Source organism: Bacillus sp. AFS098217 (assembly GCF_002551815.1).
GTDB lineage: Bacteria > Bacillota > Bacilli > Bacillales > Bacillaceae_G > Bacillus_A.
On record NZ_NVPR01000021.1, the window covers coordinates 1 to 48,655 of the forward strand.

42 protein-coding genes and 7 pseudogenes are annotated in these 48,655 nt (G+C 32.6%); 19 read left to right on the forward strand and 30 right to left on the reverse strand.

All coding sequences use genetic code 11. The features are described 5' to 3' along the window. The first annotated feature begins 181 nt into the window (after positions 1 to 181). Both COO03_RS05525 and COO03_RS27460 read left to right on the forward strand, forming a co-directional pair. Entirely contained in the window at positions 182 to 625 is a 444-nt protein-coding gene (locus COO03_RS05525) for a hypothetical protein (RefSeq protein WP_097895796.1), read from the forward strand. Positions 626 to 645: 20 nt separating this feature from the next. Then, positions 646 to 780 (forward strand): annotated as a pseudogene (locus COO03_RS27460) (IS6 family transposase); the annotation flags it as partial. A gap of 144 nt (positions 781 to 924) precedes the next feature. On the opposite strand, the gene COO03_RS27465 reads toward COO03_RS27460, so the two are convergent. The 15 genes and pseudogenes from COO03_RS27465 to COO03_RS05605 form a co-directional block, all read right to left on the reverse strand. Next, complete coding sequence (locus tag COO03_RS27465) at positions 925 to 1,101, reverse strand: alpha/beta fold hydrolase (RefSeq protein WP_230322436.1); 177 nt, start codon at positions 1,099 to 1,101, stop codon at positions 925 to 927. A 219-nt stretch (positions 1,102 to 1,320) separates the two neighbouring features. Further along, positions 1,321 to 1,987, reverse strand: a pseudogene (locus tag COO03_RS05540) (IS6 family transposase). A 75-nt stretch (positions 1,988 to 2,062) separates the two neighbouring features. Beyond that, positions 2,063 to 2,296, reverse strand: a pseudogene (locus COO03_RS05545) (topoisomerase C-terminal repeat-containing protein); the annotation flags it as partial. A 187-nt stretch (positions 2,297 to 2,483) separates the two neighbouring features. Continuing rightward, on the reverse strand, positions 2,484 to 3,503 hold the full coding sequence (locus tag COO03_RS05550) for a hypothetical protein (protein WP_141523344.1): 1,020 nt from the start codon (positions 3,501 to 3,503) through the stop codon (positions 2,484 to 2,486). A gap of 148 nt (positions 3,504 to 3,651) precedes the next feature. Further along, entirely contained in the window at positions 3,652 to 4,350 is a 699-nt protein-coding gene (locus COO03_RS05555; protein ID WP_170958209.1) for an ATP-binding cassette domain-containing protein, read from the reverse strand. A 44-nt stretch (positions 4,351 to 4,394) separates the two neighbouring features. Further along, on the reverse strand, positions 4,395 to 5,234 hold the full coding sequence (locus COO03_RS05560) for a hypothetical protein (RefSeq protein WP_097895802.1): 840 nt from the start codon (positions 5,232 to 5,234) through the stop codon (positions 4,395 to 4,397). Beyond that, on the reverse strand, positions 5,221 to 6,510 hold the full coding sequence (locus COO03_RS05565) for a metallopeptidase TldD-related protein (RefSeq protein WP_170958210.1): 1,290 nt from the start codon (positions 6,508 to 6,510) through the stop codon (positions 5,221 to 5,223). Before COO03_RS05565 ends, COO03_RS05560 begins: the two co-directional genes overlap by 14 nt. Then, complete coding sequence (locus tag COO03_RS05570; RefSeq protein ID WP_097895805.1) at positions 6,482 to 7,771, reverse strand: PqqD family peptide modification chaperone; 1,290 nt, start codon at positions 7,769 to 7,771, stop codon at positions 6,482 to 6,484. Before COO03_RS05570 ends, COO03_RS05565 begins: the two co-directional genes overlap by 29 nt. Before the next feature lie 598 nt (positions 7,772 to 8,369). Next, positions 8,370 to 8,717 (reverse strand): ribosomal-processing cysteine protease Prp, encoded by a 348-nt coding sequence (locus COO03_RS05575; protein WP_097895807.1) that lies wholly within the window; start codon positions 8,715 to 8,717, stop codon positions 8,370 to 8,372. 218 nt (positions 8,718 to 8,935) lie between these two features. Next, a complete protein-coding gene (locus COO03_RS05580; RefSeq protein WP_097895809.1) occupies positions 8,936 to 9,412 on the reverse strand; it encodes a stress protein in 477 nt (158 codons plus the stop codon). Positions 9,413 to 9,552: 140 nt separating this feature from the next. Then, a complete protein-coding gene (locus tag COO03_RS05585; protein ID WP_097895811.1) occupies positions 9,553 to 10,287 on the reverse strand; it encodes a hypothetical protein in 735 nt (244 codons plus the stop codon). Between the two features lie 806 nt (positions 10,288 to 11,093). Further along, positions 11,094 to 11,300: pseudogene (locus COO03_RS28010) on the reverse strand (zinc-ribbon domain-containing protein); the annotation flags it as partial. Between the two features lie 133 nt (positions 11,301 to 11,433). Beyond that, positions 11,434 to 11,817, reverse strand: a complete 384-nt coding sequence (locus COO03_RS05595; RefSeq protein ID WP_097895815.1) for a TM2 domain-containing protein — start codon at positions 11,815 to 11,817, stop codon at positions 11,434 to 11,436. 136 nt (positions 11,818 to 11,953) lie between these two features. Continuing rightward, positions 11,954 to 12,352: an excalibur calcium-binding domain-containing protein gene (locus tag COO03_RS05600; RefSeq protein WP_097895817.1), complete on the reverse strand. Its 399-nt coding sequence runs from the start codon at positions 12,350 to 12,352 to the stop codon at positions 11,954 to 11,956. Positions 12,353 to 12,700: 348 nt separating this feature from the next. Continuing rightward, positions 12,701 to 13,003 carry a hypothetical protein gene (locus COO03_RS05605; protein WP_097895818.1) on the reverse strand — a complete coding sequence of 101 codons (303 nt, stop codon included), beginning with the start codon at positions 13,001 to 13,003 and terminating at the stop codon, positions 12,701 to 12,703. A gap of 301 nt (positions 13,004 to 13,304) precedes the next feature. Here COO03_RS05605 and COO03_RS05610 point away from each other — a divergent pair, with 301 nt between their 5' ends. Both COO03_RS05610 and COO03_RS05615 read left to right on the forward strand, forming a co-directional pair. Further along, complete coding sequence (locus tag COO03_RS05610; RefSeq protein ID WP_097895820.1) at positions 13,305 to 14,189, forward strand: alpha/beta fold hydrolase; 885 nt, start codon at positions 13,305 to 13,307, stop codon at positions 14,187 to 14,189. A gap of 93 nt (positions 14,190 to 14,282) precedes the next feature. Further along, positions 14,283 to 15,713 carry an IS4 family transposase gene (locus COO03_RS05615; RefSeq protein WP_097895822.1) on the forward strand — a complete coding sequence of 477 codons (1,431 nt, stop codon included), beginning with the start codon at positions 14,283 to 14,285 and terminating at the stop codon, positions 15,711 to 15,713. A gap of 304 nt (positions 15,714 to 16,017) precedes the next feature. Here COO03_RS05615 and COO03_RS05620 read toward each other — a convergent pair whose 3' ends face one another. Continuing rightward, positions 16,018 to 17,493 (reverse strand): primase C-terminal domain-containing protein, encoded by a 1,476-nt coding sequence (locus COO03_RS05620; protein WP_097895823.1) that lies wholly within the window; start codon positions 17,491 to 17,493, stop codon positions 16,018 to 16,020. A gap of 898 nt (positions 17,494 to 18,391) precedes the next feature. Here COO03_RS05620 and COO03_RS05625 point away from each other — a divergent pair. Continuing rightward, positions 18,392 to 19,213, forward strand: coding sequence for a ParA family protein (locus COO03_RS05625; RefSeq protein ID WP_097895825.1), 822 nt, complete (start codon positions 18,392 to 18,394; stop codon positions 19,211 to 19,213). 1 nt (position 19,214) lies between these two features. Beyond that, positions 19,215 to 19,586 (forward strand): hypothetical protein, encoded by a 372-nt coding sequence (locus tag COO03_RS05630; RefSeq protein ID WP_097895826.1) that lies wholly within the window; start codon positions 19,215 to 19,217, stop codon positions 19,584 to 19,586. Between the two features lie 110 nt (positions 19,587 to 19,696). Here the strand turns inward: COO03_RS05630 and COO03_RS05635 are convergent, their stop codons facing one another. From COO03_RS05635 to COO03_RS05650, 4 genes are all read right to left on the reverse strand, one after another. After that, a complete protein-coding gene (locus COO03_RS05635) occupies positions 19,697 to 20,287 on the reverse strand; it encodes a DUF3967 domain-containing protein (protein WP_097895828.1) in 591 nt (196 codons plus the stop codon). 82 nt (positions 20,288 to 20,369) lie between these two features. Continuing rightward, a complete protein-coding gene (locus tag COO03_RS05640) occupies positions 20,370 to 20,867 on the reverse strand; it encodes a hypothetical protein (RefSeq protein WP_016131624.1) in 498 nt (165 codons plus the stop codon). A gap of 19 nt (positions 20,868 to 20,886) precedes the next feature. Then, complete coding sequence (locus COO03_RS05645; RefSeq protein ID WP_230322435.1) at positions 20,887 to 21,432, reverse strand: replication-relaxation family protein; 546 nt, start codon at positions 21,430 to 21,432, stop codon at positions 20,887 to 20,889. After that, on the reverse strand, positions 21,401 to 22,699 hold the full coding sequence (locus COO03_RS05650; RefSeq protein ID WP_097895832.1) for an FtsK/SpoIIIE domain-containing protein: 1,299 nt from the start codon (positions 22,697 to 22,699) through the stop codon (positions 21,401 to 21,403). The genes COO03_RS05645 and COO03_RS05650 overlap by 32 nt, the downstream gene beginning before the upstream one ends. Positions 22,700 to 23,000: 301 nt before the next feature. On the opposite strand from COO03_RS05650, the gene COO03_RS05655 reads away from it, so the two are divergent. After that, positions 23,001 to 23,234: a helix-turn-helix domain-containing protein gene (locus tag COO03_RS05655; RefSeq protein WP_097895834.1), complete on the forward strand. Its 234-nt coding sequence runs from the start codon at positions 23,001 to 23,003 to the stop codon at positions 23,232 to 23,234. Between the two features lie 317 nt (positions 23,235 to 23,551). Then, complete coding sequence (locus COO03_RS05660; RefSeq protein WP_257132035.1) at positions 23,552 to 24,127, forward strand: ArsR/SmtB family transcription factor; 576 nt, start codon at positions 23,552 to 23,554, stop codon at positions 24,125 to 24,127. Between the two features lie 484 nt (positions 24,128 to 24,611). On the opposite strand, the gene COO03_RS05665 is transcribed toward COO03_RS05660, so the two are convergent. Together COO03_RS05665 and COO03_RS05670 are read right to left on the reverse strand one after the other, a co-directional pair. Continuing rightward, the gene (locus tag COO03_RS05665; RefSeq protein WP_097895836.1) at positions 24,612 to 25,934 is read right to left on the reverse strand and encodes a relaxase/mobilization nuclease domain-containing protein; all 1,323 of its coding nucleotides are present in this window, start codon (positions 25,932 to 25,934) and stop codon (positions 24,612 to 24,614) included. 16 nt (positions 25,935 to 25,950) lie between these two features. Beyond that, on the reverse strand, positions 25,951 to 26,661 hold the full coding sequence (locus COO03_RS05670) for a hypothetical protein (protein ID WP_097895838.1): 711 nt from the start codon (positions 26,659 to 26,661) through the stop codon (positions 25,951 to 25,953). A 263-nt stretch (positions 26,662 to 26,924) separates the two neighbouring features. Between COO03_RS05670 and COO03_RS05675 the strand changes: the two genes are divergently transcribed. Then, a complete protein-coding gene (locus COO03_RS05675) occupies positions 26,925 to 27,245 on the forward strand; it encodes a DUF3801 domain-containing protein (protein WP_230322434.1) in 321 nt (106 codons plus the stop codon). Positions 27,246 to 27,656: 411 nt separating this feature from the next. Here the strand turns inward: COO03_RS05675 and COO03_RS05680 are convergent. Beyond that, a pseudogene (locus COO03_RS05680) lies at positions 27,657 to 28,798 on the reverse strand (IS3 family transposase). A gap of 72 nt (positions 28,799 to 28,870) precedes the next feature. On the opposite strand from COO03_RS05680, the pseudogene COO03_RS05685 reads away from it, so the two are divergent. The 3 genes and pseudogenes from COO03_RS05685 to COO03_RS05695 form a co-directional block, all read left to right on the forward strand. Beyond that, positions 28,871 to 29,650 (forward strand): annotated as a pseudogene (locus COO03_RS05685) (replication initiation protein); the annotation flags it as partial. A 151-nt stretch (positions 29,651 to 29,801) separates the two neighbouring features. Further along, on the forward strand, positions 29,802 to 30,257 hold the full coding sequence (locus tag COO03_RS05690) for an AraC family transcriptional regulator (protein WP_097895840.1): 456 nt from the start codon (positions 29,802 to 29,804) through the stop codon (positions 30,255 to 30,257). 208 nt (positions 30,258 to 30,465) lie between these two features. Further along, positions 30,466 to 31,888 (forward strand): annotated as a pseudogene (locus COO03_RS05695) (IS4 family transposase). A 732-nt stretch (positions 31,889 to 32,620) separates the two neighbouring features. Here COO03_RS05695 and COO03_RS05705 read toward each other — a convergent pair. Next, a complete protein-coding gene (locus COO03_RS05705) occupies positions 32,621 to 33,568 on the reverse strand; it encodes an ABC transporter permease (RefSeq protein ID WP_097895842.1) in 948 nt (315 codons plus the stop codon). Positions 33,569 to 34,202: 634 nt separating this feature from the next. Beyond that, the gene (locus COO03_RS05710; RefSeq protein WP_097895845.1) at positions 34,203 to 34,844 is read right to left on the reverse strand and encodes a recombinase family protein; all 642 of its coding nucleotides are present in this window, start codon (positions 34,842 to 34,844) and stop codon (positions 34,203 to 34,205) included. A gap of 250 nt (positions 34,845 to 35,094) precedes the next feature. On the opposite strand from COO03_RS05710, the gene COO03_RS05715 reads away from it, so the two are divergent. Then, positions 35,095 to 35,715 (forward strand): recombinase family protein, encoded by a 621-nt coding sequence (locus COO03_RS05715; RefSeq protein WP_097895847.1) that lies wholly within the window; start codon positions 35,095 to 35,097, stop codon positions 35,713 to 35,715. A gap of 430 nt (positions 35,716 to 36,145) precedes the next feature. Here COO03_RS05715 and COO03_RS05720 read toward each other — a convergent pair whose 3' ends face one another. After that, positions 36,146 to 37,333, reverse strand: coding sequence for an IS256 family transposase (locus COO03_RS05720; RefSeq protein WP_097895849.1), 1,188 nt, complete (start codon positions 37,331 to 37,333; stop codon positions 36,146 to 36,148). Between the two features lie 165 nt (positions 37,334 to 37,498). Between COO03_RS05720 and COO03_RS05725 the strand changes: the two genes are divergently transcribed. Together COO03_RS05725 and COO03_RS05730 are read left to right on the forward strand one after the other, a co-directional pair. Beyond that, positions 37,499 to 39,685 (forward strand): peptidase domain-containing ABC transporter, encoded by a 2,187-nt coding sequence (locus COO03_RS05725; RefSeq protein ID WP_097895851.1) that lies wholly within the window; start codon positions 37,499 to 37,501, stop codon positions 39,683 to 39,685. A gap of 16 nt (positions 39,686 to 39,701) precedes the next feature. Then, complete coding sequence (locus COO03_RS05730; protein WP_097895853.1) at positions 39,702 to 40,208, forward strand: winged helix-turn-helix domain-containing protein; 507 nt, start codon at positions 39,702 to 39,704, stop codon at positions 40,206 to 40,208. 41 nt (positions 40,209 to 40,249) lie between these two features. Here the strand turns inward: COO03_RS05730 and COO03_RS05735 are convergent, their stop codons facing one another. The 4 genes from COO03_RS05735 to COO03_RS05750 all read right to left on the reverse strand — a co-directional run bounded on the left by COO03_RS05735 (position 40,250) and on the right by COO03_RS05750 (position 45,571). Continuing rightward, positions 40,250 to 41,002: an ABC transporter permease gene (locus COO03_RS05735; protein ID WP_097895855.1), complete on the reverse strand. Its 753-nt coding sequence runs from the start codon at positions 41,000 to 41,002 to the stop codon at positions 40,250 to 40,252. Continuing rightward, positions 41,003 to 41,917: an ATP-binding cassette domain-containing protein gene (locus COO03_RS05740; protein WP_097895857.1), complete on the reverse strand. Its 915-nt coding sequence runs from the start codon at positions 41,915 to 41,917 to the stop codon at positions 41,003 to 41,005. 155 nt (positions 41,918 to 42,072) lie between these two features. Beyond that, on the reverse strand, positions 42,073 to 45,291 hold the full coding sequence (locus COO03_RS05745; RefSeq protein WP_097895859.1) for a type 2 lanthipeptide synthetase LanM family protein: 3,219 nt from the start codon (positions 45,289 to 45,291) through the stop codon (positions 42,073 to 42,075). Between the two features lie 64 nt (positions 45,292 to 45,355). After that, positions 45,356 to 45,571, reverse strand: a complete 216-nt coding sequence (locus tag COO03_RS05750; RefSeq protein WP_097895861.1) for a plantaricin C family lantibiotic — start codon at positions 45,569 to 45,571, stop codon at positions 45,356 to 45,358. 358 nt (positions 45,572 to 45,929) lie between these two features. On the opposite strand from COO03_RS05750, the gene COO03_RS26895 reads away from it, so the two are divergent. The 4 genes from COO03_RS26895 (at position 45,930) to COO03_RS05765 (ending at position 48,555) form a co-directional block, all read left to right on the forward strand. Further along, complete coding sequence (locus COO03_RS26895; RefSeq protein WP_154724612.1) at positions 45,930 to 46,082, forward strand: hypothetical protein; 153 nt, start codon at positions 45,930 to 45,932, stop codon at positions 46,080 to 46,082. Positions 46,083 to 46,116: 34 nt separating this feature from the next. Next, positions 46,117 to 46,809, forward strand: a complete 693-nt coding sequence (locus tag COO03_RS05755; RefSeq protein WP_097895863.1) for a response regulator transcription factor — start codon at positions 46,117 to 46,119, stop codon at positions 46,807 to 46,809. Next, on the forward strand, positions 46,797 to 47,738 hold the full coding sequence (locus COO03_RS05760; protein ID WP_097895865.1) for a sensor histidine kinase: 942 nt from the start codon (positions 46,797 to 46,799) through the stop codon (positions 47,736 to 47,738). The genes COO03_RS05755 and COO03_RS05760 overlap by 13 nt, the downstream gene beginning before the upstream one ends. A gap of 94 nt (positions 47,739 to 47,832) precedes the next feature. Continuing rightward, positions 47,833 to 48,555, forward strand: a complete 723-nt coding sequence (locus tag COO03_RS05765) for an ABC transporter permease (RefSeq protein WP_097895867.1) — start codon at positions 47,833 to 47,835, stop codon at positions 48,553 to 48,555. The last annotated feature ends 100 nt before the right edge of the window (positions 48,556 to 48,655 follow it).

Genomic DNA, 48,655 nt, shown 5'->3' on the forward strand with positions numbered 1-48,655 from the left:
TAAATTTCATTTGGAAATAAAAGGAAGACTATGACCTATTTTTACCCGTATCTCGGCTGTACCCCTATGATGGTCTCTCTCTGTGTAAAAGAGTTTATATAATTTTTTATACTAATAAATTTTGTGTATCTGTAAACAATATATAAAGTAAACATTTATCTAAACTATGGAGGGAATCATTATGGCTGAACAATTACAACGACATCCACATTTCGGAAATACATTAGCGGATCATTTTATGGAGCATCATCGAAATCCACTTTCATTCCATGCGCCAATCGTCCATGTTAAAGGAACAATAAAGTTAGTTGAAGAAGATGATTCTAATGCAGAAGGTGGTACACATCAGCATTTTTTAATTAATAATATTCAAGTTATTGAGATAAAAGGTGCACCAAAATCTCTAGTAGAAGATGAAGCTTTTTGTGCCATTCGCTATGGGGATAAATTAGGCTTAAAAAATCCGATTCCAGACTTACAAGAAGGCACAGAAATCGAATTGCAAGGAGAGTATGTTGATAAAACACATGCAAAAGTAGGAATTGGTAATCCAGGAGATCCAGTCATACACTTTACGCACCATCCAGTAGGATTTGTGAATTATAATGGTGAACATTACGAATAGGTATTTAGTTGGCCCCTCTTAAATATCGAAATACTCTAATCGAACAGGACCATAGACATATAAAGCGATGCTTTCAAAACCTACGTCATGCCTTGCGTACAATAAAAGGAATTGAAACGGTTCATGCTTTATATAAACGAAACCGAAATCTGTGACCAGATTTCGGTTTTTCGACGTACGATGAATTACGAAATTTAGTAACAATCGCATAAAATAAAGTGCTTTTGGTTGAAATCATCTATTCTTTAACAAACTTTGCAACAGAACCAAATCTAGTTATCTTTATTCCCGATAAATTATTACAGAGCAGAGTGTTTATTGTTATTTTTTACCACATCCAATATATCCCTTATTATCTCAACAACAATTTGAGGCTTATCAATATGTATTGCGTGTCCAGCATCTTCAACAATCATATGTTTTTTATTAGTTGACAAATTAGCAAGCTCTCCCTGGAATTTCATCCAAGCAGCCATAGACTCCACTGTATGAAAAGGCTGCAGCCCCCCCCTGTTACAACAATGAGTGGAATGTTTCCAAGTGATTTAGAAGTACGAATTTGTTCTGAGCTTTCTTCCACTTCAGTAAGAGAACCTTCTAAAGTAAATTGATTATAAGGTTCTGTTGCAAAGTTTGAAAAAAGCATAAACAGGTTGGTAAATGAGGAACAATGTTTATGAAGTAGCTAGTAATTGTTAAAGTTCATTGTACGTTAAAAAGGCAGAGTCTCTTTGAAGACTTCGCCTTTGTTTATATAGGGCATGAATGGTTTCAATGCCTTTTATCGTACGTGAAGTATGACGAAGATTTTGAAATCCTGCGGATTTGGCAAAACGTCTCTTTACATGCCTATGATCCTGTTCAATAAGATTGTTTAAATGTTTGATTGTACAATGGATTGTAGTTTGATAAAATCCTTTTTTTTCTTAATTTGTTAAATGCGCAAAATAATGCCGGCGCTTTGTCTGTAGTGAGAACCATTGGTTCTCCAAAATGTTTTACTAATCTTTTCATGAAGGCATAGGCAGCCTGATGATCTTGTTTTTTACGAAGTTGAATATCCAATGTGTGTCCATCTTTATCAATTGCACGATAGAGATAACGCCATTCTCCCTTAACTTTGATATAAGTCTCATCCAAATGCCAAGACAAGCGTGCAGATTTATTTTTCACTTTCCAAAGTTGATAGATGAGATTTCCATATTCATGAACTCATCGCATGATGGTTGTTGAGTGAACTGCAATACCGCGTTCTTTCAGGATTTCAGATACATCACGATAACTCAAAGAAAAACGACAGTAGTAGCCGACAGCCACTAAAATAATATCTTTTTTGAATTGTTTTCCTTTAAAATATGTCATGTCTGATTCTCCTAGATCCTGTTTTCTAGAGTGTAGCTTCATGTAGAAAACTTTGCAACGGAACCCTTTAATTTCTATGTATGCAGCCAATTCTTTTCCGTTTGACTGGAAACCTTTGATAACGTCCGTTCTATGTTCTTCAAATAACTTTTTCACTTGTGCTTCAGGGAGCGTTTTTTCTTTTATTTTTTTGGGCAATCCGATGCTGCAGGTGAGGTGATTGCTACAACCAAAGAAATTCCCTCTATCTAGAATGGCCCCATTCCCACATGAACACTGACAAATCTCAGTTTGTTCCTTCCAAATTTCGTATGCAAATTTTTGAAAAGTTTACACTGATCCTCTATTGAAAAAATAAAAAATATTCCGAAAATTACCTGATGCAGTTTTAGCTTGATAGTGACGTGATGCCCCCTCCTTATAAAAAACTTCCCCTCCCAATAGAATTTGTAATTGGGAGGTATGTCAAACAGAAATTCTCCAGCGGGAATTTTTTCTAGAAAAAATACAGGGAACCGAATATCACCGCTCCAAAAACATACATTGCAAGCTTTACCAGCTTGGAGTTTGTAAAATTAAAAATGATATTTCGCAATGGAATTAAAGGAACCACGATAAGCAAGGCCAACAGATTCATACTCCCAAAAATAAAAAAACCAGTAATTAGTGGAAGTAAAACGATAAGTGCCTGTATCAGCCATTTTTGTTTAATGATTGTGCCTAGATGAATCGGCAGATAAAATCCCGTTGTGATGGTCGTAAATTCTGTTTTATTTAGTTTTGAAAGAAAGGTCTCAATTAAAATTAAATCGGCAATAAATAGACCAAGATGCACCATTTGTGACTCAATGTAAAAATAAGAAAGAAACCCTATAATAAAAGTGAAGATGCAAATATTTAGGAAACCTTTAAGATTAAACAAGGCCCTTGTCACTTCTCTTGCTGTGAAAAATATAGAATCATAAAGATTTTCCATAATCCTATGCTTGGAAACCTTATTATTTTTTAGTAATTCGTTTTGAGCTGATGTGATTTGTGAAAAGTCCTGATTGATTAATCCTTGAAACATTGTTCCCATGATTCGGTAATAAGGGTATAAATAATCATATTTAAATGATTTGATGAGAATCAAATGGACAACCATAGCCAGAAAGAGAAGGATGGATGGCCAACTGTTTGAAACTTGCACCGATAGCAAAATGACCAGTATAGAAATGGACAAGATGGAATACAGTTTTATTGAGGAAATCTGATATTTAATAAATCCAATATAGTTGGCTAAGCTGTTGGCGATAAGCGATACAAACAGAATAGGCGTGAAATCTGCCTTCAAGATCAGCAAGACTGTTGCAATAAAGAGAGAAGAAGCAACAGTCTTAAGAAAAATGTGCAGTTTTAGGCTATTTAAAGAAAGAATCTTCATTTCAAAGATCTGGAACGGGATATTCATAATAGGATTATTTTGGAAGACCTTTGCCAAACTGTAAGCAAACAAAGCAATTGGAAACCACTTCATAACAAGATTTTCATGCGCTTGAAATAACTCCACGGACAATGGGAGAAAAAATACGAGCAACAATAAAAAAACGAACACATTAAATTTGTTCTTTTTTATCAGCCGAATGTACTGTCTTACTTTATTGAGGCTTAAATAATAGACTGAATCAAGCATCATAGCTATCGCCTATCAATTTAGTGATTTGTTTTCGATCTAAGGTTACCGGTTCAAACTCCAATAATTGGCCATCCTTCAAAATCAAGTATTTATCACAAATGGTTTCCAAACTGTCTAAATCATGGCTCGAAATGATTTGAATCCTGGTTGTTGATTTGTGATTCAGGAACATCTGCTCAACAGTATCAACTTGTACTGGATCTAGGGTGATGAATGGTTCATCGAAGAAAAAGACATTCGACTCTCGCAGCATTCCAATGGCAATATTGATGCGCTGCAAGGTTCCTCTTGAAACACTTCGTGGATAATAATCCATATATTCTTCCAGTTTTAGCTGTTTTGCTAGGTATTGTATTTTTTCGATTGCATCCTCTTTTGATAGTTTATTTAGTTTACAAATGAAAAGCATTTGTTCACGGGCAGTTAGATCCTGGTATAAAACAGGCGTATCACCAATAAAGACGAAGGGGAGATCAAGAGTATCCACAATGTTAATATTATCGCCATGAAATAAAACATTTCCCTCATGGTTCCTAATAATCCTCATCAAAATTTTTAGTAATGTTGTTTTGCCTGCTCCATTACGTCCAATTAATCCATAAATGTTTCCCGGTCTGAACTCGAAGGTAATTCCATTTAATACCTTCTTATCCCCATACGATTTTGAAATTGAATCTAATTGAATCATATCTTCACTTCCCGAAAAATAATAATAGAATTCTAACATTGGAATTAGAATTCCAACAAGAGTCCTTGATGACCATCCAATATTTTGTAATTTTTCATGAGACCATTGAATTGAAACGAGAACAGCGATTTTAGATTGCTGCTACCATCTTGATAGGGAACAGCTTTCCCGACTATATTGAAATGGCCGTTATAGAAATTCAAAATGGTTGAGTAATTGACGATTTCCTTCAGTATCAAAACTTTATCGCAGTCATCTTCCCTGATCGTCCTATTCGTAGTAACTCTTTCAATTTTTGTTATGCTTCTCATGGGGTGATAATTTTCCATTAGTTGTGCTGAAAACAATTCCTCTTTCTTCTCAGTGTCCGATAAATGATCATAAACAAAAAACTCAATAGTATCATTCTCATTTTGCCTTGTAACCTTGATTTTACTGTCACAGATATATTGATAAAACAGATTTAGCAGGGTTATTAATTCTCTTTGCTCAATCAATAAATAGCGATAATGGTTTCGCCGGCAGATTTGTTTGGGTATGTTGCGTTCCATCAAGCTATTTAGAAAAGCTTCAACCTTTTTGATAGCATGTTTATCGTTTTTAATAACTGCGGTGTTAATCTCAACATCTTCTTCCACAAGGAAACAATAAAGTTGAATCATGTCCAATTGTCCATCCTCGCTAAAGGAAAAAGAAACCTGATAGTCATCCACTTGTAAGTTTCTTCCTACCATCATTGAGTGGAAGGTTGAAACAAATTCTTCGCATATATGCCCAAAGGGAATAGGTCTATCGAATGGTGAATGTTCCATAAGGCTTTCCCAAAATTCTCTTTTATAAAACTTATGATATGAAATGGTGAATACTTTATTAATGAATTGCATTGCCCAGCCCCTTAATAATGATAGACGGAGATATATATTTGACTTTGACGGTCGCCCCTTTCTTACCGCAGAGGCTATGATATTCATTGCTATTGCTGCAAAAGACAATCTCTTTATCAAAAAAATGCCTGATATCTAGATACAGATGAAACGGTTCGAGTGGCGCTGTGAACTTGCCTGATTCTATTAGACTAGCTTGAGATACTTCGACAGAAAAATCACCTGTAAAAATGTTGACTTCGCCCATTCCAATTTTATGTATATAGATTCCCTTGTTAATGGTTTTAATGTGATTCTCTTCCGAAGTCCTTCCAGGTTGAACAAACATGGAGCGCATTCTAGTAAACACCGGCATTTTTAGATTTTCTCTGCGCCCATTGCCAGTATTATGAGAATGTTGCTGGTCCGAGCGACTGCTAAGCAAATGGAGAATTTCTCCGTTCCTTATCAATGGAATGTTCTTTGTGATGGGGTCGCCATTATCATCAAAGCTTTCTAATGTGCGATAATTTTCAAAGATTGTAAGTTTTCGACTGAATTTCCATATCTTTCCTCTATTTAATGGAGACCGATAAAAATGATCAGTCTCTAAAAAATGACCCAAAAATTCGTGAAAAAATAGTCCCGATGAGTAGCTGTTAAAGACCACTTCGCAAGAATCTAGATCCTTTGGCAATGATTTCTTTGCAGAGTGGAACCAAATGATTTCATTCTTTATTGCCGCCAATACGCTATGAATACTATCTTTGTTAATTCTTTCAATAACTTGGAAATCACTGATAAGATTGATGCCAAATTGATCAATATTATAGGAAATAATATAATATGCTTCCTCATGCAAGTCAGCTAAGGATTCAGAATCAAATAGCGATTTTTTGTTGTTGACCGTTTCAATTGCTATTTTTGTTTCACAATGAAACATTTGATCAGTTAAGTGGGTCCATTGCTGTATATCCTGCAAGATGCCATTTTCAATCAAGTGTCCGGTTGAATTCATTTGTGCATGCAATCGCTGAATTATGTTGTGTGACAATTGACATTCCTTGGATAAATATTCAAGCAAGACATCCAGAGAATAAATGTAATTCTCAATCTTATTCTGATTGAGAATTTGCAAAGAAAACTGTCCTTCATCAGAAAAGTCGCGGTTTATAAAGCTGGAATCAATCATAATTGTATTTCGTAAATGGCTAAAAAGTAGGAAGCGATTAGATGCACTGTGTGCCTCATTGAACATGGAATTCCGCTCAAACTTTTTGCAAGTATCGTTGTACATGGCATACCTCTTCAGGCTGGTCGAGCATGGATGCGATACAATTTCCGCATTGATCATATAATTCACAGGAACCGCATAATTTTTTCACAGGAGTCGGCAACATCATAGAATACTTAATATTGTCAAAATGCAGAATCTCTAATAATTCTTTTTCGAAGACATTTCCTAGCACAATATCAGGAATGGCTGGACAAGGGGTAATATTTCCATTTGGCATGACATGCAGTGCAGTGTATCCGGCGCCACATTTATTTGGATGTTCAATTTGATCCATCACGGCGCTGACTTTTTTCTCACAAATGTCCAATCCAACAAAAAAGTCTTCCGTACTATACTGTTTATTGGATGACTGAAGGATTTCGGCAAAATTATTTGCCACTTCTGTCGGAACGTGATTTTCCTTGGCCCTTCCGGAATTTGAGGTTAAACCGATGTTTATACCTTCACAACCAATATTTTTGCATAACTCTATTAAGGCAGGTAAATCATTTGTATTATAGTCATTCATTGTATAGGAAACTGCGACGGAAATACCTCTTTGTGTCATTTTTTTAATATTGTTCACAGATTTTTGGAAAGCACCTTTTACATTTCTGATAAAATCATGATTTTCCTCCAACCCATCCAAACTGACTTGTATCCCTAAATTGGGATATTTTTCTAGCAAGTCCATCGTTCTCTTGCTTATTGAAACTGCATTAGAGGCGAATGTTGCGGTAACTGCATTTTTCCCAAGAAAATCAACCAGTTCATTAACATCCCTTTTTAAAAAAGGTTCACCGCCAGTAATAAAGAAACCGGTTACACCCAAATTGACAAAGTCATTGGCCAATTCTATAAACTTTCTGATCCCCATTTCTTCACTTTTCGGGCTTCCCGAGGAATTGAAACAATGAATACAATTGAGTTGACATTGATTCGTTAGCTCCATGGACACGGAAATCGGTGTAATAATATTCTGGTTCCCATATACCCTTGGACGTCGCTCTCTTTTTTCAGACCCCATTTGAATGACTCCATATTTTTTATATTCATCCAAAAACTGGGTTATTGTCTTTACATTTTCTTCATCTAACGAATACTTGAATCTGAAGCTCTCAATTATTTCATCAACTGTTTTTTCCCCAGTACATAATTCGATGATTTCATACCCTGTGCGATTAAAATCGTGTTTAATAAATTGATTGTCACGCAGTAGTACGGCAGATCCACCATCATAACTTTGGATGATCCTGCAGTAATCATTAATATATGGATACATGTAATCCCTCCAAATTTCTGATAAAAAAGAGAATTTCCACTGAAATGGAGATTCTCTTTTTTTAGTTTTTATTACACTGCCAGTAAGTATTGGTTCCAGCAAGCAGTTACTACTCTTGCTTTAAATGGAGTAATCGCGCAGGCTGCGATTTGAGATTGTTTCGTTGCAGGTTTTTCAAATTTCATTTTAATCCCCCCTTTTACGTTTCCTTAAATTTCAATAAAAGGAATTAAATGTATTTATTCCCTTTATTTGTTTATATCTTAGCACGATTTCTAAATCCACAATATTCATATTTCCGAAAAATTGCGACAAATTAGTGAACAGTGAGCGGTATATGGTTAATATACATGCCCATCAACTTAAGAAGTTTATAACACCCCAAATCATAAAACGAGTAAAATGCACAAAATTTCCGTTCTAGGGTATTATGAGATCTTAACTTGATGGCGCGATAGGGTACTAATGGTAAAACGCGGATTTTATACGCTAAAACAGTTTCTAAAGTTCAAATTTCATCTTTGCTACTGTAAAAAAACAACTAGCCCCTCTTGTGGGGGGCTAGTTGACGTAAAATTCGTTATTGGAAGTTCTTTATTTATATATTCTTTGTAGTAATACGTATATGTTTCGAATAAGTTTTCTCTAAATCTCGAAGCGTATATGCCAGAGATTGTAATAATAATTGTATATCATGACTAGACTTAGAAAATTCTTTTTTATTATTTCTATCAATTGGTATTATTGCTTTTAAATATCCATCACGTACCTCTGTTTGCATTTTTACTTGGCAAAACCTTTCTATAGCATTCACTGTACCAATAGTTATTGTTGAAACACTAGCACAAACAATATCTTCACCATAAGAAGAATAATTCGCATGACCATCAACAATAAATCCGTTAATGTGATCCAAATTGTTATGTAATATCGAAATAGAAATCATAAAAGATTAATCACCTTTTCCCTTTTAAATTCATGAAAAATCCCCATCTTTTTCTTTATTGTATCATTCAGAAGAAGGGATGTATTGCGAAATTTTGGTTGTATAAGATATTCATGTAAGGTTAACATAACGTCCTATTATCGGTAGCAAAGAAAAAGGCGGCCCCTTACTCTCACAAGGAATCCGCCTTTTTCTTTTTCTATGATAATATACATTTTTTATACATTCCTATTTTGGCGCGCTTTTTGGCCTCCCCATATTTCCCTATGTCTCCTGCTTTTTTGCATAAAATCTTGCATGATCTTAGCGTAGTTTTTTTCTGAAATGCTGGGGCACCCCAATAAGAAGTTCCCTTTTGCATATGTATGTGAGAATAGCATTTGATTGCTATTTCCTAAATCATCATAGTACTTTTTAGCTTTTTCAAGGTCTTCTTTATTGTTAAATTCAAACAATCTACCACCACTATCTTCACCTATCGCTGGTACTAGGATGCGTTTTGCATCTTTTCTAGTATTGCCAAACTCTTTTTGTGGTAGATCAGTAGGGTTTTCAGCTTCTAGTCCTGCATTTTTAAATTCTTCGATAACTTTCCCTACTGTAACATCACTTGCCATTGATTTAATGCTGTCACAAGCTGTTAAACCGAATAGAAGCATAGCTCCTATAAGGAATACTGATAACTTTTTGAACATTTTAGTACGTTCCTCCTAATGTATAAAATCAAATTATATTACTTTAATACCATAACAAACGATAAATTTATATATTTCAATATTATGTAGGAGGATGATAAAAAGAGAGCCTAAGCCCTCTTGAATACAAAATCTATATTTTATCTAAAAGCATCCATTTGTACTTTTTCGTAAATATATCCGGCTTCTTCAGCGGAAATACCAAAGCGTTTAGCAGCTTTTTCTGCAACTTGCGGATCATGTACTTCAGGGATGTAGTTTTCATTATTGTTTGTGAGAATATTATATTGCTCTCTCATAAATGTAAATATGGATTTGTAGTTGATTCCGTTACTAGAAAACTGCTCGTTATTTTGTGTTGTGGATTTAGGTGTATTATTTGAGTTAATCTTATAAGTATTATTAGCTGACTTTGTTTTTTCCTTTTCTTGTTCTCTATCGACATCTACTATATAATCACCTTTGGTATAAGTTTCGAAATCGTTAATAAGAAGTGCTTTATTCAGGAGATCCATAACATATGTATCGTCATCATAGAATACCTGGAGATCTTGGTAGCGGCATTTGTTATTACCACCGCAAGAAATTTGATTATAAGAATCTATGATTTTTTCAAACGCATTGTCCATTGTTGCGTATTTATCCATATTAGGTAAGTCGGAGAATTTTTCATTTACTTTTATTTGAACACTTACTGGTGTGTCTTCATCTTTCTTTTCACCAGCTTTATAAGAAACTTCTTCGATATATGGTCCTAACTGGCTATCTTTTAATTTATCTCCAGTAGCTTTTTCAACTTCTTTCATATCCGCTGAACCCCCAGTAAATATAAGAAAAATAGCAGCTATAAATAATCCAATAACCCCCTTTTTCATACATATCACTCCTAAATTTATTTATGCTAAAGTGAAAAAGAAAAGACACCCTCACAAGTGTCTTCCTCCGACTTGATAACCACTTTAATTTTAATAACAAGTATATCTGATTCCCATCCAATTACCATTTTACCATATTTATCTATATAGTTGAGGAATATTTATTTATCATTCCTACCATGTTCAAATTGTCCCTCTCCCTGTTCATAATATTCTTTGAATTTTTTACAGTCCTCTTTCCCGTATACTTTATAACAATTTTCATCAATGATTACTTTTTGAGATTTATCAGTTTTTTCCACATTGTCAATCATATCATTTTCTTTCACAGTAAAGTTTTCAATATATTTATCATCAATTAACTTTTTTACATCACTTTTCTTTTGTACATAGCCTTCAAAAAGAACTTTTGCTATAGCTACAGTAGTTTGTCCTCTTTCTAACTCTGCCGCATCAGCATAGCGAACTCCATTGATTACTTTTTCTATACCACTTTCTAAAGTCTTTTGACTATCTATAACTGCAACAGGTAATGTTTGAGGTGGAACTAATTTTTTAATATCATCTTTAATTTTATCTAGTTCTTTAACTGTATGTTTTAAAGCATCATCAGTCAAACCTTGATTCGCTGCATGTTTTAGCAAATCATCACCCTTATTAATTTCTTCAAAAATAGAGTTCAAATATTTCGCTTCTTTTCTATCCGTCGTATTAAATCCGAAATTATATATTAGAATACTACAAACAATAAAAAATATTATACTTAGAAACAAACGTTTTCTAGTAATTTTATTTCTAGCCCCATCTGTTCCATCAATTCCCCACAAGTTAATGAACCAAGATACTAATCCAGTTATAAAGCTGACTAAAGAAAAAACTTTGAAATCATTATTTGAATTTGAATGACTCACAACATTTTCCCTAACTGTTTTTTGACTAAAATCCTCGCCGCAATGTCCACAAAACTTATTGTTATCATCATTTTCTTTCCCACATTGAGTACAATATTTCATGGAATCCTCTCCCTAAAATTAATGTTTAATCAATTATTTGATTCCAATATGTAATTCTTGTATCTTAGAAAAAAACATCATTACTAATTTTATTTATGTTAGAGAATAAAATAAAAGCACTCTTTCGAGCGCCTTATAATCTACTTTTAGTTAAGTTAATTTCATCATTCGGTTGCTCTGCTGGTGTAGCTTGTGGTTGTGCAGCAGCTGTTTGTAAGTTTTGTAAAGCAGTAGCATCGATTGTAACATTCACAGTGTTGTTATTGTTGTTTACATTAGTACTGTTTGTTTGAGCTTGTGCTTGTACATGAGTACTTGCTTGACGAGCCATAAACATAGCATTCTTATAATCTACTCGACCGCTTAATAGGAATAGATCAATGATCCATAAAATACCGAATCCACCTGCTGTAAGTAGATTTAGAATACCCATTCCAATATCACCAACATAAAAACGTCCTGCTCCAAAAACTCCTAAGAAAATATGTAGTAAATACGCTATACCTTTTGATTTCATCCTGTTTTCTCCCTCATTCTGAATAATAAAATGTAAGATTTCTAATTAAGCATAACAAATATAGTTACAACTTTCCTGTCTTTTTTTGTCGAACAAGCAAATAAAAAAGAACTCTCTTGAGTTCTTTCCCACAAAATCAATGTTTCTTTCCAGACTTTTTATGTTCGCAAGCTACTCCATCACCATCTTTATCTAAACTCTTGGAATATGCAGGACTATCTGGAGTTATATCATAATAACCAGCGTCGTTAGCCTCTTTGCAACTTGAAAAATGAACTTTTCCTTGGCTAGGAGCAGTTTGTTGTTGTTTTGTTTGAGTAGTTTCTTGCTGTTTTTTCTGTTCTTCAGCTTGTTTTTGGGTCTCTAATTGTTTTTGTCCTTCCGCCTTTTGTTGTCCAGCGTTTGTCTTGTGCTCTTTTTCAGTTTCTTGCTTTTGTTCTTCTAATGTACTAGTTTTTTCAGTAGATTTACTACAAGCTGTTAACCCTATGAATAAAGTACAACATGCTAAGAACGTTAATAATTTCTTGTTCATCATATAATCCTCCATAATATATAAAATATAAGATTTATATATAATCATATCAAAATCCATATTTATATATTGTTATATCATGTCGAACAGACAAATAAAAAGATATTTTAATGTATTTTTTTATCCAAGGGGTAGCGTCCCGAAAATGCAGATTTACAACGTTAAGTTGTTTATATCATTAAAAATGAATAACTTAACAACGATAAGGATTTTGAGACAAGTCATACGAGACACTCGCAAGCCTTATTTGAAGCAAAGTCAGTTGAGTATCAATAGAGTAAACCTTATTGATACAAAGTTTTCTACCTTAACGTTGTAAATCCGCAAAATCCTGATGCTACCCCATAATTATTTAAGATCATCAAATGGATTAACATCACTGACCGGCTGCGGATTATAATCTCTACCAAATTTCGATATACATTTATAATTCATCCATTCATTAATTGCGTAAATTGTATCTTTTCTAATATCTTCTAGTGTAGATGCTTCTTTTGACGCTTTAAACTTTTCACCATGCCTACATAGAATTCCAGAAGCCTCTCGTGAATTTATATAATTGTTGTGCTCATTTATTTTCTTTAAAGCATTGAATAAACTTTCAGGTAGATTTGTTTCAAGTTTAGGTTTTACCTTTAAATCTGCTCGCATGTTTTCGAAAATCTTATATGGGGTACAGACCCATCGCTATCAAGCTAACAAAATAAAATACCCCCTAAAATAAAAAAATACGCTATTTTTTCTGTAGAATCATAGGAAGGGATGGTGTTTTTGTATGTCTCTTTCTGTATCTAATGAATTACAACGTAAATGAAAATAATATGATTTCAGTATTTCATTTTATCAATGGGCTATATTATACAGTGGAAATTCCAGTATTTACAAAGAAACTACTCTTGTTATAAAATTAGACTGAACGGTCGGTTTATAATTTGTTATAGGAGTAGATAATATGAAAGATCACAACATAACTTTACAAGATGGACGCAAGTTAGCCTACATTGAATATGGTAAAACAAATGGATTACCAGTCATGCTATTCCACGGTACACCAGGTTCAAGAATTTGGTCATTAACAGATGATATGGTAGCAAAACGATTAGGGATACGACTTCTTTCAATAGATAGACCTGGCTACGGGCTCTCTGATTCAAAACGGAATCGAACAGTTCTGGATTGGGCAGAAGATGTAAATGAATTAGCAGATCAACTAAAGCTCCAAACTTTTTCTATTATAGGTGTTTCAGGAGGAGGCGCTTATGCAGCTGCTTGCGCTTACCAAATCCCTGAACGCTTACAATCCGTACAGATGGTTTCTAGTGCAACTCCGTTTGAAAATGAAAAGCCGCCAGCTAGTATGTGCCGTGAAAATCGGATTGCTTTCTTTATCTCCAAACGATTACCTTTGCTATTAAAATGGGTATATCGTACTCAAAAAAAACAAATGGAAAAGAACCCTGAAAAATATATACAGGGGCTGAAAAAGGGAAATGCACATTTATGCAAATGGGATCAACAATTTATTCAAACAGATGAAGATATTAAGTTAACTATGATCCATATGAAAGAAGCATTAAGAAATAGTGTAGATGAAGCAGTAGCAGAACCTGCTCTCTTAGCAAAATATTGGGGGTTTAATTTTCAAGATATTTCTATCCCTATCCATATTTGGCATGGTACAGCCGACACTTTATCTTCAATAGAAGAAATAAAAAAAGTAGCCTCAGCTACCCCTCATGTAACAACCCATTATATGAAGGATGCAGGACATTTCTTACCTGACGATCCTGACATATGGGAATCTATTTTACAAACAATTATCCAAGATACAAAGTAAACGTAAATTAACTCCAAAATCAACTTTTATTGTATATTTTGGAGTTAATTTACGTTTACTTCTGTAGAATCATAGGAAAGGATGGCGTTTTGTATGTCTAGTTCTGTATCTAATGAATTACAACTATTTTCTCAAGAAATTCAAAGCTTCTTATCTCCAAATATCTTACGAGATTTTGCTAGAGATGTTGGTTTTGTTCAACGAACTAGTAAGTACCAAGCAAAAGATTTAGTCGCTTTATGTGTATGGATGAACCAAAATGTCGCTACGACCTCTTTAACTCAGTTATCTAGCTGTTTAGAAGCATCAACAGAAGTACTCATCAGTCCTGAAGGGCTGAATCAACGATTTAATCAAGCAGCCGTCCAATTTTTACAATACGTACTAGCTGAACTACTAAACCAAAAATTGGCCTCATCTGTGCCGATTTCTTCTCCATATACTTCTGTTTTCAAGCGTATCCGTATTTTAGATTCAACTGCATTTCAACTCCCAGATCCCTTTTCACGCGTTTATCCGGGTGCAGGGGGATGCAGCCATACAGCGGGGATGAAGATCCAGCTTGAGTATGATTTATTAAGTGGACAATTCCTTCATATTCATACAGGGCCAGGTAAACAACATGATCGAACCTACGGTTCCCTGTGTGTCCCAACTATAACAGCAAATGATTTATGTATCCGAGATTTAGGTTATTTTCATTTGAAAGATCTTCAACATATACAAGATAAAAAGGCTTATTATATCTCCCGTATCAAATCGAATACACGTATTTATCAAAAAAATCCTAACCCTGATTATTTTCAAGATGGCAAAATCAAGAAAGGTACAGAGTATATCCAGATAGATATGGAGATTTTAATGAACTCTCTTCAACCAGGACAAACATGTGAAATATCAAACGCTTATGTAGGAATGACTGATAAAGTCCCAACTCGTGTGATTGTTCATCGACTAACAAAAGAACAACAACAAAAACGATTACAAGATCAAACTGTAAGAGAAAAAAAGAAAGGAATGAAGTATTCTGCTCGTAGTAAACGACTTAGCGGTATCAATGTATATATGACAAATACCCCTACAGATATTGTCCCGATGGGACAAGTACATGATTGGTATTCTTTACGTTGGCAAATCGAGATTTTATTTAAAACGTGGAAATCATTCTTTTATATTCATCATTGTAAAAAGATAAAACGAGAACGGTTGGAATGCCATTTATATGGACAATTGATTGCCATTCTACTCTGTTCTTCTATCATGTTTCAAATGCGGCAATTACTTCTTATGAAAAAGAAACGAGAACTGAGTGAATATAAGGCCATATATATAATTAAAGATTACTTTCTTCTTCTTTTCCAAGCTATACAGAAAGACACCCAAGAGCTATCAAAGATTCTAATTCGCCTGTTCAATCTCCTACAGCAAAACGGGCAAAAATCTCATCGATTTGAGAAGAAAACAGTCTTTGACATATTGGGTGTCGTTTACAATTGTACCATGTCTGATAATCAAGCGGCTTAATTCAAAAAAGGAAACCCGTTAGGGTTTATTTCGTATGCAAATCTTTAAAGCATCTACATATAGACTTTCGAAAAAAAGAAACAATCTCGCTTATCATTGACGTTACATGAGCTTAGCTTGATGGGCATGTGGCGGTACCCCTAGTACGTTGGAGATACCCCGGGTTGTACGCCTACATAAATAATTTCACATACCATATATAAGAAATAACACCGTAGTCAAAAATAGATTATAATCTCAGAAACGTAACCACCCAAAAAAGTATAATAGAGATATGTATTGGCAGAATGGACAAAGCTATAAATTAACCTGTATTTAGTGTGATTAAGTCATTGGTTTGCTCTTGTGTCAGCTCATATAAACGCTCAGCTGCACTTGGAATAATCGACTGTATAAATTCAAGGTATAGTTCTTTCTGCTCTTTATTTCGACCAATAGCATGGTTAAAAAGCAACGCCAAAGTAGACAGTCCTGTTTGTCGTTGGCTGCCTTTACCGATTACGTGAATATATATTTGTTTTGATTTCTTTAACACGCTGTTTAACGTACTTCTTGGGATTTGTAAGGCTTCACACAGTTCTTTTTGAGTGAAGTATACAAATCCTTTTTCTGTGTCTTTCTGAGCGTTTAAGAAGTCAATGATGTCTTGCTCCCACTCATACCAGTGGCTACGCACACGTTCCTTACGTGCTTTCTTATGCTTATACCAATATTGAGATGGTACTGGTCCTGAAAATGATACTTCCCCATCTGACCAAACTTCTAAAATATGATTAATGTACGCTTTGTTTGCACCCTTGTATTTACCAGAGAAGGCACTACGAACAGCCTTTTGAATGCTCGCGTTTTTCAAAGGGCTGTTTAAGTTTGTATTGAATTGGTCTAATAAGTTGTATGCATCTTTTTCCGTCATTCCAGAAGAATAGCATGCTAAAGCAAGCGTAAATACGGCGTTGTCACGCCCGATTAGACCTTTCTGACCATGAATATGTGTGCATACTAGTACCTTTTGCACCCACCCTTCAGTGATTTGAGTTGTATGCATTGGCTTGTTCGAAAGAACTGTAAATAAGTTTCTGCGATGGCCGATATCTTGATCTTTAGACCATTCAATTAAATGAGCTAGATTACACGTACTTTCTGCATCCATCCATACAACATTCTCCTCGTTTGGCATACGGAAAAATCCGAAATCATTGCATGTCAAATCAACACCAGGTAATAAATCGCTTAAAGCTTTCCTGATGTTCTCGCTTATTCTCTTTGCGCTACGTAATCCACGGAAATCATTCTTATTTGAAATGAACAATGGGTTATCTAGCACGAAATAAGCCTGGTATCCCTTCACACTTTCCAAGATAACTGTAGGCATTCCTAACTGCTTGTCCATTGCTGCCAGTACGATTTCCCCAGGAGTAATGTCCTTTGTATCGATATCTACAGTGAAACAGTTGATTTGTTTTAAATTACGTTCTTCATGACCTTTAATGATTCTTCTGCTTCTGTCCAAATATGTACCTACTCTGAATACATTCGGTGTCCAATGCGTAGCTTGTCCGATATGATCCAGAACTGCTTCTTGAGAAGTTAATACAACTCCTTTAGCTCCATAGGGATGCATTAAATCTTCTTTTGTACGCGTAATGAATACAAATCGGTCATTCATCTTACTAGTATCCTGTGAGTCTAACATGGCGATGCTAGCTCTAGAATTCTTGTATTTATATTTGCGTAATCCACTATGTAAAATCAATTCAATTGCTTGCTGCGCTTTATCCATGTTAGATCTCCTTTCTACTAGATTTTTGACAATAAAAAAAGGTGAGCAGTTATTACACTGCTCACCTTGAAAATTCCCTGAAAGTATATAAAAACAGAATTTTTCCATATTTAAACGTAATTTTTCCGTACTTAAATAAGGATATCTATCTTTACAATCCATCACTAATTAACTATACTAAATACAGATATTTTTATATCTCTAATAACATAGCTAATTAGAACGGACGGAGAATTTACAGACTGATGGTGCAGTGTGTAAATGGAATACAAGATGTTGACAGCAAATTGTATTCACCGGAGAAGTAAAGTTATTGACGTAACTCTACTTTTTTTTGTCAGATTGAGACCTACCAAATCTCGATTAGACAGCCGTTCTTTTTTATTTGTTTTTGTAATTTATTTATCGAATAAGCTCTTTATGTACAATATCAAATTAAATCATAATTTGTTGAAAAACTTGTTGTTTCTTACGTTACAGCAAGTTTTTTTGTTTGTAAACAGTGAAATTATGCGCAATTTAAATAATATCCCTATTTCCCTATTTCTATTTTTCCCTATTTCCCTATAGGGATTTTTCCCTATTTCTATTTTTCCCTATTTCCCTATTTTGTTCGTTTTTTTCTCTTTAAACCTCCCCTTGAAAATCTTCATTCTCATTTACTTTTCAAGTCCGACTCGAATTGGAAATTCCCTTTTAAATCAACGCTTTTGTTATAAATTACTAACTCTATCATTCTATTGCATATAGAGAACATTATTGTTATAATTTCTTTAATAATATAGAAATATCCCTATTTCTATATTTAGAATTATCCCTATTTCCCTATTTCTATTTTTCCCTATTTCTATAAAGGGATATAGGGAAATTTCAAAAAAATATAAATGGAGTGTTAAAAATGGCTATTACAATTACGGTTGGTAATTACAAAGGTGGCGTTGGTAAAACCACAAATGCTGTATTGAACTCTTATGAAGTTGCGAAAAAAGGAAAGCGAACGTTACTTGTTGACCTTGATCCGCAGAGTAATGCAACGAAGTCTTTAATGTTAACTAAATCCATTCTTAATCCAGATGAAATTGTAACTGTTGAAAAAACATTAATGAAGGGGATACAAGAAGGGAATTTAGATGGTTTAGAAGTGGAAATCATGGAGAATTTATATTTAATTCCTTCTTACGTTGATTTTCAAGATTTCGCAAAGTTCCTTTATAAGACTTGCACTTCTGAAGCAGAGGAGGATTACTACTTTAAAGGATTACTTGAAAAGATAAAACATAAATATGACTACATATTTATTGATGTTCCTCCTATGTCAATTGAAGTTACAAAGAATGCAGTTGTAGCTTCTGATTATGTTCTTATTGCTCTGCAAACACAAGAGCGTTCTCTTACAGGTGCTGAAAACTATGTTAACGAACTGATAAAGTTAAAAGAGCAATATGATCTTGATATTGAAGTTGTAGGCATTCTTCCAGTGCTATTGAAAAACAATGGTAAAGTGGACGAGTATATTATGGAAAATGCTCGTGAAATCTTCGGGGAAGAAAACCTGTTTAAAAATATTGTTCCGCAAATGGAGCGTATTAAAAGATTTGATGTTAATGGTATCACTGAAAAAGATAGACATGATTTAAATGTCATTGAACTGTACGAAAAGATTAGTGATGAATTATTGTCTCGCATTGATATTTTTGAAAAGATGAAGGTTGGTGTGTAACATGGCAAAAACACCTGGATTATTAGGTAGAACAAAGGGGAATTTCAAGCCAGAAGATCCTTATGTAAAAAACGAGGATCCAATTGTATTGAAAGATAACGAAAATAATCCTCCTTCTCCAACTAAAAATGAGCAAAAACAAATAACTCAAAAAGAAAAAGGGAAGGAGCAAGAACCGAATAAAAAGAAGTTTAAAAACCAACAAGGTAGTATTAAAATTTCTAGCCAATCTAAAGAAGAACTCGAAGCACTAATGAAACTCACGAATACGAAATATGCTCACGAAATAATTGATTTACTTATAGATCGTTATGTAGAAAATGAATTAACTTCTGCACAGAAAAGAAAGTTTAAATTACTAACAGAAATATAAAAAATATAGAAATATCCCTATTTCCAAATAGGGATATTTCTATATTTTATCACCCGTTAATATTAATATAAAAGGATTTCTCTCCATCCTTCATGTATCTTTTTCGTAGTTTACCAGAACTTCCACCACGGCTTTTCCTTCTCTTTTGCAGCCGCTACCTCCTCACGATACTCCTGCATTAATCTCTTCGCTTCCTGCATCTCACGTAGTGTTTTCATAAGTGTTTCATCTCGCGCTTCTAATCGTTTTTCCACTCGTTCATTATGTTGATCTATACTCGCTTTAATTTCCTCGTTGCTTTGCTTTGCCTGCTCACTTAACCTTTCTTCCATTGCTAATATACTTTGATTCATTTCCTGCGCCATAACGCTGTATTGTTGTTGTAGCTGTTCTTGAATGTGAAATGGAATTAAGTTCGTGTCCCCAGGTTCTTCTTTAATCAAATCCGGATTAACTTTTTCTATTTGTTGTGCAATCATCTTTGCTGCCTTTTCCAACGTCATACCGTCATGCTTACTAAGCTCAATTAATCTCTCAATAACCAGGATGTCACCGTCTGTATATTCACGTCTGCCACGCTTATCTTTCTTTACTGTAAATCCCTCTCGTTGCAACACTTCCATATACTTTCTGAGCGTACTATCGGATATTCCTAGCCTTTTGTATACTTCACTAGCAGAATAAACAATCTCGTCCGTCATAGCGTCACAACACCTCCTAGAAAAAATATTCCCTAACGATTTTTAAATTCCTGCAAAGAAAAAAGCCCCACTAATGTAGGGATTAAATCGCCTTTGCTATTTCAACCAATAATCTCATAAACAACGGTATCATTTGTACTACGATATATCCAATCCCAGCACGGGAGATTAACGAGAAACCTCGTTCTTGGCTACCAACCATAATAAATAATCCACCGCATAGCGCTACAACGGATGCAATTGGGTAGGATACTGCTTTAATTAGAAAGATAACTGGCTCAAATGCATTTACGATTCTGTTGTACAGTTGGCCATCTATATAATTTTTAAAGTTGCCATCGTTTGATTGCACATCCTTGAATACTTCATTTACATTTGGCGCATCTGCTTCTGCTCCTGATGCGAATACATGTGGAATATCTATAATGTTGCTGAATATAATAGCACTACCGATTGCAATACCAACTCGCACCGCCACAGGTGCATATTTTTTTGTTTTCTTTTTGAACAAGCTCCACTTTTTCTTCGCTCCATAGTTACCATCCATAAAATCCTTGATGCTCATTGTCTCAGTTGCCATATAGACCATCCCCTTAATTTTAATGGAAATCAGTAACCGTAAATATGTTGCAATCCAATCCATCGCAAAGCTTCTGTATTTGCTTTCTTCGGTATTCTGTTGTTGTGTACCAAATAAATTTAGGCGCCTTCTCAAACACATTACATTCCATTAACTTTCTGTACTTCTGCATTTTTAAACGGTTTGCGCTCATCTTTTGCTCATGATCTACCTCTACAATGTGATAACGGCCATTATCCGTGAATAGTGCATCCGTAATTATAGAAACGATACCTTTAACATTCATTTTGACTTCCTGCTTCCACGTTTTCGGGCATTCGTAAGCGATATAGATGTCATTCCTCATAATGTAGTGACGAAATTGGTTAGAACGTTTTAGTACCTTATTACTTCCAATACGCTCACGACCTTCTTTATTGAGATAATACACCTTTTCTGAATCTCTAAAGCTAGATACATATTCTTCAAGATCCTTCATTACACGAGAAGCATTTCTATCACCGCCAAGATCATGAAGTACCTGGATTTGTTTCCTACTTAAGAACCCCAACTTCTTCAAGCTCAAGAGTATGGACTCGGTTCTTGCTTCCTTTATAGCTAACTTTTGCATCTTCATGCTCCTTTCTCGCTCTAATGTTGATATGTGGCATTATGATGTTGTCAATCTTTTTGTTATCGATATAAACAGTCTGTAAAACCTTCTTCTCGTTCGTTTGGTATATAGCTCTTCCTTTTATGTTGGGAAGACTCTCTGCGCCGCCCTCATCGAGTACAGCGCGGCTCCCTGCTTCTGTTTGTAATCTGAAGCAAATACGAGCACCAATGTTTTGCCGTAACTGCGATGGTAAAGCTTCGTTAGTAGGATATTGAGTCGCATATACTAAGCGGAATCCAGCTGCCCTGCCGCGACGACCTATATCTACAATGATGTCTTTGCACTCCTGATATGGCGCCATGTCGGCTGCCTCATCTACGATTACAAAGTACCTCGTTGGATCCCCGGCTTCTTTTATATCTTCATATCCTTTTTCTAGTAAGTATTCGTTTCTATCATTCAGTTTGGTTTGCAATTCCCTTAGAGTCTCAAGGGCTTCCTCAGGGTTCTTCGCAATTGATTCGACTTGGTTTAGGAATCGGTACCGGTTAAAAGATAGACCACCCTTCAAATCAATAAGGAATAGCTTTGTATTCTCTGGCTGATTGCGTACAAGTGATGTAATTATTAGCTTCAATACATTCGATTTACCCATATCTGTCATTCCTGCAGAGATCATGTGAGAAATTGCATCGAAATTATGCTTTACTAATCCATCCCTCGTATAACCTATAGGAACCTCCCATCCTCTGCATTGCCTCAGCATATCCTCTTCAAATTTAACGAAATCAGGAATTCCTCTTTCATAGACTCGTATTTTAAGTAACCCATCGTAAGACAACTCAATTTCCTTTCTAACGAGTTTTTTCTTGTTTATAATGTTTTTTATTTGTTTTAAGATATCTTTTCGTAATTGAAGAGATTTGAAGTCTGATAGTTTGAAATCGTAAACCTTATTTTTATGATTTAACCCGTCTTCTAAATGCTGTATTTTTTGTTCAAAGTTGGAGAAACTAAGGCCAAGTGGAATCCTATATGCATACTCCACTCCCCACGCATTTCTCGTCTTTCGAAGCAACTGTATGGTCCTGATATCTTTCCCTTCTTTCACTTTTAACCCGCAGTTAGCGCAAATTCTTTGGATCTTAGAGGCATCATTTGTTGCCCCTTTTTGATGCATCTTTGACAGAAGAATTACACCACCGACTGCCGCTGAACTAACTAACTCAAATATCAACGTTAAAACACCACCCTTCTTTTCGTATTCTGCAAGAATAGTCCCTGAAGATTAGAAGAGATAAAAACAGCTATGAATCGTTGAAAATATTAATCTTTTAGTGTCTAAAATATTATTCTGATAGCGAATTTTATTTGGAAGAGATGAAACGAAGTTCTAAAAAGCTATCAATTTGGAATAGGGAATCGTAATTTGTTTGGTATGGTAAAAGGTATTTTGCACTGTTTGTTTCATATGCATGTTTTTTTGCACTCGTATAAAAAAGTTAACTCTTGTACATGCTGTTACTGAGGTGACAGTAATGTTTGATTGGCTAAAATTAGGGAAAATAAATAGGAGTAAATTTGGGAAGTGGCTAGATCGTCAGGGGATTTCTCAAGCGGAATTAGGAGAAAAGTCAAAATTAAGCAGAGCAACTATTTCGAAATTATGCAATGACCATACATACAGACCGAAATTTTCAACTGTAGTTCAAATCACAAGAGGATTGAAAAAGTTAGGAAAAAACATAAATGAAAATGATTTTTGGATGTAGCTTCACTTGAATGAGTGGAGCTATTCTTATTTTTTTTGAAAAAACTCTTCACAAAAGAACATAAATTCGCACGTGATAAGAACTGATATTTAAGGGAGAATAACGGTGTATGACTATTCAATATTTCCTTATATTGATTATAAGGCATTTATAAAAAATCCGGTTCTGGTGCACAAACTCACAGACTCTCGTAAGCAATCTTCTACACTTTGATATACCGATAGTATAACTCTAACAAAGGTGTGTGATCAGTATGTCCAAGATTTGTAGATTTATTGCAATTATCCTGAAGTTTTTGCACCAGAACCTTTTCAACTATATGGGAAGAATTAAATTGTGAGTTATTAAACGAAATTGTAAAACAAACTACTTTACTCAAAACAAGAGGATTTTCAGCCTTTATCAATTCCTTATCTTCAGAGCGTATTTCTTGGATTGATAACAAAAATAAAATGTATCTTCATAAACCATTTAAAACAATCTATCAGATGAAAAGTGATGAATCTATTATTTTTATGCCTAGTTATTTTGTTTGGCCTCATTTTTTTGTAGATGAAATAAAAGAAGGCATTGTGATTGTTTATGATTCTTCAATAGCAAGAGAACAAGCTGTTCCAAAACAACCTATTGAAAAGATGTTAAGTACTTATCGTGCTTTAGGAGAACCTTCTAGATTACAAATCTTAAAAATTTTACAAGATCGTTCATTAACAACACAATCTTTAGCGCAAATTTGTCATTTAAGTGAGGGAGCAGTTTCGAGGCATCTTCAAGTTCTAAAAAAAGCAAATTTAGTTACCTGTAGGAAAGATGGGAAATATGTATTATATAAGAGTCGCTCAAATATCATTCAAAGTCTTTCCAAATTGATTACGGAAGTCACAGCAACCTAATACAACACGATGTAATTTGGTTGGCGGGACCTTATACAAAAAAAGGAAGGCCTTCTACATGCGGAACGTCTTCCTTTTTTTATGTGTATAAATAATGTCCGCTAATGCTTATTGCGCGATTTGGTTCCATTGCTACACAACCCCCACATATTACTCTTCCTTAAAAACCGAGATTTTATATTAATCTTTTTGTAAGCCCTCCCCAATCACCGAGCATGTTTATTTCTCCAAATCACTGTCCATAATAATAAACAAAGACAAACCCTTTATCCTAAAGATACGTGCTCTTTCTCAAGAGCATCAAACTCGGTGATTAGGTGAGAGTGGTATATTTAGGGTTTTTACCTAGCTTTATACTCGCTTCACGAGCCGTTAAGAGCTCATTCTATATTAATGACAAAAATGCTCCATCTCCTAGTATCTTGATTTATTTATTCCATTCACAAGGTACTATACATTATCCTTTTTGATGTCATATAATTTTTTATCTTTCATTTTCTTTTTTACGCTGTTGCTGCTGTCTTTGTTGCTCTTGTCTGTCTATTTCCACTTCTTTTTCTTTTCCTAAGCTTCCATAAAGTAAATTTCGTTCTTTTGTCATTAATGACAACTTATAATGCAATTCAGGTTCATCAGTTATATCATAATTCTTTTTTAGATAGTTCATATCACGCTTGGCAACATCATACTGTTTAAATTCATGATAATACTCTTGTTTAAACGCCATTTTATTTTCAGCTTTTTTATACGCCACGATTAAAGGGTGACTCTTTTTATAAGTTTGGAAACAACCCTTCATTTTCTTTAATCTAAAAATTTCATTATCAATACCTAAAAGTTGCTTTTCAAAGCTATCAATTAACGCTTCCTTATTTGCTTCAATTTCATCAAGCTCTGAAAGCGAAACATTTAGTGTATATAGCTTAGAGCTTAATTCATTTAAGTAATTAATGTTTTGTTTAGTAGCCCATCTTTGAAGTCCCTTATTATTTTTAAATTTCTCTTGTGATTTATCTATCCATTGTCTGTTCATTATGCTTGTTTTGATCGGTGAATAACCTTTGTTTTCTATTCTGTATTTGATAGAGGATTCAAGGTAATTAAAACCCATTGTTTTAGTCCGCATAAACTTCCCTGACTTCGGATTCTGAAACGAGAGATATTTTCCTTGTTTATGCTCATATCCTTCTTTTTGCATTAAGCCTAAAAATTCATCATACGAATTTGATTTTAATATGTTTTTATCAATTGTTTCCTCTAAATTTCCTTTGAAGGATTTCTTCTTTGATCTAGCTACATATTCGTTAAAAGCTAAATATTTTTTTCTTCCTTTTCTTCCTTCTTCGATTATCGACAAACCATACTTTTCAGAGATTTTATCATTTTCTTCACGTAATCTTTCCAAAGAATTTACACGCTTTGTATCAAACATTTTTAAGTTATTAAAATCAATATCATTGAAAATAATATGATTGTGTAAATTATCCGTTTCTGTGTGTGTAATTACTGTATATTGATGATTGCCCTTCAGATAATTATCAGCAAATTCTACTCCGTACTGATGAACTTGCTCTGGCGTTAAATTATCGTCACTATCAAACGATTGAATTATCATTCTTGCACTCATGTTTTTATTACTATTATTCTTTTCATTGTAGTCAAATAAAATACTTTTGAAATCTCTCTCTATTGCTTCAATAGAGCACTCATAAGATGTAACTAATTCCTCGTTTGTTTTATGGTCTTGCATACTGTAATTAATGACAGCTTTCAAGTCTTTGACTTTTTGTATTTTAACAATAGACATTGTAATCAGTCCTTAATTAATAAATTTCATATTCATCTAATATATCTTTCAGTTCAAACCAATCATCATCTGAAAAAACATTATCGAGTTTAGATAACTTAAATTTCAATTTCTGTGCAAAAATAAAAATGCTATCGGCCAATTTTATTAATTCGTTATCATCTAACTTATATAGCGTATCTCCATATAAATATTGCCATACATATTCTGTTACTTCTATTTCTTGTTCAGGCGAGTTTTCTATACATTCTATAATATAAACAAAATCTTCTTTTATCTTTTCATACAATTCTTCTAATACTAATTTTTTTGGTATCTTGATTTGATTTTCCGATAATGATTTTATTAATTTTTCCTTCTGTTTTTTACTCAAGCTATCGCTATTAAACTTGGTTTTTAAATCAAGTAATCGGTCATATTCTGTATTCATTATTTTTATGATTTTCTTCTGATTAACTCTAAGGAAATCAATATCATTATCAGTGTAAATTCCGTCTGTATTGATCCTTCTAATTAAGCTATTTATATTCTTGCCAATATAATTTATTTCTTTAGTTAAATCTCTATAAGCTTTCATATCCACTTCAAGTTTGAAATGCGATTTTGCACTATCAATAAGAAAAGCTGAAACATTTTTATATCCTAATTCAATTGCTTTATTTTTTATATAATCTTTTTCCTCATGTTCTAAAGACATTTGCAAATATGTTGTTCTTCTATTAGCCATAATAAACACCCCTTTTTTTAAAAAAAATCGAGCGAAGCGACAACAAATATATAAGTGATTTTGCAAAAAATCGCTTATATATATTTGTAAAGGTCGTAGGAATCTCCTACCAAGTCAAAAACGTAGTTTTTGGGGTTTGTCATGACAAACCCGTAGCTTGCCCCTTTGCTAAAACCCCAATAAATCTTTCTGAAAATTATAACATCTTAAACCAAAATATGGTATAATTTAGTTGAATAATTTATAAAGGGGTTGGTATCTGAATGACGAATGTAGATGAACATACACAGGTTGCATTCGAAGTCGTAGCACAAACCTTTAAATTATCGGAGCAAGTTTTATTACGGATTTTAGAAGCATTGACAAAGTTACTTGAAAATAAAGAACAAGATTCAAAAGATTATATCCTTGATGGAAACACAAAAGATGGTAAACAAAAAATCAATGGGCTTATTAAAAAACATAGTAACACTGGTGGTGTTATTGCTTTAGATAAAAACTTAACTAAGGAACAATTAAAGGTTTATCAAAAGGAATTAAAAAAATTAGGTGTAGATTTTTCTGTTGTGAGAAATGAATGGTAAAGAGGACTATTCTTTCTTCTTCTCAGCAGCACAAGCAAGTGTAATTGAAAAAGCATTAAAAAATATAGTTGAAAGAAAAAATTCAGAGTTAGAAAAATAAAAGTTAATAATAAAGAAGAAGTTGGCTTCGATAAAGATGAAAAATTACAGGAAATCATAAAGCCCCATCTTAATAAAGATGTTGTGAATCAATTAAAAAAAGATATAAAAGCACATGGTGAAGAAGTAGGGGTTTGTGTAGTAACAGAACAAAAACGGCAATAACCTGTATTTTTGCTTCACTATACCTAACAATAAGGTGGTTTTCATAAAAATAAAGTAAAGATCTTGATGATTAAAAATTTAATACTTATTAAAACTATCAAAAACGGTTGGATTTGAGTCAATATTTTGGACACAAAAAAATTAAGTCTATGCTACTTCTTTAGCTAGATCTTCTATTGCTTGGGGAGTTTTATAACCAATGCTACTATGAATTCTCTTGCGGTTATACCATCCCTCAATGTATTGAAATAGTGCTACGTTTGCTTGTTCAAATGTGACATATTTTGTACGATATACTTCTTCTTTCTTTAAAGTGGCATGAAACGACTCTATACAAGCATTATTATATGGACATCCTTTTTTGCTGAAAGAGGGTTTGATTTTATAATTCGCGAGTATCGTTTGGAATTCTTGACTTGTATATTGTGTGCCTAAGTCAGTATGTAGAATGAGATCTTCTGGTGGTTTCTGTGTATAGTAAGCGTTTTCTAACGCTTTTACTACAAGATTCGTTGTCATATTTCGTGAAAATGAATATCCAACAATTTTTTTGGAATACAAATCCATCACAGATGCAAGGTAACACCAGCCGTCTTTTTGCGTGTGAATGTAGGTAATATCTGCTACCCATTTTTCGTTTATTGTCGTTGTAGAAAAGTCCTGTTCTAATAGATTTGTCCGTTCTTCTACAGTTGATTTTGATGAATGTGGTTTATATTTTTTCAAGATAATGGAACGGATATTTTCTTTTTTCATGAGCCGTTGCACACGCTTTATGCTTACTTTTAATCCTTGCTCCAACAGTGTTTGATGAATCTTTGGCGCACCATAACGTTCTTCGCTATCTTAATGGATTTGTTTGATTTTTTGAGTTAATTCTTTATTTTCACGACTACGCTTTGACTCTGTTTTGTGCTGAGATTGGTAATAAGAACTTCTCGCTATTCCAAGAGCTTGGCACATGATATGAACAGAGTACGTTTCTTTTTGACAATCGATAAATTGGTGTAATTCTGTATCTTTTATTTTCTCGCGAATATGGCCATAGCCTTTTTTAAAATTTCATTCTCTTCTTTTAGACGAAGCATTTCTTTTTTCATTCGTTTTAGATCTTCTAGTGTTAGTTCATCTTCATCAACTGATGTGATAGGAGAATATATTTTAATCCATTTATAAACGGTTACTTCTGATACGCCATACTCGCTACTTAATTGTTTGACAGGTTGTCCCGAACAATATAATTCAACAACCATTTTTTTAAACTCTTCATTAAATTTCTTGTTTGTCATACGGACACTTCCTCCTTGAAACCCATTGTAAGGACTTAACTAAGTTGTGTCCATATGACTATACTAACTCCATACGCTATCCGAATTTATGAGTTATTAAAACAATATGAACATATAAAAGAGCGGACAATTAGCCTTGAGAATCTAAGATATTATGCAATTGATGTATATCCTAATTATGCGAATTTTAAACAGCGTGTATTGAAACCTTCCCAAAAAGAATTAAATCAAAAAACTGATATATCTTTTGAATTTGAAGAAATTAAGTTAGGTAGGAAGGTACAAAAAATTAGATTTATCATACGTAGTCAAAAAAGAAAGGACACGGATTTAGCTCATTTTGAAAAAAAATTAGATGAATTTCAGCAGCCAAATACATTTGAACAGAAAATTAAACGTTTTGAAGAGCGATGTAAAGGGAAAGTATATCCTACAGTATTAGAAAAATGGAAAAAACATGAGGAATTGGTTTTAGAAATTATTGATGATATCCGCTTCCGTGTAGATATAGATTCGCCAATGGGTTATGTAGAATATATGCTTAATTCCCGATTAAAAGAACTATCCGAAACCGCAATGCTAAAACAAGATATTCAAGGAAGTTTTTCTTTGGAAATGGATAATATTATAGATGCAGTAATAGCCAAATACTCAAAATCTACAGGTGCTGTAGCCACATTCTTAGTAAAAGATACTGCTATTAATGAATTAATAAAAATTTGTACATTAGAGGAAGCGGAAGAGTGTTGGAAGAAAAACGAAGAATTTGTTATGGATAGTATTTATGAATACATAAAAAAGAATAGAAAAAAAGAAGTCCCAGATAATCTTTTGGGGCTTATTTGTTATTAATAAATCAACGACTGCTATGCTTAAATATAGAAGTTGTTGGTTGTGATGGCATTTAGCAAAAATTATCAAAAAAAACATAGTAGTTATGAGTATAATTCAAATTAGGTTAAGTTGATTAATGAAATTAAATAAATGAATAGGCGGTATAATAATGAAGACTAGTAAAGTGACAGAATGGATATTAGGTGGACGGAATCCGGGTAATTATATTTTATATAATGATATTAATGTGAAATATACAAATGAAGTTTCAAAAAACTTGTATTCTTTAGAAAATCACGAAGGATATGGTACATCATACTGTTTTTTGGATAAACATCTATATGTAGGTGAAAGGGTTAAATTTTCAGGGATGATAATGACAAAGTCAGTTAAAGAATATGCTGGTTTATGGATTAGGGCTGAGCAACAGGGAAAAGATCTCTGGGAGGTTTATCATATACATTCTAATTCCTTAAGTCTGGAAAATTCGTGGAAAGAATATTTTGTGATTTTAGATGTACCTAAAAATATAGAAACATTATCAGTAGGAGTGTCTTTAAAAGGTACTGGTCATATATGGTTTAGTTCAATGAGTGTTGAAATAGTAGATAAAAAGAACAATTAATGTAGATTTAAAATAAAGTGGAATCAAAAATTCACTCTAAAATGTTTCTTACAAACTTTTGAGAATTCCCCTGTTAGTCCCTACATTGATATAGTAAAAGAAGAGGGGTGAGGACACATTGCTATCAAGCTAAGAAAACAAAATACCCCCTAAAATAAAAAAATGCGCTATGCTTTCTGTAGAATCATAGGAAAGGATGGCGTTTTTTATGTCTATTTCTGTATCCGATGAATTACAGCTATTCGCTCAAGAGATTCAAAGCTTTTTATCCCCCAATACCTTACGAGATCTCGCTAAAGATGTTGGTTTTGTGCAACGAACCAGTAAGTACCAAGCAAAAGATTTAGTCGCTTTATGTGTATGGATGAGCCAAAATGTGGCTACGACTTCTTTAACTCAGTTATCTAGCCGTTTAGAATCATCAACAGAAGTGCTCATCAGTCCTGAGGGACTGAATCAACGGTTTAATCAAGCAGCTGTTCAATTTTTACAACACATATTAGCCGAACTTCTAAACAAAAAATTGGTTTCATCTATGCCAATTTCTTCTACATATACTTCCATTTTCAAGCGTATTCGTATTTTAGATTCAACTGCATTTCAACTTCCTGATCCCTTTTCATCCGTTTATCCAGGTGCTGGGGGATGTAGTCATACAGCGGGATTAAAGATTCAGCTTGAATATGATTTACTAAGTGGACAGTTCCTTCATATTCATACAGGTCCAGGAAAACAACATGATCGAACCTATGGTTCTCTGTGTGTTCCAACTGTAACGGCGAATGATTTATGTATTCGGGATTTAGGCTATTTTCATCTGAAAGATCTTCAACATATACAAGATAAAAAGGCTTACTATATCTCTCGTATTAAATCAAATACACGTATTTATCAAAAAAATCCTAATCCTGATTATTATCAAAACGGAAAACTAAAGAAGAAAACAGAATATAAACAGATAGATATGGAGGCGTTAATGAATTCTCTTCAACCAGGGCAAACATACGAAATATCTGATGCTTATGTAGGAATGATTGATAAAGTGCCAGCTCGTGTAATTGTTCATCGACTTACAGAAGAACAGCAACAAAAACGATTACAAGATCAAGCTGTAAGAGAAAAAAAGAAGGGAACGAAGTATTCAGCTCGTAGTAAACGACTTAGCGGTATCAATGTATATATGACAAATACTCCTATAGATATTGTCCCAATGGGACAAGTACATGATTGGTATTCTTTACGTTGGCAAATCGAGCTTTTATTTAAAACGTGGAAATCATTCTTTCGTATTCATCATTGTAAAAAGATAAAACGAGAACGATTGGAATGCCATTTGTATGGGCAATTGATTGCCATTCTACTCTGTTCTTCTACAAATGCGCCAATTGCTCCTCATGAAGAAAAAACGAGAGCTTAGTGAGTATAAAGCCATATATATGATTAAAGATTACTTTCTTCTTCTTTTCCAAGCTATACAGAAAGACACCCAAGAGCTATCAAAGATTCTAATTCGCTTGTTCAACCTCCTACAGCAAAACGGGCGAAAATCTCATAGGTATGAGAAAAAAACAGTCTTTGATATATTAGGTGTCGTTTACAATTGTACCATGTCTGATAATCTAGTGGCATAATTCAAAAAACTGAATCCGTTAGGATTTATTTGGCATGCAAAAATTTCAAGTTCTTACATGTCATCTTTAGAAAAAAAGAAACAACTTCCACTATAACTGCCATTGTGTGAGCTTAGCTTGATAGCAATGGGGTGAGGACACATGCGTGAAATTCCTTGGCCAGATTCAGATTCTTTTCTAGGACTTATAGGTAGTTAACAAATAGATGATTATTTACATTTAACAGTTTGAACCGTCCTTACGGACTGTTTGAAGTGGGAGATTCCTGCTAAGATAACCGATGTATCCACCGGTTATCTTAGCAGGCTCTGCCCGTAGTCCCTACGGTGAAAACATAAGTATCTTGTACGTTGACTCACCACGCTTCCTACTTTAGCTTGGTTTTCGCAACTTCAGCAAACGTGGGGCGAAATCCACTTGAAGTAACAATGACTAAGTAAGAAAAAGAAAGGCAGATAAGGAATATGAAAAAGTGAGCATTTATTCAAGCAGTTTAAGTATCCCAACGGGGGGAATCCTCTTTTTTATATAAAATTTGCAATTTCATATACGTTTTTCAATTAATTGAATTTGAACAATATCACTGTAGATGATAATAAGTACCTTCATTTCCTTCTTAAAAGAATATCAGGCTTCGACTTTTCTGGATTGTATACTTGTGTCCCACAAAAAAAGCTTTCCAGTTATGTAACTTGGAAAGCTCTTTATAAGCAGTATTTCTATATAATTATTTTATGTTATAATATCTCTTTTTATAAATGTAGTAAATGATATTAGTAAGAAAGCAAATAGATATAGAAGTACTATGGTTATAGAAAATGATAAACTCATCCCTTTTATCAGTATGTCACCGGTGTAGTACATATTGAGGTCTGTATTAGAAAATATAATATATTTTGTCCAATCATATTTTTGTGCAAGTATACGCATTGTAGTTCCAGCCGTAAAATAGATACAAAGTGACATTACTAAAGATAGTGTATTTTTTTGAAAAAGGGTTGATCTCATAAATGCTATAGATGATATAGCAATAATATCTATAGCAGCGAACAAAAAATATCTAGATATATATAATACCACTCCTTCTTCAAATACCTGTCCATTATGGTAAACGAGATACGTATTTAGTTCTGAATTCCCAAATAATAAATATCCTACACCAATAGAAAGCAACACTAACATTATAATTAGAATAAAGCACAAGGATACTATCAACATATACCTAGATAACAAAAATGAAAATCTAGAAATAGGTCTTACCATGATTAAGTTAATAGTCCCTCGATTAAATTCAGAAGAAACACTAGTTGCTGCTAAAGCTATAATAAATAAGCTTATAAAAGATAAAAAAGGCTTATTAGAAAGTATAAATGTCCACAAACTATTAGTGTTTTCTGGTGGTATATTATGTTGTATTCTATATTCGTTAAGGGCTATTGTTTTTTTGTTATATTCGTATGCAAGAAAATTTCCAGGCATTTCTTGAGACTCTTTTATTAACTTACTGTTTTGCATTTGAAGTTCTTGTTTCCAATTGGACTCATACGATTTTCCGTGCTCTGAATGCATTTTTATAAATATACCATGTCCAACTATAAATATTACTAAAAAACCTAACATAAGATATATACCATAATGAGAAAATATCTTCTTATATTCATTTTGAATAAGTCTAAGCATATTAATTTTCCTTTCCCTGAACAACTTCTAAAAAGTAATCTTCTAATGATTTTTCGTACTCTTTAAAATCGTGAACTATATGATTATTTTTTTCCAAAGTTATAAGTATTGAAAGAAATATGCTTTTATTAGTATTCAATCTAACAAACTGAACAGAATGATCAATTGTAATATCGGGATGTACTTGTACTATGTCATGAACTGCTTTAGATGGATTATCTAAGTAAATTAAGAATTCCTTATCTTCGTCATTAATTTTTTCATTTATTTGCTCTTTTTTTATAATTTTTCCTTTATTAATATTGACTCAAATCCAGATATTAAAAGTTATAGTGTGTATCTTTTCTTATATGCATATTTGTTAATAAACAAGAGAAGCATCCAAACAGGATGCTTTTTTCTTTGTTGTATAGAAATTACCTAATAAAAGTAGAATACATAAGAAAAATAATATATCGGGGAACGACGTGTGACATTGGATATTTCTAAATGATTTAAACAAAGGACATGCTCGTAAACAAATGAAATATGATGACATGAGAAGTATTTAAAATATTACCTTGTTAGGCATGAGGATGTACCTCTAAAGAAATCTAGATAAATTTTAAGTGTTTTTTTATAAAAGAGAACCGACTTATAGATTGTCTAAGGTACTTTCATATTCTTTTATTATTTTATAAAATGTATTTTTCTTTAGTTTTACTAATTCCATAAATTTAACCCCGCTTATTTCTCTATTTTTCCACTTTGGATGAGTTTCTTCTATTATAAGTAATTGCCTGGAATTTAATGTTGAAAGATTAAATTGAGGACGACCTAAATGTTTTCCTTGGGATTTAGCCAAAGCAATCCCTTCTGCTTGTCGCTGGCGAATTTTTTTACGCTCTTGATCTGCAACATAAGAAAGTAAAGATAAAAACTGATCCTCCATTAATCTTCCCATATCACCCATCTCACGAAATTTCCGGCTATCAAACAATGTTTCATTTTCTAAAACGATAATATCAGCTTGTAATTCTCTTGTTATGTATTTCCACTCTGAAATAACTTCATCATAATTCCGTCCCATACGATCCAAAGCATCTATATAGACAATATCACCTTGACTCAATATTTTTCTTAGTAATTGATATTGCGGTCGATCAAAATTTCGACCACTCGCTTTATCAACAAAAATTCTCCGAGCTTCTACACCACGTTCCAACATTTTATGTAACTGGCGCTGTTCATTCTGATCTTTTGTACTTACACGTATGTATCCATAAATATTTGCCATATGAAATAATCTCCTTATATTTGCTACCACAATTATATCATTCTGTTTATAAAGATTATATAAAATTATAAACGTTTATAATATATTTTGTGCGACCTTTACAAATTTGTTGTTCCAACGTTTATAGGTTTCTATATAGAAACCTATAAAAACCACGTCTATAAATGTCAGTTTCCTATTTTACAGACATCTGTTTATCTTATATACCTTTATAGACATAATTGGTATAATTACCAATGAGGTGTAGCATATGAAACATAAAAAATTTGGTTATGTACGAGTTTCAAGTAAAGATCAAAACGAAGAACGCCAAATTCAGAATATGAAGGATTTAGGGATAGAAGATCGAGATATCTTCATTGATAAAGAATCTGGGAAAAATATGGAGCGTGAAAATTACCAAATGCTAAAGCGTCTTGTTCGTACAGGAGATATCATTGTATTTGACTCCTTAACAAGACTTGGAAGAAATATGAATGATACATTAGAAGAGTTTAGATATTACGAAAAACATAAAGTAAATTTACAATTTATAAAGGAACCATACATTAACGTCAATTACACTGGAGAAAGTACAAATGATGTTATTCAGAGCGCAATTCAAAAAGCAACTCTTACAATATTATCTGCCTTTGCAGAAAAAGAGCGAATTGATATTAAACAACGTCAAGCTGAAGGAATTGCTCTTGCCAGAAAACAAGGAAAACACTTAGGACGTCCTCCTGTCGAAATAACAGAAGAATTTATTGAAGCCTATAAGGAATGGAAATCTGGTTCGATTACAGCAGTAGGAGCCATGAAAAAGTATGGTATTAAACGTTCTTCTTTTTATAAGCTTGCTAAACTATATGAGGAAAAAATAAAAGAATAGTTTGTCTTATTAGGGTGTTTTCCTTTAAAATATCTCATGCCTAAATCTCCTAGATCCCGTTTTCTAGAGTGTAGCTTCATGTAGAAAACTTTGCAACAGAACCTATTGCCTTTTATAAAACATAGACTAGTATACAAAAATGTCTATTTTATGAAAAAATTAAGAATTATTTATAATTTAAGGTTTTTTTAAGAGTTTTATTAAGTTTATTTAAATAATATAAAATATAATTATATTATACATATTTTATATTTACTGTAAACACAGATTGGTATTTCGCGGGAGCGTCAATATTTTTGTGTAAATAACTTTTCAACTTTTTCAGATAGAATGCCACTTTTGGTATGAACATAACTTTTTTCCATTGTTTGGTTTTGTTTATTGTCAGGGCTAGCCCTGACAATAAACAAAATTTCATACTGGTGTGTGCTTAGGATTCAAGTTCTTCAAACATTGCTACTAATGCTGCACGTGCCTTATTAAAGCCGATGTGACAACGTGTAGCGTAGCGTTGATTATAGTCCTCAAATTGTGAGACCAAGAAGCGTTCCATAGCTTCTTCATTAGGGAACTGTTCTTTACGCTTTGTATATTTCTTGATTTGTTTATTAAAAGACTCGATTAAATTCGTTGAATAAATGCTTCGCCAAATATCCTTTGGGAAACTGTAAAACGTCAATAGGTGTTGATTTTCTTTCAGTGATTTCACTACCTTCGGATAACTCTTTTGCCATTTTGAACAGAAAGCATCAAGCGCTTCTTGTCCAGATTCTAGACAATCGGCTTTATAAACGTTTTTGAAATCATCGCACACTTCTTGACGATCTTCTACGCGAACTTTGTGCGATAAATTGCGTGCTACATGGACTAAACAAGTTTGATATTTCGCTTTTGGAAAAACACTTAAGATAGCGTCTGCCATGCTTTTTAAACCATCTGAGATAAACAGAAGGACATCTTCTACACCGCGTTCCTTTAGTTCTTCTAGGAGCTCTTGCCAATTATACGTTGACTCGGTTGGTGCAATCGTATACGCGAGTACCTCTTTGGAGCCATCTTCACAAATGCCAACAGCGATGTATACAGCTTCTTTTGACACGGTTTCACGACGTACGGCAATATATGTCGCATCTAAATATACGCACACATAACGCGTGTGTAAGGGGCGTTGGTTGAAAGCTTCTACTTGTTCAGATACAGCTTTGGTCATATTTGAAATGGTTTGAGGTGTGTAATGATGGCCATACATTTTCTCAATTAAATGTGCGATTTCCGTTATCGTAATTCCTTTTTGAAACAAATGTATAACTGTCGCTTCTAACGTATCATTTGAGCGTTGATATGGTGCTACGGTCTGTTGTTTAAATTCACCGTTACGATCACGCGGGATTTGTAGATTTAAATCACCGTACTCTGTATGTAACGTACGTGAATAAGAACCATTACGTGAATTACCTGAATTGAAACCAATACGATCATATTTTTCATAATCTAAAAACACTGTTAATTCCGTTGCCAGTAACGTATTCACTGCTTTTTCTAAGTACTCACGAAATACCTCTGTAATATCTTGTTTTTGGACTAGTGCTTCGATGATTTTTGATGTAAACTGATTCATAGGAAGACCTCTTTTCTATGGATTGTTGTGTGGTAACTCCATTCTACTAGAAAAGGTCTTCCTTTTTTGTATTTCTTCATTTAAACAAAATATTTTATACTCTCTATTTCGCTTCTTAAAACGATCAAATTATTTGTAAATCAATATATATAGGAGGAGTTAATATTGAAAAGTGTTCCTTATATACCACAAATGCAGGAGAGTGAATGTGGGCTAGCATGTATTGCAATGATTCTTAATTATTATAATCACCGTATTTCTTTGTCTGATATGAGAAATGATTTTAAAGTTTCAAGGGATGGTTTATCATTCAAAAATTTAATTGAAATAGGTTCCTATTACCGTTTAGATACTAAAGCATATCAATGTCCGATTTCTCAACTTTATAAAATAAAAAAACCATGTCTAATTCATATTGATAATAATCATTATGTAGTTTTAGAAAAGGTAACTAAAAATAAAGCATACATAGTAGATCCTAATATAGGAAAATGTAAAATCAATTTAGATGACTTTAAGCATAGGTATACTGGTTATTTACTAACATTTATACCAAATCAAGATTTTAAAGAAATGAAAAGAAAATCCAATAGATACTTTTTCATTGAAATCATTCTTAAAAATAGAGGGATTATGTTATTTATATGTTTAGCCTCTTTCTGCTTACAAGTGTTTGGTCTTATTATTCCGTTTACAATTGGATGGATAACTGACAATGTTATAGTTCCTAATAATTCCGATATGATAAACAAAGCTTTATATGTAATTGTTATTTTATTTATATCTTATGAATTATTTTCTGTATTAAGATCTTATCTTATTGCAAAAATGCAAACATTATTTGATAAACACTTAATGAAAAAGTTTATTAGTCACCTTTTAAGACTCCCATATAATTTTTTTGAAGAAAGGAATGTTGGGGACCTAGTTTTTAGTTCTAATTCGCATATCATTATACGACAAATTCTCTCTAATCGTTCTATAACCATTTTTATAGATATATTACTTCTATTTATTTTTGCAATTCTTATGGTACAACAATCACTGATTATGGGTCTGCTTGTAATCTCGTTAGGAGTTATCGTATTTTTATCCGTATTAATCGGTAAATCGATAACAAAAAAACTTACAACTGAAGATGTAAATGCACAGGCGAAAACTCAGAGTTTTCTAGCAGAATTTTTAAATGGGATGACAGATGTTAAAACATTAGCAGTTGAAAAAGAAGTTTATGATGGATGGTGGGAAAGATTTCGTAATCAAATACTAATAACGCAAAAAAGAACTTTTTGGACATCAAGTTTAAATTCTTTTGCTGGAGGTATTCTAGTTATAGCACCAGCTCTGATTATGGCGATGGGTGCTTCATATGTTATAAATGAGCAAATGAGTTTAGGGACCTTATTAGCATTTAACAGCCTAGCTGTTTCATTTTTAGTTCCAATTTCCTCATTAGGACAGACATATAATGAGTGGTTACTTGTAAATTCTTATATGCAAAAGATAAATGACATCATGCTAACGAAAACAGAAGAAGAACAACAAGTACATAAAGTAAGCGCTGTCAAAAATTCACTAAAAATAGCCTCGCATAAATTGAAAGGGCAAATGGAATTACAAAATGTATTTTTCAGCTACGACGATTTTAGTGAACCAATACTTAAGAATATTAACATAAAAATTTCTCCTGGCGAAAAGATTGGAATTGTGGGTTCTTCAGGATCCGGAAAAAGTACATTAGCCAAGCTATTATTAGGCCTTTATACTCCTTCAGGAGGACAAGTTCTTTTTGATGATATACCTTTACAAAGAATCAATTTACCTAATTTAAGAAAACAGATTGGTACTGTATTACAGGAAACAACCTTATTTAATAAATCTTTATTAGAAAATATCCGAATGGAAAATAAAAATATTCCACCCGAACAAGTGAAAGAAGCGGCCCAAAAAGCGTTTATACATGAAGATATTGTTAATTTTCAAATGGGATATAGCACAATCCTAACTGAGGGAGGTGAGAATCTTTCTGGTGGACAGCGACAAAGAATATTAATTGCAAGAGCAATAATAAATCATCCATCTATTCTCATTTTTGATGAAGCTACCAGTGCGTTAGATTATAAATCAGAATCCATTATATCTGAAAACTTACAATTATTGAATGCTACACAGATTATCATTGCTCATAGACTAAGTACCATAGAAAAAGCAGATTGTATTTATGTGATGGATAAAGGAGAAATAGTTGAACAAGGTACACATCAGGAATTATTAAAGAAGAAAGGTCATTACTCAAACCTTTATCAAGTACAAAAACAAAATGATATAGAAAAAGAAGAGATGAAAATTTAAAGGGGGATGCAATGTAATGGTCATTACTTTATTTAATGAGGATGAAACAATATTAAAAAAAATAGGAAATTTACTAGTAAAGCACAATTTTAATTTTGTCTATGTTAAGCATGACCATGAAGAATCCAATTTATCATTGGAAAAAAATAAAGTTAATTTGTTTAGATTTGAATCACTGGAAAAAGTCGCAAAAACTTTTCCTTTGCATTACAAGCTTAATAAAAATATCACTTTGAATCTAAAAAGGCGATGTGTTTATAATGAAAAGGAAAAGGTTGAAATCCCCTTATCTACTATTGAGTTTAAAATTATATGTACTTTGTTAGATAACTTAAATTCTGTAGTAACAACGGATTTATTGTTAGATCGGGTATGGGGGATAGATGATCCCATTGGTACTGATAATTTGTATGTTTATATAAATCGTTTGAGGAAGAAAGTTGAGCTAGATCCTAAATGCCCAGCTGTTTTAATAACACATAGAAAATATGGATACGAATTAAAAAAATATATAGAAAGTTAATAATTTGAAGAAGGAAGATGCAGCTATCTTCCTTCTTTAAATTATTGAACATCACTGTTATTATAATATTTAATATTTAAAATTAAAGAAACAAAAAATAAAAATGTTAAGGAGCTGATTGATAAATCATAACGAACAGAGGCGTAATTATAATAATTGGTCATTCCAAATGTAACACGCGAAGGCGTAGACCATGGGAAAAGCATTGCAATATCGTATTCCATAATTAAACCAGCTATCACAGTTAAAATAATAGATATAAACATCGGGAAAATTATATTTTTTTTCCATATTGATAATAAAGCGTAAAATGGAACTAATGCGAACTGCATTAATATCATACAAGAATATACGATGAGATATTTAATAATTATATTATAATCAATCGGAATACTTAATACACCTACGGCTACAATTAAACTTATAAAAAAAGAGGATAAAATAACTGCCGTTATAAGAATAAAAATAACTGTCATTTTTCCAAATAGAAAATGTAATCTAGAATATGAGTAAGTAAATAAATTATTAATGGTTCTTTGCTGATACTCAATTGAAAAAACATAACTTGTTATTAATGTAAATAACGGAACACCAATGATAAGGTTTAAAAAAGCTAAGTCCCCTTGAATGAACATTACTAGAAGATTAAATTCATCTCCTTCATTTGTACTTTTCATATGATACAAGGGTACAAGACTTAATATTATAGGAACAATTGTAGCTATTGGAAGGATCCAAAGAATAATTGAACGTTTCAACTTCAATAATTCAGTATACACTACATTAAAATACATCTACTCTCCCTCCGTAAGTCTAATAAAAAAATCCTCTAAGGTATCTTTAGAGATATTTAACTTCTTTACATCTATGTTATTCTGTATAAACATCTTATTTATAGTGATACTATCATGTGAATTTTCATATATCCTGATAATCCCTGGTTCCACAACTTGATAATTACGGATATTTAGCTCTTTTTCAAGTAAATGAATAGCCATTTTATCATTAATCACTTGAAATTCAATATAATGTTTATTCATGTCTCTTATAGTCTTCGAATCAAGCTCCTTAAGTAACTTACCTTTATGAATAATTCCAATTTTTTCAGCTAATTGCTCAATCTCACTTAAAATATGGCTGGATATTAATACTGTAATTCCCCGTTCTTTTGCTAAATGTAAAATCATCTTTCTTACTTCCTTTATACCGCTAGGATCAAGTCCATTTGTAGGTTCATCTAAAAGTAATAGCTCAGGTTCATGTAAAAGAGCTCTAGCCAGTCCTAACCTTTGTTTCATTCCTAAAGAGTAGGTTTTTACTTTTCTTTTTTTTGCTTCAAGTAAATCAACTTGGGCCAAAGCGGTATCTACAGAACTTTTATCGGGAAATCCCATCAAGCGTCTATGAATTTCTAGATTTTCCTCTCCTGTTAAATTCGGATAAAATCCAGGGGTTTCAATCATAGCTCCTATTCTCTCAAAAGGACGACTATGCCCATTCGCTTTAATTCTCTCCCCAAATAATTCTATTTCTCCTTTAGATGGCTTAATTAGGCCTACAATCATTCTCATAGCCGTGGTTTTTCCTGCACCATTTTGACCTAAAAACCCGTATATTTCGCCCTTCTTGATATTCATACTTACATTATCAACTGCTATGACATCTTTATATTTTTTTGTTAAACCATATGTCCTTAACACGTAACTCAATTAACTCACCTACTTATCTTTTATTATTCATTAGTATAGCTCAGAATTCTTATTCAAACGTTAATATCTTCTTAAAAAATCCTTAAACTATTTTCCTATATTAAGAAGTAAAAAGGACNNGTCCTTTTTACTTCTTAATACGTATGAGTTAAAGATTATTTTACTGATTCCAAGTATAGGGGAGAAGGAACTTCTTCTGGTCTTGCTAATTGAAGAAGTCCATGGCCTATTCCTGCGAGACCAAGCATAAGACCGGGTAGCTGTACACCTGGGACAGATCCACATTCCCAATCTTGCACAGAAGTTATATTATTTAAGACTTGATTAGCTTTATGATAAGTATACTCTTTTAAATTATTATCTTTTAATTTTTTAGCAGCTAATTGAAGGAAAAGCATATTTCCTAAATCTCCATGACATAAAGAATGACTATCCCTAAAACCAGCTTTTTTAGTAATTTGAATAGCAAGTTCAATTTCTTTTACAAATTGTTCATCTTTTAAAATTTCATTCATTAAAATTCTAGATATTCCTATTCCAGGTGCCCCATTACACCAATGTACACCTACTAATTGATTATCGTTCTGTACACGATAATCTAACCAGTTATTATATTCAGGCACAAAAAGGGATCTTTCGTATTTTAATGCTTGTAAAGCCATTTCTTTAAATTTATTATCTCCAGTTAAATCGAATAATGAAGCAAGTGACCAAGCGATACCTGAGCTACCGTGTGAAAATCCTACTACAGGTCGTTGACTAATACTATTAACCCATCCATGACCGTTCTTGGCTTTCTGAGCATTTTGTATTAAGTGTTCTCCACAAGTAATAGCATAGTTTAAAAATGAATTATCTGCCGTTAATTGATATAATTGATTAAATACAATGATAGCTCCAGCAGATCCACCCAACAGATCGTAATCTTTATCCTTACCAATATAATCTTTTAATTTACTTGCCTCTTGCATGGCCATTTCTAAAAGTACATCATCATCCCAAATTTTTGCTAAGTGCATCATTGTATAAATCATCGAACAATTACCTTGATATGCTGATATGCTTTTAAAATATTGATCATTTCGCTTTAATGCCGAATTTAAAGCGGCAATTGATAAATCCTTGAATTTTTCTAATTTTGTTATCTTTGCTAGATAAGACATGAAAAATGACATACCGGATAAACCATTATAAAGACCTAAGTCTAAAACAGAATATTGCCATTGAGAATGTTTTCCCATCCATTGGAGACCTATCCAAGTAACATCTTTTCTGTCATCTCCCCAAATTGCTTTAGATTCTAAATGATTACCAATATCTAATGCCGCATCAATAAAATGTTTAGATCCCTCAATATCTCTAAAGCTTGAAGCATTATTATTTTGGGATACTACTCTATGTCTTTGGCCATTATGAAAACTATGATTCTTATTCCCAATGTTTAAAGATGCTTTAATAATTTCTATTTGCTCTTGAAAATCATCGTAACCTAAATTCATACAGCGTTTCTGGACATTTGAAAAACTGTCTTCTTGGAAAAAATCTTCAATTTGTGTACCATTACTATTCCAAAGATCTTTAGAATTAGGTTTAGTATAAAAGTAAGGAATATCTCCCATTAGCAAATCATGTATTTCTGAAGAAACAATTTTTTTAAGGTGGGTTGCTTTGTCAAGCCCTGACCATAGTCGACTCATCAATCGTTCTCTATCCATTCCATTTTGTAAATAATCTGGATGATGACCACCTTCCAATAACAGAGCATACATATAGGTAGGTCGTACAACCTGACGTATCTCATCGTTTTCGAATATTCGGATAAATTCATATAATTCTTTTTTATTATCCATAAATATCTTATAAATTCTTTCAAAACCATGTAGTAAATTCTCTTTATAATCGAGCATCTCTATCGGCTTTCCATTTAACACTGGTAAATTATTAGCGTCTTCCGTTTCACCCTGTGTACGTATAGCTACCATTTCATCTGTAGCAATGTTTTCCCAATCCATAATTGTAAAAGGAGTTTGTTGACCACCTTTTCCACCTAGACCGCTTACTTCAGTAACTCCTTGCTCTTTATCATGACCACCAATTAAAAATGGTAATAATTGAGTTCGGGCTACACTGTTGTCTAACTTTTCTTGTGCTACAACAACCGCAGAAGATCTATCTTTTGAAACGTGTGCTCTATGATGAAATAAAGATTCTAAATCTATTAACACAGGATATTCTCCAGAAGCTATTATATTATCATAATGGAAATCTGTTGCTTCTAATAAGTAAAGAATTCCCAAATACCCGCCCTGTCTATAGTAAAAATTCTCAACTTGGGAAGGGTATTTACAATCTTTTGTATCAATAAATTCTTCCCATCCATATTCGTGTTTATTCATAATTTTTTGAATAGGAAACGGGTAATCAAATCCTTTATGATTTATCCAAGATAGTAGTTCCTGAAAATGTTTACTAATTCCTAATGGTTTTGGTTTATATAAAATTTTATTTCCATTTTTAAAGTGAAACACCAGTACACTTTTCCCTTTGCGATGGAGATCTGAAAGTCCTCCCTGTATTTTACATATATGATCGAAAGACATTTGAAATACTTCTTCTATTTCAGTTTTATCTTTATAAAACCGCTCTACAGATTCGGATATGAAGTTAATCCAGTTTTCTGTGTAAGTAATTAAGAGTCTTACAAGTACTGGATAATCTTTTAAGGTTTCATTGATGTCATTTATGTTTGTTAATCTATTATTTATGAAATTTTTGTATCTTTCTTTTGGGTTTTGACCTTCCAATTTATTAAGAAGCTTATCAATATGCATCTCTAAAGTAAAAGAAGGTGCAGCAACTAAAGTTAATCTACTACATAAGTTGTACAATAATTCATCTGTCAACTGTTTAGTTGCCAATTGATCTATTTCAAATATTTTAGAGAGATCCCTCCAAAAGCTATTTAGTTTATCGTTAGCCCATACTAATAATGGGGAAACTCCTTGAGAAAAAGGGAATTTCATAGGCTCCATTAGGTCATTAATTTCAGTCTTTTCTTTTAAAAGAGTTAATTCGATAATCTCTGTCCATTTATGAATCCAATAATCGTTAGTTACAGAGTTAACATTTTTTTGTTTATCTATATAATGTATAAATTCAACGTTACTTAATTTATATGAATCTAAATATTCCTTTAAAAGCTCTTCTTTATGTAGACCTGTCTCCTTATACCATTTTTCATATAAAGACTTTGCTCTTTTCTCATCTACAAAATCTCTTGAAAGGTCATTGAGAACTCTTTCTGTTATAAAGCTTCCAAGGTAATATTTTGAATAGTCTAGGTCTTTGGAAATTTCTTCAGCTTGTTTATACATGTAAATCCCTCCTTTTAATAGCAAAAAGGGTGAAGAGAAGTCAGTCCCTTCACCCTTTTTATTATTATTTACAACATTTAGACCAAGAACAAACTGTGACACCGTTAGTACAAGTACATTCTCCAGTAATTGAAGGAACCCAACCTGGACCACAGTCACCACCGATAATGCTAGATAGTGAATCTGCATCAATTTCAGTAGCAATATTTCCAGCAGGATGATTGAAATTCATTCCTTCTCGTAACTCAGGATTTTTTAAAGCTGCAATATGTTTTTCCATGAGTATTCACCTCCTTTTTGTTTACACTTTATTTATAACCCATTTCTATTAACTGTGTCCTTAAAGCAACCTTTAATTTCCAAATGCGTTTATAAAGATTGATTTATTTTAAAATTTTTATTCAATTATTCTTAGCCACATATAAATCGTTTTAAACTAATTATCCTACAGATAATCTAATTCAAATATTATTGTTCGTGAATAATTTAAATAAAATACATAAAGTAAATTTGCAAAAAATGATAAGATACAACGTAAAAATTGTAATGATTCAATTATATGTGACATGAGCTATATTTAAGGATCCACTCAAATATAACGAAACAAAAAATCGCAAGGCATCGGGAGAATATAAATTATGATTGTTAGAGATGTGGTGCACACCTTGTATCCTTTTCAGCAAAAAAAACAATCTGAAAATAGACTGTCTTATATGAAAGTTGAAATTAATACAATAAATAATGATAAAATGATATTGTTAGTGAAAGAGTTGTTGAAAATAGAAAATTAATTCGAGTGATAACAATTAAAACGAGGTGATTTAAATGAATATTAAAATTCTATATGCAGAAGATGATAAGGAAATTAATGATTTAGTTGCTACATATCTAAGAAAAGAAGGATATTTCGTTGATCAAGCTTACGATGGAGAAGAAGCTGTAACATTATTCAAACAAAACAATTACTCCTTAGTTCTATTAGATTTGATGTTGCCTAAATTAGATGGATTTGAGTTGTTAAGAAGATTCAGATTAGAAAAAAATATACCTATTGTTGTTCTCTCTGCAAAAATTGAAGATGTTGATAAGATTTTTGCTTTAGGATTAGGTGCGGATGATTATATTATAAAACCATTTAGTATAGGTGAATTGATAGCTAGAATTAAAGCACAACTAAGAAGGTTTCTTTACCTTAACGATTATCAAGATATAGAGCCTTCTAAAATAAAACAAGGTATTTTTGAGTTAGACTTTGCTACATATACCATAAATAAAAGAGACATAACCATTAATTTGACTAAAATTGAGTTTGAATTATTAAAATTATTTATGAGCAATCCAAGAAGAGTTTTTTCGAAATCTCATATTTATAGTAACATATGGACAGATAATTATGATATAGATGAAAATACTGTAATGGTTCATATAAGTAAGTTAAGAAGCAAGATTGAGGATGATTCCTCTCAACCAAAATATTTGCAAACAGTCTGGGGGATAGGATATAAATGGGAGTACTGATTATACCTATGATACTAATCATAATTATAGTTGCATTCTTATACTATATATATATAGTAAATACTTCTATAGACAAATTAATTAAAAGTTTAGATTGCGCAATAGACGGAAATTATAATGTTCGTTTTTTCACCCTGCCATTTACACAAAAAAAGATTGTCGAATTGGCTATAACGTTAAATGAATTTATGCAGGAAATTCAAAAAATATCAGAAAGACGTTCTTATTTAGAATCAACACGTAAGCAAATGATTGCAAATATGTCACATGATTTAAGAACTCCTTTAACATCTATTTTAGGATATTTAGAAGTTGTAAAAAGTGATTCTACCTTAAAGGATAATGAAAAAGAAAAATACATTGATATTATAAGTATTAAAGCTCTAAAACTTCACCAATTAATTCACGATTTTTTTGAATTATCTAGAATTGATTCAAACGATCTTTCTTTTAATATGGAAAAAATTAATTTAAAAGAAAAGGTAGAGGAATCACTAATTGTCTTTTACCAAGAATTTGTGGAAGAAGGAATTGAAGTTAAGGTTGATCTTCCATCTCACCCTGTTTATATTAAAGGCGATTCTGTTAGTATTGACAGGATTTTATATAATTTAATCTCAAATGCGATAAAGTATGGGAAAGATGGAAATTTAGTGGGAGTCTGTTTGACAGAAAAAAAACAACAAGTTATTTTACAAATATGGGATTCTGGACAGGGAATTATGCCAAATGATATTCCAAAGTTATTCGAAAGGCTTTATACAAGTGAAACCTCAAGAAATTCCAAACAATTTAAAGGAAGTGGATTAGGTTTAACCATAACAAAAAAGTTGGTTAAAAAGCATGGAGGAACTATTAAAGTAAGTAGCATACCAAGAAGAAAAACCACTTTTTCTATATATTTTCCAAATTGGAATATATATAAATGATGTGAATTTAAGAAATAATTAAGTAGTTTTTTACATCTCTTTAAGAAATGTTGTTTAAAATGGACATATATATAAGAATGGAGATGTAAAGTATATGCTTAATATTATCCAAACTGAGTTTTCTAAACTAAAAAGGTCATGGATTACTTTACTAGTAGTAATCGGGAGTATCGCTAATGCGCTGTTTAGTATTAGTAATAAAGGGAGCACTTCAACTTGGTCAGATGTCTTCGTTAACTCAGCTACGTTTATGAATTTACTTATAGGCGCACCTCTATTTGCTTTATTTGCTGGATTCATAATTGCACAGGAATATCAACAAAATACCATTAATCAACTTTTTACTTATCCAAGAACTAGACAGCAAATACTACTAGGAAAGCTCACGGTAATATTTATTTTAGTCTTGTCTACGGTATTTTTATCATTTCTTTTTACGATATTATTTGGCTTATTTAAAATTGAACAAGCATTAAGCTTTTCAATCATTGTGAAGTATGCTTTTGTTAATCTTATGATTGTCTTTCTTCAGTTTTGTTTAATACCTATTATCGTTACAATTAGTATACTATTTAAAAGTTATTTGCTAGCAATCGCAGTAGGAGTTATCGCAGCTTTTTCATGTGGTCTATTAGCAACTACTCCTTTTGGATCCTTTTATCCTTGGTCGATACCATTATTAGTTACATATGATGTATTAGGAGTGATGAATGTGAACCCATTACCTGTTTTTTTTACTCTATCATTTTATTTGGTTATTCCTCTTTTTATAAGTTTTTCTCTGTATAAAAATAGTGATATCCATAGTGGTTCATAAGAATGTTAACTTTTATCTCAATTTTCTTGACATTGTAGGGGTACAACCGCATGCATATCAAGCTAATAATTTTAATTACCCCATCGCTATCAAGCTAACA

What these genes read in the sequence shown, in the direction of transcription:
- COO03_RS05525 (WP_097895796.1), top strand. Translation starts at nt 182, where the DNA reads ATGGCTGAACAATTACAACGACATCCACATTTCGGAAATACATTAGCG.
- COO03_RS27465 (WP_230322436.1), bottom strand. Translation starts at nt 1,101, where the DNA reads ATGGCTGCTTGGATGAAATTCCAGGGAGAGCTTGCTAATTTGTCAACT.
- COO03_RS05550 (WP_141523344.1), bottom strand. Translation starts at nt 3,503, where the DNA reads ATGAAGTGGTTTCCAATTGCTTTGTTTGCTTACAGTTTGGCAAAGGTC.
- COO03_RS05555 (WP_170958209.1), bottom strand. Translation starts at nt 4,350, where the DNA reads ATGATTCAATTAGATTCAATTTCAAAATCGTATGGGGATAAGAAGGTA.
- COO03_RS05560 (WP_097895802.1), bottom strand. Translation starts at nt 5,234, where the DNA reads ATGCAATTCATTAATAAAGTATTCACCATTTCATATCATAAGTTTTAT.
- COO03_RS05565 (WP_170958210.1), bottom strand. Translation starts at nt 6,510, where the DNA reads ATGTACAACGATACTTGCAAAAAGTTTGAGCGGAATTCCATGTTCAAT.
- COO03_RS05570 (WP_097895805.1), bottom strand. Translation starts at nt 7,771, where the DNA reads ATGTATCCATATATTAATGATTACTGCAGGATCATCCAAAGTTATGAT.
- COO03_RS05575 (WP_097895807.1), bottom strand. Translation starts at nt 8,717, where the DNA reads ATGATTTCTATTTCGATATTACATAACAATTTGGATCACATTAACGGA.
- COO03_RS05580 (WP_097895809.1), bottom strand. Translation starts at nt 9,412, where the DNA reads ATGTTCAAAAAGTTATCAGTATTCCTTATAGGAGCTATGCTTCTATTC.
- COO03_RS05585 (WP_097895811.1), bottom strand. Translation starts at nt 10,287, where the DNA reads ATGAAAAAGGGGGTTATTGGATTATTTATAGCTGCTATTTTTCTTATA.
- COO03_RS05595 (WP_097895815.1), bottom strand. Translation starts at nt 11,817, where the DNA reads ATGAAATCAAAAGGTATAGCGTATTTACTACATATTTTCTTAGGAGTT.
- COO03_RS05600 (WP_097895817.1), bottom strand. Translation starts at nt 12,352, where the DNA reads ATGAACAAGAAATTATTAACGTTCTTAGCATGTTGTACTTTATTCATA.
- COO03_RS05605 (WP_097895818.1), bottom strand. Translation starts at nt 13,003, where the DNA reads ATGCGAGCAGATTTAAAGGTAAAACCTAAACTTGAAACAAATCTACCT.
- COO03_RS05610 (WP_097895820.1), top strand. Translation starts at nt 13,305, where the DNA reads ATGAAAGATCACAACATAACTTTACAAGATGGACGCAAGTTAGCCTAC.
- COO03_RS05615 (WP_097895822.1), top strand. Translation starts at nt 14,283, where the DNA reads ATGTCTAGTTCTGTATCTAATGAATTACAACTATTTTCTCAAGAAATT.
- COO03_RS05620 (WP_097895823.1), bottom strand. Translation starts at nt 17,493, where the DNA reads ATGGATAAAGCGCAGCAAGCAATTGAATTGATTTTACATAGTGGATTA.
- COO03_RS05625 (WP_097895825.1), top strand. Translation starts at nt 18,392, where the DNA reads ATGGCTATTACAATTACGGTTGGTAATTACAAAGGTGGCGTTGGTAAA.
- COO03_RS05630 (WP_097895826.1), top strand. Translation starts at nt 19,215, where the DNA reads ATGGCAAAAACACCTGGATTATTAGGTAGAACAAAGGGGAATTTCAAG.
- COO03_RS05635 (WP_097895828.1), bottom strand. Translation starts at nt 20,287, where the DNA reads ATGACGGACGAGATTGTTTATTCTGCTAGTGAAGTATACAAAAGGCTA.
- COO03_RS05640 (WP_016131624.1), bottom strand. Translation starts at nt 20,867, where the DNA reads ATGGCAACTGAGACAATGAGCATCAAGGATTTTATGGATGGTAACTAT.
- COO03_RS05655 (WP_097895834.1), top strand. Translation starts at nt 23,001, where the DNA reads ATGTTTGATTGGCTAAAATTAGGGAAAATAAATAGGAGTAAATTTGGG.
- COO03_RS05665 (WP_097895836.1), bottom strand. Translation starts at nt 25,934, where the DNA reads ATGTCTATTGTTAAAATACAAAAAGTCAAAGACTTGAAAGCTGTCATT.
- COO03_RS05670 (WP_097895838.1), bottom strand. Translation starts at nt 26,661, where the DNA reads ATGGCTAATAGAAGAACAACATATTTGCAAATGTCTTTAGAACATGAG.
- COO03_RS05675 (WP_230322434.1), top strand. Translation starts at nt 26,925, where the DNA reads ATGACGAATGTAGATGAACATACACAGGTTGCATTCGAAGTCGTAGCA.
- COO03_RS05690 (WP_097895840.1), top strand. Translation starts at nt 29,802, where the DNA reads ATGAAGACTAGTAAAGTGACAGAATGGATATTAGGTGGACGGAATCCG.
- COO03_RS05705 (WP_097895842.1), bottom strand. Translation starts at nt 33,568, where the DNA reads ATGCTTAGACTTATTCAAAATGAATATAAGAAGATATTTTCTCATTAT.
- COO03_RS05710 (WP_097895845.1), bottom strand. Translation starts at nt 34,844, where the DNA reads ATGGCAAATATTTATGGATACATACGTGTAAGTACAAAAGATCAGAAT.
- COO03_RS05715 (WP_097895847.1), top strand. Translation starts at nt 35,095, where the DNA reads ATGAAACATAAAAAATTTGGTTATGTACGAGTTTCAAGTAAAGATCAA.
- COO03_RS05720 (WP_097895849.1), bottom strand. Translation starts at nt 37,333, where the DNA reads ATGAATCAGTTTACATCAAAAATCATCGAAGCACTAGTCCAAAAACAA.
- COO03_RS05730 (WP_097895853.1), top strand. Translation starts at nt 39,702, where the DNA reads ATGGTCATTACTTTATTTAATGAGGATGAAACAATATTAAAAAAAATA.
- COO03_RS05735 (WP_097895855.1), bottom strand. Translation starts at nt 41,002, where the DNA reads ATGTATTTTAATGTAGTGTATACTGAATTATTGAAGTTGAAACGTTCA.
- COO03_RS05745 (WP_097895859.1), bottom strand. Translation starts at nt 45,291, where the DNA reads ATGTATAAACAAGCTGAAGAAATTTCCAAAGACCTAGACTATTCAAAA.
- COO03_RS05750 (WP_097895861.1), bottom strand. Translation starts at nt 45,571, where the DNA reads ATGGAAAAACATATTGCAGCTTTAAAAAATCCTGAGTTACGAGAAGGA.
- COO03_RS26895 (WP_154724612.1), top strand. Translation starts at nt 45,930, where the DNA reads ATGATTGTTAGAGATGTGGTGCACACCTTGTATCCTTTTCAGCAAAAA.
- COO03_RS05755 (WP_097895863.1), top strand. Translation starts at nt 46,117, where the DNA reads ATGAATATTAAAATTCTATATGCAGAAGATGATAAGGAAATTAATGAT.
- COO03_RS05760 (WP_097895865.1), top strand. Translation starts at nt 46,797, where the DNA reads ATGGGAGTACTGATTATACCTATGATACTAATCATAATTATAGTTGCA.
- COO03_RS05765 (WP_097895867.1), top strand. Translation starts at nt 47,833, where the DNA reads ATGCTTAATATTATCCAAACTGAGTTTTCTAAACTAAAAAGGTCATGG.